Source organism: Providencia sp. PROV175 (assembly GCF_032707045.1).
GTDB classification, from domain to species: Bacteria; Pseudomonadota; Gammaproteobacteria; order Enterobacterales; family Enterobacteriaceae; genus Providencia; species Providencia hangzhouensis.
Map to the genome: position 1 here is coordinate 288357 of NZ_CP120533.1, position 57671 is coordinate 346027.

Consider the following 57671-nt stretch of genomic DNA (forward strand, 5'->3'; position numbering starts at 1 on the left):
GAAAATATAGATAATAGATTTCATAATACCACCATTGATTATTATTAGATAAGGCTTAAGTCCTTTTAAACCTTATTTATTACTTAGTTATAATTGATTGTGAAAGTTGCTGTCGCATTTGCAGGACCAGGAGTCACTGTGTCAGACTTAGCAATATAACGTGCTCTGAAATCTAAATTATTTTCCACATTTTGTTGTAATGGATATGCTTTAGAGGCAGTAAATAATGGAACAATTTTATTCGTATCATCAGTAATTTGAATTCCAACGCCAGTTGCAACGCCAGTTTCTTCTTTTAATTTAATAACTTCATCATCACCAATATAAGAATCAGCATCAAATTTTACTGAAGCCGTTGTTACTGTAGCAGGGCAATTAATTAATTTGATCGTAAATTTAGTTGCTGCCGCTGTACTTCCTGCGTTTGGTAATGCTTTTTTAGATACTTGTCCTAAGTTTACTTTTAGTGCATCAGAGCCAGCTGCTAATTCGCATGCTTGGTCGATGATTTCACCGGTAAAGTCGATAGTACCATCTGCAGCTAATGCATTATTAACAGCAAAGATTGAGGTTGCAGCAATTAATGATGCAAGTAAGTTCTTTTTCATTTGTTTTTCTCCAAAAGATAATTATTTATTTTTATTGAGTAGGTGGAATTACCAATTACTCAATTGGAGAGTATTTTGAAACTATTTTTTAAAATAAACAAGTTTTGTCAAATTTTGTAAAATATAATTAAATTTTAATGTATTTAATTTTTTTAATTAAGTTAACACTGTATGGGAGAGTAATTGAAGCTCTATTTTATCTTAAGGTAAATATATTTTTAGGTGGGATTTTTACTAAAGTGAAATAACGATATAAAACTAAGAATAATTATAAAGTAGGAGATAAGTTTAATTTATCTCTCATATAGTGATTATTTGGGGTTATAAGACTTTGACACGTCAGACCACATTTGGAGAATGTTTAATTTGTACTATCGTAAAACGAAATAATAGTGTGACTATCGAATTTCGTAGGTCTAAATGTGCTATTTATTTCATTTTTTGAATAAAGAAAGGGTATTGTCATTCAGAAAATGAATGAAAACAGTTAAGTCATTAATCTCGGCTTTCAGAAAATATTAAATTGCCCTTTGAATATTTTCGGTTAAATTCAATTGAGTAGCCTTAATCTTCATTAATTATGCTAAGGCTACATAAGAAGTTTCTTATTTATAGATACGTTTAAGCTACAGTGTTCATTGTTATAAAATTCCTATAAACGACATTATTCTTGTATTAATGCTACTTGTATAAATTGAAATTCTGTTCAGGTGATAATAGGCTTTCTGCCTGCAATATCTTTTTTTTATTTTGTTTATTATTCATTGTATTAATCGGTGTTGGGATAGCAAAGTCAATAATTAACTCTTGAATATCAAGGTCGAATTATTTAATATTAAGATAAGTATGAAGTAATAAATTACTTCGTACATTATCTTAATATGATGGTGAATATTTGAAGCTATTCAATTCCTAATTCTTTTAATTTGCGAGTTAACGTATTTCTTCCCCAGCCTAATAAACGGGCGGCTTCTTGTTTATGGCCATTGGTGTATTTTAACGCGCAATTTAGCATTGTACGCTCAAGTAAGGGGATGGTTTGAGAAAAAAGGTCTTCTTTACCGTCCATTAATGCGTTATCAGTCCACTCTTCAAGTAATTCAAACCACTGAGCTGCAGAAATAGGATTTTGTGATGACAATGATTGTGTTGGCATGGAATCAGCTTGCGATGATTTTACCACTGCATTTTGTTGTGGATGCTCTTCAAGTAAATCATCGGGCAAATCTTGCGGTAAAATTTCTTGGCTTGCTGCCATCACGGTTAACCAACGGCAGACATTCTCCAATTGGCGAACGTTACCTGACCAATAATAGCGCTGAAGAATTTTTTCGCTGTCAGGGTGGAGAACTTTAGCTTCGACACCGAGTTCTTTTGCCGTATTTTGTAGAAAATAATCGGCGAGACGTGGGATATCTTCAGTGCGTTCACGTAGCGGTGGTAATTGTACTCGAATGACATTTAATCGGTGAAATAAGTCTTCGCGAAATAAGCCTTCTTTAACTCGTTTTTCAAGATCTTGGTGGGTCGCTGCAATAATCCGTACATCCACATTGACTGGGGTATAACCCCCAATACGATAGAATTGGCCTTCAGCCAGAACACGTAACAAGCGAGTTTGTACATCAAGGGGCATATCGCCGATTTCATCTAAAAACAATGACCCATGGTTAGCTTGTTCAAATCGGCCCTGACGTACTTGGGTCGCCCCAGTAAATGCGCCTTTTTCGTGGCCAAATAGCTCAGATTCAATTAAGTCTTTGGGAATAGCCGCCATATTTAATGCAATAAAAGGGGCGTCGGCACGAGGGCTGTGTTGATGTAACGCGTGGGCAACCAGCTCTTTTCCCGTTCCTGACTCACCATTAATAAGCACACTAATAGATGAACGCGATAAACGGCCAATAATGCGATAAACCTCTTGCATCGCTGGTGCTTCCCCGATCATGGTCGAAGAGACTGTAGGGGCAGGCTGCTTAGCTTCACGGCTAGTATGGTTTTGTTCACGGCTATGATTCAGAGCACGTTCGACTAATGCGACGGTTTCATCAATATCGAAAGGCTTTGGTAAGTAATCAAATGCTCCTGATTGGTAGGCATTTACGGCAGCATCAAGGTCAGAGTGTGCTGTCATAATAATAATTGGCAGAAGCGGGTGTGATTGCTTGATGGTATTCAGAAGCTCAATACCATTTGTGCCTGGCATACGGATATCAGATAACAACACATCAGGGAGTGAATTTTCTAATGCGGCGAGTACAGCATCCGCACTGTCAAAGCAGGTGCAAGCGAATTTTGCATTATCTAATGCACGATCAAGTACCCAACGGATGGAACTATCATCATCAACCACCCAAATTTTTCCCTGCGTCATGGTTATCTCCTATTTCTTAATTGGTAGATAAATGGAAAACTCAGTGTGGCCTGGCCAACTGGTAAATTCGATTTTTCCTGCGTGTTGGTCAACTAAACTGCGAGCAATCGATAGGCCAAGCCCTGTGCCATCAGGCCGTCCGCTCACCATGGGATAAAACAATGTATCCTGAATTGCCAATGGAATACCAGGGCCGTTATCTTCAATATCAATACGTGCAGCTAATCGATAACGTTCACCTTGTAGTGTGACTTGAAAAGCCGTTCGTGTACGCAAAGTGATATAGCCTCCCGTTTCGGCGAGGGCTTGCAATGCATTTCGGGTGATATTTAGCAGCACTTGCTCGATTTGGTCTGGGTAATACTCTAATTCGGGCAGGCTTGGGTCATAGTCACGAATTAGTGTTACATTATCGGGCTTTTCTAATGACACCAACCGCGTTACATTTTCCATAATATGATGAATACTTTGCTGTGTTTTCGGCCCCGGATATTGAGGGCCAAGTAGCCGATCAACCAATGCTCGCAAGCGGTCGGCCTGTTCGATAATCACTTGAGTATATTCATTTAATTGTGGGTCAGGCAACGCTTTAGATAGCAATTGCGCAGCGCCTCGCAAACCTCCGAGAGGGTTTTTGATTTCGTGAGCAAGTCCACGGATCAGTTCGCGGGCAGCCAATTGCTGGGCATTCTGTGCGAGTTCTTGGCTCAAACGCCGTTGGCTATCTAATTGTGAAAGCTCAACTAAAATAAATTGCTCTGAAAAAGGCTGTGCGCTGAACGACATCACATGGGAATGGTTATTAAAGACCAAGGTAACTTCATTTTCGGTAAAACTGTGACCGTCTTTTAAACTATTAAGCATGAGTTCATCATTGAGCGAACAATAGCTGAATAGTAGAGGTAGTGGTGTACCGTATAGCTTGCGCTGGCTTTGGGTTAAGATCTGGAGTGCAGCATGGTTGGCGTAATGGATAACCAAGTCGTAATCCAAAATTAGCACGCTATTAATGAGTGAGTCGAGAATATGTTCCGGTGCTGGCAAATGTTCGGTTTTCATGTAATGTTGCTCCTGCACTATTTTGGTGCATTATACCTGATAGACCAAACAACCGATATTTGATTTTTGTTGCGTAAATGCGCTAGAGAGAAAAGGCCCCATCAAAAGATGGGGCAAGTGCTTCACGGCAACAAAGACTAACAGTGGAACGGCGTGTTACACACTGTAGTACATTTCAAATTCGAGAGGGTGTGGTGCCATACGAACACGTTGAATGTCGGCACGGGTTAATTCGATATACGCATCAATAGCGTCATTCGTGAATACGCCACCACGGGTTAAGAATTCACGGTCTTTATCTAATTCCGCTAATGCTTCGTCTAAAGAGCCAGAAACTGTTGGAATTTCTTTGGCTTCTTCTGGTGGTAAATCATATAAATTTTTGTCCATCGCATCACCAGGGTGGATCTTGTTAATGATGCCATCAAGGCCTGCCATTAACTGAGCCGCAAACGCTAAATATGGGTTAGCTGCTGGGTCTGGGAAGCGAACTTCAATACGGCGTGCTTTAGTGCTCGCAACGACTGGAATACGAATCGAAGCAGAGCGGTTACGTGCAGAATATGCCAACATTACAGGTGCTTCAAAGCCCGGAACTAAGCGTTTGTATGAGTTAGTGGTTGGGTTAGTAAATGCGTTCAGTGCACGTGCATGTTTAATAATACCGCCGATGTAGTACAGCGCCATTTCGGATAAACCGCCATATTTGTCACCTGCAAACAGGTTAACGCCGCCTTTAGATAAAGACATATGGCAGTGCATACCAGAGCCGTTATCGCCCACTAAAGGTTTAGGCATAAAGGTGGCTGTTTTACCGTAGGCATGTGCAACATTGTGAACAACATATTTATAAATTTGAGTTTCATCCGCTTTTTTAGTCATAGTATTAAAGCGGGTCGCAACCTCGTTTTGGCCAGCTGTCGCCACCTCATGGTGGTGAGCTTCAACAACTAAGCCCATCTCTTCCATTGTGGTACACATGGCTGAACGTAGGTCTTGTGATGAATCAACTGGTGGAACTGGGAAATAACCCCCTTTTACTGCAGGGCGATGGCCTTTATTACCACCTTCGTATTTGGTTCCAGTATTCCATGCCGCTTCGATATCATCGATATGGTAGTAACTACCATGCATGTTATTACCAAAACGAATGTCATCAAAAACGAAAAATTCAGGTTCTGGCCCAAAGAGAACGATATCGGCAATGCCACTTGAGCGCAGAAAATCTTCCGCACGTTTTGAAATTGAACGTGGGTCTCTGTCATAACCTTGCATCGTGCCCGGCTCTAAAATATCGCAGCGAATGATCAACGTGATATCGGCAAAGAACGGGTCTAACATTGCAGTTGATGGGTCTGGCATTAATACCATGTCTGACTCATTGATGCCTTTCCAGCCACCAATAGATGAACCATCAAACATCTGGCCTTCTTCAAAGAAGTCTTCGTCAACTTGATGAGCAGGGATAGTGATGTGTTGCTCTTTACCTTTAGTGTCGGTAAAACGCAGATCAATAAATCTAACATTGTGCTCTTTAATTAACGATAAAACATGTTCAGCGGACATCTCGGCTCTCCTGGTCGGGTCTAATCAACAAATCACAGGCTATCATATTGATAATATGTTTGTTGTTTGTCTGGCGTGTTAGTCATATATAAATAGGTAGCACGCGCTCTATAAATAGATAAGCGAAAAGCGTGCCAACTTTTTAATCATAGTAAATACTGATTGTTACGAAGGAATATCAATCGATTGAGTTAAAAATAGGCATGAATTGCACCGTTTTGGTGCTTCTTGTTGGGTATTTGCACTATTTTGGTGCTTTGAGTGAATTTGGGGGCCATCGGTGGGATTTCAAATAAAAAATCAGCACTGTGCTCTGTTAAAGCGCAATGCTGATGAAATCTAAAAGAAATGAGGTTATTTAATCTCAAGCAGCTGCATTAATCTTCATCGCTATTGGTTAATAACGTATTTACTTCTTCAATTTGTTTTACTGCATCATTGATAATGGAAGCTATTTGGCGAGTCTGTTCTTCATTTAGCTGTTTTAAAACCATTTTGTGACGTAATAAAGCTTTAAAGCGACTGACTGCCACCTCAATGTCTTCTGCTAAATTACTGCCTTGTTGCATATCACGTGCTTTTGCCAGCTTACGAGCAATAACCGCTTCAATTTCTTTATTTTGAGCTAGATGGGCAGAGCCTTCAGGTGTAATCGTAAAACTTTTGCGATTGCGTTCAACAATCTGAGACTCCAAGAAACCTTGTTCTTCAAGCAGTGTTAGTGTTGGGTAAATAACCCCCGGGCTAGGAACATACAAGCCATTTGAGGCTTCTTGAATATCTTTGATAATTTCGTAGCCATAGCTTGGTTTTTTAGCGACTAACGAAAGTACCATTATATGAAGATCGCCATGGTCGAATAAACGACGCAGGCCTTTGCCTCTTCCGCGGCCTCTTTGGCGGCCTTCGCCGTGGCAGCGTTCACCGTGTCCGTGACCATGACGGCCTTCGCCGTGGCAGTGTTCACTGTGTCCGTGACCATGACGGCCTTCGCCGTGACAGCGTTCACTGTGTCCGTGACCATGACGGCCTTCGCCGTGACAGCGTTCACTGTGTCCATGGCCATGACGGCCTTCATTGTGGCAACATCCACCGTGGTGGCCACGTTGATTTTCATCGTGGTGTGCATAATATACATGACGACAAGATTTAATTAGCATATAGTTACTCCTTAGCGTGTAACTTTAGATATATCGAATTTATTTTATGGGTTTACTATATTTAGATATATCTAATTAGTCAATTTAGATATATCTAAATAACGCAAAAAGATATTTAAACTGGCAGTTAAGAAAGAAAGTCTATTTTTTGTTCTTTTTTTGGGCTGCTAATATTAAGTTTTTAGCGTATTATTCTGTCACTTCGTGATTTCACAGTGCTGATAGGCCTATTTTCATTAGGTATTTTGGCTCAATCTCGCAACTGAATGTTTTTTCGTTAAAAACTTTTTATACAGTGATGGGTTTCACATTTATTCCACTTGTGCGGAAAAACGTGTAAAATAACAGCAAATTAACGTAGAAAGTATGCTTTGGGTGTAAATAACGGCTCAGTAAGCATATTCCTTTCCTGTCAATTAAACGGTAAAAATCCTTGTCAATTCAAAATTTAAGAAACATCGCCATCATCGCTCACGTTGACCATGGCAAGACCACACTGGTTGGTAAATTATTGCAGCAATCAGGCACGTTCGGTGAACGTGAAACTGTTGATGAGCGTGTTATGGACTCCAATGACTTGGAGAAAGAGCGTGGTATTACTATCCTTGCTAAAAATACCGCTATCCAATGGAATGGTTATCATATCAATATCGTAGACACCCCAGGTCACGCCGATTTCGGTGGTGAGGTTGAGCGCGTTATGTCTATGGTTGACTGCGTACTGCTGGTTGTTGATGCGATGGATGGGCCAATGCCACAAACTCGTTTCGTAACGCAAAAAGCGTTCGACCACGGTTTACGTCCTATTGTTGTTATCAATAAAGTTGACCGCCCAGGCGCACGCCCTGATTGGGTTGTTGACCAAGTATTCGACTTATTCGTGAACTTAGGTGCAACGGATGAGCAACTCGATTTCCCTATTGTTTATGCATCTGCATTAAACGGTATCGCAGGCCTTGACCACGAAAACATGGCTGAAGACATGACTCCACTGTATGAAGCGATTGTGGAACATGTTGCGCCACCAGCAGTGGATATCGACGGTCCATTCCAAATGCAAGTTTCGCAATTGGATTACAACAGCTATTTAGGTGTTATCGGTATCGGCCGTATCAAACGTGGTGTTGTTAAGCCTAACCAACAAGTAACAGTTATCGATAGCGAAGGTAAAACTCGTAACGGTAAAATTGGTAAAGTTCTGACTCACTTAGGTTTAGAGCGTATTGATTCACAACAAGCTGAAGCGGGTGATATCGTTGCTCTGACAGGTTTAGGTGAACTGAACATTTCTGACACCATTTGCCAAGTCGGTAGCGTTGAAGCATTGCCTGCGTTAGCGGTTGATGAGCCAACAGTTAGCATGTTCTATTGTGTTAATACCTCACCATTCTGCGGTAAAGAAGGTAAATTCGTGACTTCACGTCAGATCCTTGACCGCTTGAATAAAGAATTGGTTCACAACGTTGCACTGCGTGTTGAAGAAACTCAAGATCCAGACGCATTCCGTGTTTCTGGTCGTGGTGAGCTTCACTTATCTGTTCTGATTGAAAACATGCGTCGTGAAGGTTTCGAATTAGCAGTATCGCGTCCAAAAGTTATCATTCGTGAAATCGATGGCCGTAAACAAGAGCCATTCGAACAAGTGACTTTAGACGTTGAAGAACAGCACCAAGGCGACATCATGAAAGCTTTAGGTGAACGTAAAGGTGACCTGCGCGACATGATGCCAGACGGTAAAGGCCGCGTACGTCTTGACTACGTGATCCCAAGCCGTGGTCTGATTGGCTTCCGTACTGAATTCATGACAATGACATCAGGTACGGGTTTACTGTATTCAACATTCAGTCATTACGACGATGTTCGCCCAGGTGAAATCGGTGGCCGTCAAAACGGCGTTCTGATCTCCAATGGTCAAGGTAAAGCGGTTGCTTATGCGCTATACAGCCTGCAAGACCGCGGTAAGCTGTTCTTAGGTCACGGTGCTGAAGTGTATGAAGGTCAAATCATCGGTATTCACTCACGTTCTAACGACTTAACCGTTAACTGCTTAACCGGTAAAAAACTGACTAACATGCGTGCATCAGGTACTGACGAAGCAACAACGCTGTCACCACCAATCAAAATGACTCTGGAACAAGCGCTTGAGTTTATTGATGATGATGAGTTAGTTGAAGTGACTCCGCAGTCTATCCGTCTGCGTAAACGCCACTTAACTGAGAACGATCGCCGTCGTGCAAACCGTTCTAAAGAAGACTAATTATCGTTACGTGATGTTGTTCATTACGTCATTGTAGTTATGCAGTAAGGCGCCGAAAGGCGCCTTACTTATTTATAAGGTTTATAATGACTTGTCTTTTTTCATAAAATACAGCGACGAAATAAACAGTCCGATAATTAAAGGAACTTCGTATAATTCTTCGATAAGGCTTTGTAGTTCAGAATGATATAGAAAAACTGAACTAAGAAATCTATGGTGTTCAACACTATCTGAAATCACAAAAGCGCACAGGGTCAGTAGTAGGCTCCAAAGTGGAATAGCTGTGTTTTTTAGGTGAAAAATAATACTTTTTCTTAATGAAGAAGCAAATAGCATCAAAACTAAACTGCCAATCAAGATGATAGAAATTAGCCTGAAGTAAGAGTGATCCAGATTAGGAAAAAATTCACGCCCCCAATTTATTCCTCTGCCAAATAATGTTACCCACCAGATAGTTGCCCACACCCAAAATAATTTCATTCCCTGATTTTTTTGCTGTAATGGTTTCATATAAAACCAAGTGAAAATGGCACTGATAATTAGAATAATAGATTGAAAATGTTCAATAATTTTTGTTGTAAGGTCGATATTAAAATCCAGAGGGATAGTATTAAATAATGGAATTAAAAATAAGCTTCCCCACAGAATAGCAATCGGCCAAGAGATTGTTTTATCTATTTTCATAGTATGACTTTTATATTTTAAGATTTATTTATTACTGATATCGGATAGATATCAGCTCACATTGCTTGTGGCATGGCTTGCTACGTAAAAACTATTATGCAAAAAGCGTATGGAGGGACTTAACATTTAGTATCAAAAATCGATAGTGCTGTGTGAAATAGCACCTTTGGGATAAAAAGCGTTTTCTCATTAATGGAACAAATCGTCTGGTTTGTTGTTCATTAATTGCGCTAAGTGTGGATTGCTTAATCGATAAATTGACAAAATAACGTGAATTATCACTAATTAGGGCTGTTCAGTTGCGTGAATAATGATTAAAGTAAATTTAGTGAATAACAATGAGGAAAATTTATGCTGTATATCTTCGATATGGGTAATGTGATTATTGATATCGACTTTAATCGTGTATTTGATAAATGGTCTGAACTCAGTGGTACACCAAGTGAAGAGATCAAATCACGGTTTACTTTTGGTAATATCTTTCAATTACATGAGTGTGGAAAAATTTCAGACATCGAGTTTGCTGAGCTGCTTTGTGAAGAAATGGACATCACTCTAAGCTTTGAAGACTTTGCTGAAGGCTGGCACGCTATTTTTATTTCGTTAAGACCTGAAGTCATTGATATTATGGAACGCCTGCGTGAGCAAGGGCACCGAGTGGTGGTTTTATCGAATACCAACCGTCTACATCTAGACTACTGGCCAGCACACTACCCAGAAATTGCAGCCTCCTCCGATTTCCTATATCTGTCCCAAGATTTAGGCATGCGTAAGCCTGATCCTGAAATCTACAAATATGTACTGCAATCAGAAGAGTTTGATGCTGCAGATGCTATTTTCTTTGATGATGTCGAAGAAAATGTAAAAGCCGCAGAAGCCCTTGGTATTCGTAGTATTCATGTTGTGGATAAAGACACCATTCCTGAATATTTCCGCACTTACGATTTTAGTGCAGAAGTTGAATAACATCCTGATTTTATAGTGGGGCAACGGCTAACGTTGCTCCATCTTTTTGTAAAGAGTCATCATGATTGCATTAATCCAGAGAGTCACTCAAGCGAGTGTGGTTGTTGAACAGAAAATAGTAGGGCAAATAAATACTGGGTTGTTGGTTTTACTTGGTGTTGAAAAAGATGATGATGAGCAGAAAGCCAAGCGTTTGTGTGAAAAAGTATTAGGCTACCGTATTTTTAGCGATGAACAAGGAAAAATGAATCTCAACGTTCAGCAAGCGGGAGGTAGCCTATTGGTGGTTTCTCAATTTACTTTAGCTGCTGACACCAAAAAAGGTATGCGGCCTAGCTTTTCAGGGGGAGCAGAGCCTGAAAGAGCAGATGCTTTGTACCAATACTTCGTTGAACAAAGCCGGCTACAAGGGATTGAAACACAAACGGGGGAATTTGCTGCCGATATGCAAGTAAATTTAACCAATGATGGCCCTGTTACCTTCTGGCTACAAGTGTGAAGCCATTTTTAAAGGGGGAAGCGATGTACCATTTACGTACACCGAAAGATGATATTGAATTCGCAACTTATTACCATTTTCGCTGGGAAATGTTGCGAAAACCGTTTAATCAGCCCCTTGGTTCAGAAAAAGATGGATATGATTTAACCGCACACCATCAAATGGTTGTGGATGATAAAAACCGTATCCTTGCCATTGGCCGCTTATATATCAATGCAGATAATGAGGGGGCTATCCGTTTTTTAGCCGTTAACCCTGCCATGCAAGGTAAAGGACTCGGCAAATTAATTATCATGGCTCTCGAATCCGTTGCGCGGCAAGAAGGCGTAAAACGCATTGTGTCGAGCGTTCGTGAAGAAGCCGTCCCCTTTTTCGACAAAATGGGTTTTGAGAACCGTGGCCAAGTCGCTGGGCAGTTAAAAACGCCTGTACGCCACTATTTGATGATTAAACCCATTGAGACGCTAGATCAAATTCTACATCGTCCCGATTGGTGTGGTGAGCTACAACAAGCGTGGTATAAGTACATTCCATTGAGTGAGAAAATGGGGGTTCGAGTTGACCAATACACAGGAACTCGTTTTATTACCGCCATGCCGGAAGCGGGCAACCAAAATCCTCATGAAACGATATTTGCAGGAAGCCAATTTTCATTAGCTACCTTGACGGGATGGGGGCTGATTTGGTTGTTAATGCAAGAACACCAGCTTGGTGGCGATATTGTGTTGGTCGATGCCAGTATTCGTTATGGTAAGCCCGTGAGCGGCAGGCCGACAGCGACAGCGGACTTAGCAAATATGAGCGGTGACCTTGACCGTTTAGCGCGCGGCAGTAAAGCGCGGGTAAAGCTGAAAGTCGAGGTTAGTAACCCTGATGGCAAAGTGGGCGCAGTATTCAGCGGTGTCTATATGGTGCTACCTGTAGCGCCAGTAAAGTAATGTTGTTCATTGAAAATTAAAAGATAAAGGCAGGTATGATTGACCTGCCTTTTGTATTTCTATGGATTAGTAGTTTTTATGGATTACTAAGTGCGGGGAGCGGCTCTACTAATGAAGGCTCGGTAGGCTGTAAATCGGCTTCGGACTCTACTGAAGAAGTGACAACCCCATTAACAACGGTACGGAATAGGCGTTTGCCTTGCAATGGGACTGCCATCAACTCCCCATTCAAACTTTTTGCCACTGATGGGGCGAGTAAGTCCCCTTGTAATGTCGCATCAAAGTCACCGATAACTTGAGCTGGGAAGCCTGCCCAACCCCATTGGTTTAAATCGACGAGGTCAATATTAGAACCTGATGCCCTGAGTAAGAAGGGGACTTTTTTGGGCTCTTGTTTTACCAGCAAGCCAACCTTACTGATGCCTTTATCGGTACTGACTGTTAAGCTCGCAGCGGCTGAGGACTTACCACTTTGACGCACTTCAATAAACGGGCGGCGTACAAGAACTTGGTTAATTGTGCCGCTATCTGCAGTGAATGTCGCTTTACCGCTCCAAATTCCCCACTGCTTTTGTTTTATTAAATCGATATTTTCAATATTGCCGCTGAGCGCGGTCAGCTCAAAGGGAAACTGTGGTTGGATATTCATCAAAAGTGATTGAGAAAGGGTGAATTTTTTGATGCTTAAACCAGATAACCAAGGCGGTGTAGGCTCTGCAAAGAATGATAGCCAATTTTCAGGCAAAGTATATAAGATACCCGCTAGTTTGCCTTCGTCGATAGTCAGTATTCGGTCATTGCGCTGCCAAGAACCACTGAGGTTAAAGACGCCTTTATTATAGTAACCGGATAACTTATTGATATTCAGGCTGTCACCGTTAATTTTCAGATCACCAATTAAGGTACTGAGTTGCTGGTCTTTTACGACAAATTGGTCAACATTAAAACGAATGTTGCTTTCGGAACTAGTCCAGCTCCCTTTCACGAAGCTGAGTTGGTCAATTTCGGTGCTTAGGCCAGAGAGTGCCCAATCCTTCCCTTGGATATCAATGTTGGTTAACTCTACTTTTTTGATCTGCAATGATTTTTCACTCGTTATTGCATCAAATAGTGAATCGAAATCAACTTTATTTTCCCAGCCGACTTTATTCATGGTGAGGGAATCTACCGTGATAGTGCCATCCTTAAGTACCTTCCCAGCCCCCGCAATATAGCCATTATTTAGGTAGGCACTTGCTTGACTTATTTCTGTTCCTTGCTGCTGCAATTTACCGGTAATGGCAACATTCTTGAATGAAAGGTCATTAAATTTTAATTGGTTAGCGGTAAATCGAAAATCACCGTAACCAAAAGGGGAGCTTTCAGCGGGTTTCCAAGGGGTAATTCCCCCCGTGAAGCCAGTGACTTGCACAGTATCATTATCTTTTTTAAGCGTGATTTGGCTATTTTCAAATTGCAAAATATTCGCGGAAATAGGTAGCAGTATCGTATCAGGTGTGACAGTTGTCGATAATGTTCCTTGAGTAATAACCAAACGTTTAATTGCCGTACCGCTAAATAGATTTCGCCAATTAACATCAAGCACGATTTGCCGTGAGTCTAAAGAGAGGTCACTGTTTTTATTCGCTAATTTGACATCTTGGAAAATGAATTCACCGGGGTTAGAAAATTCATGTCCCATAATTCCCACATCAATATCATAGTCAGTGAACTTACTTAAAAATTGACTGGAGTAGGATGCGCCCCAACGGGTTTGTAGCCCGATATAAGTAAAAATAAACAATAGCAGCAGTAACAAAAGTGCATAGGTAGTAAATTTGATTAACCATTTCACAGTTTACTGCTCCTTTGGTTTGTGAACGAATAGACACAGGAAGAAACCGTCTAATATAACGACAATTTAAGGATAGCATACAGAAAAACCGCCAGAGTGTTCAACACTGGCGGCTAGAATGAAAGGTTATTTTTCGAGAGGGAAGACTAAATTCAGAACAATTGCAGTTAAACCACCCGCAGCAATACCTGAAGAAAATAATGTTTTTAACCAGTCAGGCGCGAATTGCAAAATCAAGGGTTGCTGTGACACACCCATACCCACGGCGAGAGAAAGGGCTATAATCATGATGGCGCGGCGATTGAGTGGCTCACGAGACACGATACGCACTCCTGAAGCGGCAATGGTACCAAACATCACAATGGTTGCTCCGCCTAATACGGGCTCAGGGATTTGTTGTACAAAGCCTGCAACCGCAGGGAATAGCCCTAATAACACTAACATTAAAGCAACAATGTAACCGACATAGCGACTTGCCACCCCTGTTAATTGGATAACACCGTTGTTCTGCCCAAAACAAGAGTTAGGGAAAGTATTAAATACCGCAGAGACCATCGAGTTCAAACCATTGGCAAGTACGCCACCTTTGATTCGTTTCATATATAAAGGGCCACGAACGGGTTGTTCTGATACATCAGAAGTGGCGGTAATGTCACCTATCGTTTCTAAGGAAGTCACCATGAAAATGAGAATTAATGGGATCAACAGGTTCCAGTCGAAGGATAAGCCATAATAGAAAGGCTCAGGAACAGTAATAATTGGCTGATTGGCTTCCATTGGTTGAGCATTTGGCAACATATCCATCCACCAAGCTGCAATATAACCAACGGCCATGGCAATAACTAAAGATGCGACACGTAAGTAAGGGTTTTTCTGCCGATTAAGTAAAATAATAACCGCTAAAACAACCCCGGCCAAAATCAGGTAATCTGGTGAACCGAAGGTATTATCGCTAATCGCACCATAACCACCACCAATGGAGGTCAAGCCGACTTGAATTAAAGATAAGCCGATGATCATGACAACGACACCAGAAACCAGTGGTGTAATGACTCGACGGGCTAGATGTAGAAAACGTGAAAGAATCACTTCGGTTAATGCGGCGACGAGTAACGTGCCAAATAAAGCTGCCATCATGGATGGGATATCAGCTCCACCTTGCTTGAGTGCAACACCTCCCATGATTAACGGTGCAACAAAGTTAAAACTGGTTCCTTGAATCGAAAGTAGGCCTGAGCCAATAGGGCCCCATGCACGAATTTGAATTAAAGAAGCAATACCGGAGGCAAATAAAGACATACTAATGATGCGTTGAGTATCGTGAGCTGGTAGTCCTAATGCCTGACAAATCAGCATCGCAGGGGTAATCACCGCAACAAACATCGCCAGAAGATGTTGCCCAGCGGCAAACAAGGCTTGGGGCAGTGGTGGGCGGTCTTCTAATTTATAGATGAGTTCGCTTTGCGTTTGTATGGTCGCTTCAGTAGTTTGTTTTTCAGACGTCGCAGTATTCATTGCCTTCATTTCTCGCCAACAAAAAACGCATTGTAATGTGTCGAAATTAAAAAGCAATCGTTTGCGCGTAAAAAATATTGATCAATGTTAAATAAGGCTGTCACATTTTTATATCTTTTAACTTGTATTTATAACAGTTTTTTTTTCTAATCCTATAACCTGCTTTTGGCGTTTTAAGGAAGAAATTAACGTCTTACTAGTTTTTGATAATTTTAACAACAGACGAGGTACGTGAATGTATCATCTCGATGTCTACGGTACACTGGTAGCAGCTACCTTAGTACTATTACTTGGGCGTAAACTGGTCAAATCAGTTCCTTTCCTTGAAAAATATACAATCCCTGAACCTGTTGCGGGTGGGTTGTTAGTAGCTTTTAGTCTTTTATTGCTTAAACAATTATTTGACTGGAGCCTTTCTTTTGACTTATCACTGCAAGAACCTATGATGCTGGCATTTTTTGCCACAATTGGTCTTAATGCCAACCTTGCTAGTTTGAAGGCTGGTGGTAAGGCATTGTTTATCTTCATTTTTGTAGTTGTCGGTTTATTGCTTGTCCAAAATACGGTAGGGATTGCTCTTGCTGAATTATTGGGATTAGACCCTCTCATGGGGCTATTAGCTGGTTCAGTTACCTTATCGGGTGGTCATGGAACTGGTGCGGCATGGGGGAAAATTTTCACTGAAAGCTATGGTTTCCAAAGTGCAACAGAAGTTGCAATGGCGTGTGCTACATTTGGACTTGTTCTCGGTGGTTTAATCGGTGGACCTGTTGCACGTTTTCTAACGCGTAATATTCCAACGCCAGGAACGGCTGATGATGATAAAGACGTTCCAACTGCATTTGAGAAACCACAATCTGGGCGCATGATCACTTCAATGGTTTTAATTGAAACTATTGCACTGATCGCTATTTGTCTATTGGTGGGAAGTTTTATTGCAGGCGAATTAGCCGATACTCCTTTCGCATTGCCTAAGTTTGTCTGCGTACTTTTTGTTGGTGTCATTTTAAGTAACAGCTTATCACTGCTTGGTTTTTACCGAGTATTCGACCGCGCTGTTTCTGTCATGGGTAACGTGAGCCTCTCATTATTCTTAGCAATGGCACTCATGAGCTTGAAGCTGTGGGAATTAGCATCACTTGCAATCCCAATGATTATCATTCTTGCTGTACAGGCTTGTGTGATGGCGGGATATGCTATTTTTGTGACTTTCCGCGTGATGGGCAAAAACTATGACGCTGCAATTTTAGCTGCAGGTCATTGTGGATTTGGTCTTGGTGCGACACCAACAGCGATTGCGAATATGCAAGCTGTTACGGATAGATTAGGTCCATCTCACTTAGCATTCTTGGTTGTACCAATGGTTGGGGCATTCTTCATTGATATTGTTAATGCGATAGTGATTAAACTGTATCTGATGCTGCCATTATTCTCAACGATTGCTGGTTAACTTTCATTTTATAATAAATCAAGTAAAGCAGGTATTGCCGTGAAAATATTCACGGCAATTTTCATTTTAGGGAACGAATAAAAAGAAGATATAAAACTTAAGCGTGGCTGTACTGCTCTCGCTCAGGTAACCAACGCTCAATAAGTTGTTGTGCATTTTCGGGGTGATTTTGTTGAATATGGCGAGCAAGGCGTTGCACTTCTGGCAACATATATTGGTCACGCAACAAGTCTGCGACTTTAAATTCTGCATTTCCTGTTTGTCTAGTGCCTAATAATTCCCCTGGCCCGCGAATTTCGAGATCTTTTTGTGCGATAACAAAGCCATCATTGCTGTCCCGCAACACTTGTAGTCTTTGTTTAGCGGTATGGGTTAACGGTGTCTTGTACAATAAGACACAGTGAGATGCGATAGCTCCACGGCCGACCCGCCCTCTTAGTTGGTGTAACTGAGCCAAACCAAGGCGCTCAGGGTTATCAATGATCATCAAACTGGCATTAGGCACATCAACACCGACTTCAATGACCGTTGTAGCCACAAGCAGTTGAATTTCATTCCTTTTAAAAGCCGCCATAATGCTTTGTTTTTCAGCAGGTTTCATTCGTCCGTGGACTAAGCCTACTTTTAATTCAGGTAGTGCCAGTGCTAGTTCTTCGCTGGTCACTTGAGCCGCTTGTGCTTCTAATAATTCAGAGTCTTCAATAAGTGTACAGACCCAATAGGCTTGGCGACCTTCTTCAATACAGGCTTGGCGAACGCGTTCAATAATATCGTTACGGCGAGTGTCCGGGATGGCGACAGTAGTGACAGGCGTACGGCCTGGAGGAAGTTCATCGATGACAGAGGTATCTAAGTCTGCATACGCTGTCATCGCCAGTGTACGTGGGATTGGCGTAGCGGTCATGATCAATTGATGAGGGTGGTACCCTTGCTGCTCACCTTTCTCACGCAGAGCGAGCCGCTGATGAACGCCAAAGCGATGTTGTTCATCAATGATAACAAGTCCCAGCGCTTTAAAGCTCACTTGCTCTTGGAAAATAGCGTGTGTTCCAACAACCATCGCAACTTCTCCACTTGCGATGGCATCTTGCTGAGCCTGACGTGCCTTACCCTTTTGTTTACCCGCAAGCCAACCTACTTTGACACCTAAAGGTTCTAACCACTGTTTGAACGTATTGGCATGTTGCTCTGCAAGAATTTCGGTGGGAGCCATCAGCGCCACTTGTTTGCCATTCTCGATGGCACAAACGGCCGCTAAGGCTGCAACGAGGGTTTTCCCTGACCCGACATCCCCTTGAATCAAACGCATCATAGGGGCGTTTTTAGCGAGGTCTGCTTCAACTTCACTAACAACACGGTTTTGTGCGTCTGTTGGTGAAAACGGTAATTGTGCAAGTAACTGAGATTTTAATTGACCACTTGCCACTAACGGTTCCGCATATAGGCGTTCATTACCTGCGCGGATAGCTAACATGCTTAGATGGTGAGCGAGTAGTTCTTCGAGGACTAGCCGCTTTTGTGCCGGATGATGGCCTTTTTCTAGCTCGCTCAGTGCCACATTCGGTGGTGGATTGTGTAATAAGCGAATAGCATCTGGTAAGCTTATCATTCCACGGCTAAGCTCTTCAGGAAGTAATTCTTTTATTTTCCCGCTATCCAGTAGCCCGAGCGCTTGTTCCATGACTTTGCGTAAAGTCGCTTGGCGAACACCTTCAGTGGTTGGATATACGGGTGTTAAATTCTCTTGCAAGCTGATATTGCTGGGGTCTTTAGACACTTTATATTCAGGGTGAATGATTTCCGGTCCTGTATTTCCTCTGCGAACTTCCCCATAGGCGGTAACCTGTCTTCCTTCTGCTAAGTTATTTTTCATTGCTGCTGAGAAATTGAAAAAACGTAAGGTGAGGTTGCCTGTTCCATCGGAAATTAAGCAAGTCATCATTCTTTTTCGGCCGAAGACGACTTTAGTTTGCAGGACTTCGCCCGTGATCGTTGCTGTCGTGCCGGGAAGAAGATCTTTTATTTGATATAAACGAGTATGGTCTTCATAGCGCAAAGGGAAATGAAGAAGAAGGTCTTGAACGGTGTTCAAACCGATTTTACGCATTTTTTCTGACTGACTTGCACCAACACCATGCAATGAGGTCAGTGAAATGGTATCAAGTAGCCCATTATTCATGTTATTTCCTTCTATTTAACCAAACTGCCGTCTTTTCATTTTTTCGGTTAATTGCATTTGTGCCCACCACGAGTCATCAGCTTCAATTTGCCCTTGGTTATTAATCAATGGCCGAGGAAGCCCCTTACGTTTAGCGACTTCAGCCAGTACAGGGTAACCGCCTTCAAATAACCAAGCTTGTTGTTCATCTGGTGAAAGTAAGCAATGTTCACGATCGTACATTCCCGCTTGTTGCCGCTGCCTTTGGGCTTCATACAGAATTAATGCAGAAGCGACGGAAACATTCAAAGATTGCACCATACCCGCCATTGGAATGATAATGTGTTTATCCGCCAGTGCGAGGGCTTGTTGTGAAATCCCTGTTTTCTCTTGCCCCATCATAATACAAGTTGGCAAAGTATAATCAATTTCACGAAAATCAACGGCATGTTCCGACAAGTTAGTCGCCAAAACCTGCATGTTTTGTGATTTTATTTGGGAAATGGCTTCTTCGGTCGATGCGTGTGAAATAATTTTAACCCAGCTATTACTCCCTGCAGCAGAAGAAACGGACAGTTTGACTTGTTGGTCAGGCCAAATAGCATGAATTTGATGGATCCCTACCGCATCCGCACTGCGTACAATGGCAGAAACATTGTGTGGTTTATGAATTTCTTCGAGGCAGAGAGTTAGGTCAGGCTGCCGCATCGCCATCATTTGGCAAATGCGGCGGTAGCGGCGTTCATTCATAGTGATTAATCAAGTATGGTCGTTAATTACGGTTTCGGCTAACACGTAGAACGTCAGGCATAATACGGATTTTTCGCATCACATTTGCCAATTGAACACGGTTTTTAGTCGTAAGGCGAATAAAGGCACAATATACACGGCCATCTTTTTCTTCTGTATTCATACTTTGAATACTTGAGTTAGCGTCATTAATAGCGGCGGTTAAATTCGCTAAAGCGCCTTGATGGTTAATCATATCCACTTTAATTTCAGCGATAAAGTCGGTGTCGGTGTCGTTGTCCCATTCAACAGCCATAAATTTATCAGGTTCTTTTTGATAACCACGAATGTTGCGGCAGGATTCATGATGAATAACGAGACCTTTACCAGGACTAATATGTGCAACAATTGGGTCACCAGGAATAGGACGACAACATTTTGCAAAGGTGATTAAAACACCATCAGCACCTTTGATAGAGAGTTTATTCCGGCTTTCAACTAACACTTGTTCTTCAGGTGTATTTTGTGGATTGTTCTGTAGGTTACGTGCGACAACCACACTCATTGCATTACCCAACCCAATTTCAGCAAGCAAATCATCGATAGAGTGCAGCTTCATGCGTGCCAATTCCGCATCAATATTGGCTTGAGGGATATCAGTGAGTTTATTTCCTGCCCCTAGCGCATGGTTGAGTAAACGGCGACCTAAATTAATAGAATCTTCACGTTTTAAATTTTTCAATAACTGGCGAATTTTGGCCCGCGCTTTTGAGCTGACAACAAAATTGAGCCATGCTGCATTTGGCCGTGCGCCCGGCGCGGTAATAATTTCGACAGTTTGGCCACTCGTAAGGGATTGCGAAAGTGGGTAAGGCTGGCGATCAACACGCGCGCCCACGCAAGCATGACCAATATCTGTATGCACCGCATAGGCAAAGTCAACAGGTGTGGCACCAGTAGGTAACTCAACAATGCGGCCTTCAGGGGTGAAAACGTAGATTTCATCTGGAAATAGATCCGATTTAACGCTTTCAATAAATTCAAACGAGCTACCTGCACTTTGTTGTAACTCAAGTAGACTTTGCATCCAACGTTGAGCTCTAACTTGTGCTGTTGTACCTTGTTCGCCTTGCTCTTTATATGCCCAATGCGCAGCAACCCCCATTTCAGCCATTTGGTCCATGTCTTCTGTGCGAATTTGCACTTCGACAGGAACACCATGTGGCCCAATCAATGAGGTATGTAGCGATTGATAGCCGTTAGCTTTAGGGATAGCAATATAGTCTTTAATACGCCCCGGACGCGGTTTGTATAAACTATGCATTTGGCCTAAAACGCGGTAGCAAGTATCCACATCTTTTACAATTACCCTAAAAGCATAGATATCCATAATGGAATGGAAACGTTGCTCTTTTTGGTGCATTTTGCGATAGATGGAATAAAGGTGTTTTTCTCTGCCACTTACGCGACAAGGAACTCCTGCCTCGGTTAGCCTACCGTCAATTTCCGAGAGAATTTTTTGGATCATCTCTTTTCGGTTACCGCGAGCAGCCTTGACGACTTCCTTAATAACACGATAACGGTTGGGATATAACGCTTCAAAACCCAGTTCTTCAAGCTCTGTTTTGATGTGGTGTATACCTAGCCTGTGGGCTAACGGGCTATATATCTCAAGGGTTTCACGTGCAATGCGCCGACGTTTATCGGGCCTAAGTGACCCCAACGTGCGCATGTTGTGAGTGCGGTCTGCCAGTTTTATCAAAATGACACGGATATCTTTTACCATCGCCATGATCATTTTGCGGAAGTTTTCTGCTTGAGCTTCTTTTTTGTCGCGAAAGTTGAGCTTGTCTAGTTTGGATACACCTTCGACGAGACCGGCGACGGTGGTACCAAACAATTCTTCTATATCTTGAAATGTCGCTGGAGTATCTTCAATCACATCATGAAGTAGCGCTGCCATTAGTGTTTCATGGTCCAAACGCATCTCAGCAAGAATACAAGCAACAGCAACTGGGTGAGTAATATAAGGCTCACCACTTGAACGGGTCTGTCCTTCATGGGCATCCCGAGCAACAACATAGGCTTTTCTTAGTAATTCAATTTGTTCTTTAGGAAGATACTTTTGAATGACTAAATTAAGGCTTTCAAACAGATACAAGGCAGACCCACCTTAGTGATTAGCGACGACCTTCAGCGATTGCAGAAACTGCTTGCATTTCAGCCGCTTCTTGCTCTTGCTGTTCTTGGCGCTCACGCACATCTAAAATGTGACCGTTGATTAAGCCTTCTTCTACTTCACGTAATGCGATAACAGTGTATTTATCATTTTCTTCAGGAACTAAAGGGTCTTTTCCACCCGTTTGTAACTGACGAGCTCTACGTGCCGCAACCAATACGAGGTCAAAGCGGTTACCAATTTTTTCTACTGCGTCTTGAACAGTTACGCGTGCCATAAATGTGCTACTCCAAAGAAATAAAAAAATGACCTGATATGATACTGAAACTATTCTCAGTCTGCTAGTAATTTGCTGATTAAAGCATCATGTCGTTGAACTTGACGCCCTAATTTTAAACGCTCAGTACGGATGATAGATTGTAAATCGCTCAGTGCGGTATTGAAATCATCATTAACAATAAGGTAATCATACTCGTTGAAATGTTCAATTTCACCTACTGCCTGTGACATACGTTTTTCAATAACTTCATCGCTGTCTTGCCCACGGCCACGCAGTCTGCGATAAAGTTCATCTTTTGATGGTGGGAGAATGAAAATACTACGCGCCTCAGGCATTTTGGCTCTTATCTGCTGCGCTCCCTGCCAATCGATATCAAGAAAAACATCAACACCACTATTTAATACATCTTCAATGATAGGTTTGGACGTCCCATAATAATTCCCAAAAACGCATGCATGCTCTAGGAATTCACCTTTGTCGACCATTTGTAAAAAATCAGTTTCAGATACAAAGAAATAGTGCTCGCCATGGACTTCTCCTGGACGTGCAGTTCGAGTTGTATGAGAAACGGAAACCTGTGTGTCATACAATGGTTGTGTTTTTAATAAAGCCTGAATCAGACTTGATTTCCCTGCTCCACTAGGGGCAGAAACAATATATAACGTGCCTTGTATCATGATGATTTCTTGAATAGTCGAGGATTAAACATAAAAGATGGTGATAAACCCGACATAGTATACACGGACTTGCATCAACATGCAGCGATATCAATAAATCATGAATTTTAATTAAATGAATTTGATTAGTAACTAAATTGTGAACGGGCTCGAGAAATTAACTTATTACTCATGAAAGCATCATTAGTTTTGCGAAGCCTTTTGCAAACAACTTCTTTTGAGGATGAAGACTTTGAGAGGTTGTTTGATGCTTAGCAACTGAGGAGAAAATGCTTTAAAAGAGTAACATCTTAATGGATTGGTAATAACAAGGAATAGTTATGATTTATATTTTGTATGGTTATTGGTTCGCGTCAGTTTATAGACTAAGTGGGTTAATTGTTGGGGTAATGGTGTGTATTAATGTTGCTCAAGCAGCGCAGCAAATTGCCGTTAATAAACCGTGTGAAAAACAAAATAGTAAAATAATAAGTCAAGAAAGTCATCGGTTAGGAAAACAATTACAACTGTGGAACCAAGCTTACCGTTTGGCGGGTAGCAGTTCCATTAGTGATGAAGCTTATGACCAGCTATTTAATTTATGGCGTTCTTTACAACGATGCCAGCAACTTCCCGAAGAATTGCCAGAAGTACTATTACCTGAAAAATCACAGCTAACTATGCATCCCATTCCTCATACAGGGTTAAAGAAACTCAATGAATTAGAAGTTTATAGCTGGATAGAAACACGTAAAAATATCTGGCTACAACCTAAAGTTGATGGTGTAGCAGTAACGTTGGTTTATAAAAATGGCAAGCTTATTTCCATGATTAGCCGAGGAAATAGTGTTGAAGGAATCGAGTGGCGGGCAAAAGCAGATTTTATTCCTGCGATACCCAAACAAATCAAATATTCAGGCATGTTAGTCCTTCAAGGCGAATTATTTTGGCGTATGAATGGACATATTCAAGCTAAAAGTGGGGGAGTGAACGCTCGTAATAAGATTGCGGGGTGGTTAATGCGAAAAAATGAGCCAACCGCCCTTGAAGAAAATATTGGTATTTTTATTTGGGCATGGCCTGCGGGGGATACTAATCCAAAAACACAGTTAACATTACTTTCTGAGATAGGTTTTCCGCTTGCTGAACAATATAGCCATAAAATTGAAAATAAGATTCAAGCTAAGCAACTAAGGGAATACTATTATCAAGGGCAATTACCATTTGCTACAGATGGTATAGTGCTTAAAAATTTTCCAGCGCCAGCAGCATCAGCCTGGCAATCAAAACAAAATAGTTGGGCGATTGCATGGAAATATCCATTACGCAGTGTGCTATCAGAGGTAACTAAGCTTCAGTTCAATATAGGAAGGACCGGGAGAATTAGTGTTGTAGCTAGCATAACCCCCATCAATATTGACTCGAAAACTATTTCAAAGGTAAATGCTGGATCATTATCATCATGGGAAAAACGAGATTTACTTGTTGGAGATAAAATACTTGTCTCTCTTTCAGGGCTAGGAAGTCCAAAGATTGAAGACGTTATTTGGCGACGAGAGGAACGCGAATATCCAGAGACATCAACCTTAAAACAGTTTCACTCACTAAGTTGTCTTACTTATACTGAAGTTTGCTCACAGCAGTTTGTCGCAAGGTTAACGTGGTTAGGTAAACAACTACGTATGCGAGGAATAAGTGAGGCTACATGGCGCCAGTGGGTAGAAAACCATAACCTAACTCGATTAACAACTTGGTTGTCAGAACAATGGCAAAGCGATTTATCGAAAGGTAAAAAACACCAAGTGTTAGTAAAGCAACTGAAAATGACAAAGGATCAACCTATTTCGCTTTGGTTAAAAGGTCTCGCAATTCCACTAACTAAATTACAAGTAGGGAAAGTGACTGACATAGGTATGTTGTATGACCCATCATGGGTTAACAGTCTAAATTTGACGAAGCTGCAAAAGAAAAAATTAGCTAATTGGCTAGCGGAACCAGAAATTGAATCTATTTTACGTATATTGTCTGACATGAAAGCGATTCAGCCACCAATAGAAAGCCATCAATAGTAAATCATTAATGGCTGAAACTCTTTTATTGATTAGATTAATCTTGGTTTTCGTAATTAAAAATAGGCAAACCGAGACGATAACGAATGGCTATTAGCCTTGCACTCAAGCCAACAACGAGTGTGATAATAACCACGATATCTTTAGGTAAAGGCGTTTGTAATAGGCCAATATAGATCCAAGCGGCAGCGAAAGAAACGCCAGCATAGACTTCTTTTTGGAAAACTAAAGGGATTGTGTTACACAGCATGTCTCTTAACACACCACCAAAAACGCCAGTAATCACTGCTGCAATAGCTGCAATGATTGGGCTGTAGTGCATATCGAGTGCTATTTGGGCGCCAAGTATAGAAAACACAATTAGCCCGATAGCATCTAATATGAGGAATAATCGGCGTAAATGTTTCATCATAGGGGCTATCCAGATTGTCACAATCGCAGCGCCTGCAACAGTCAGGATATACTCAGGATGTTCCACCCAACCTAGGGGGTAATGGCCAAGTAAGATATCACGGACGGAACCACCACCAATTGCCGTCGCGGACGCAATAATAATGACGCCAAAGACATCCATTTTTCGTCTACCAGCCGCAAGTGCTCCAGTCATGGCTTCTGCGGTGATACCAATAATATAAAGTACACTTAATAACATGGTAGTTTTGTTCGAGATTAAGGTTATTGCTAAAGGGTAATATTACTTATGAAACTTCTCGACTGAGATTTTCTAGTATTGATTAAACTAGATTAGTTAAAGTAATCCGATAGCGATATTAAATGATGTCAAAGGATAACAGATTGAATAATAAATTGCCCTATAAAGAAACACGTTTAACGCATGATGAACGAAGCCACCAACTAACGAATATTAATATCTGGACTCCAGACAGCCAGTGGTTAGCGTATGATATACGGCCGAGCGGTAGTTCTTTTACAGGTTTATCTATAGAAAAAATTCATGTAAAAACATTACAAGTCGTTGAGGTTTATCGTGCAAGTCATGGGGCTCATGTTGGAGTGGTAACGGTAAGTCCTCAACTGCCAACTCAATATGCTTTTATCCATGGCCCTGAGTACCCTGATGAACAGTGGCAATATGACTTTCACCATCGAAGAGGGGTGTATGTTAAAGAAGATCAATTAAATGTAGCTCACCCAATTGATGCAATGTGTATTACCCCTCCGTATTTAGTGGGGGCGTTGCGTGGGGGGACTCATGTCCATGTTTTTAGTCCAGACGGAAAGTGGTTGAGTTTTACCTATAATGACCATGTAATGCATGAATTAGATGTGCAATTAGACCAACGAAATGTGGCAATTGCAGTACCTATTGGGCCCGTTAATGTGAGTTCTAAAATACATTTTCGAGAATATAGTGGCGATTACTTTTGTTGTGTTGTGACGCGAACAACGCAACAGCCTAAGCCTAGCAGCGATGAGATTAGCCGTGCATATGAAGAGGGTTGGGTAGGCCAAAAAGGTTATCAAAAAGAGAATGGAGAGTGGCAAGAAAGAGCGCTGGTGTTTATTGGTGACACTCATTCTACAAATGGAGAAATTATTCCTGAGATCTATATTGTTGATCTACCTTCACAGCTTGAGGATTACATGATTGCGGGGGAATCTCCTATCCAAGGAACAGAATCAAGCATGCCTTCCCCACCAAAAGGTATACAGCAAAGGCGTTTAACTTATACACACGATAAAAAATTTCCTGGTTTAGCGAAGCAGCCACGACATTGGCTAAGAACTTCGCCAGATGGTAAATCAATCGCTTGTTTGATGAATGATGATGACGGTAATGCTCAATTGTGGTTAGTTGATACGCTGACTGGAGTGCAAAGGCAGATAACTCAGGGTTCTTCACCGGTTCAGTCTGCCTTTAGCTGGGATAGTAAAGGTGAGCACATTTGCTTTATTTGTGACAATAGTGTCGTGTATTGTCATGTCGTGAGCGGAACCATACAAAAATTAACGCAGCGTACTGAACTTGCTCCTGTTGCTGATTCCGTTGTATTTTCACCTAATGATGAATTGATTGCGTTTATGCGAGATATTGATGGATTTAGGCAAATTTATACCGTAGAAACGGGTTTAAACAGCAAATAAAATAATTATGTTACTACAGTCACGAATAAAAAAAGTATTGATAAGCTTTTTTTTATCTGTGACTGTTTTTATTTTTCTCTGATTAGCATTTAAAAAATTTAATTGTTAATTATTCATGCAATGAGTGCAAAAATACTTATAAATAGAATAGAATATTTAAGTTAAGGAGATAGTTATCATAATAAGATAATAATTAAACAGATATTATATAAATGATTGGTCAGATCTTAGATTAAAAAATAATGTATTCATAAATACAGTTAATACACAATGAAATTTTAATTACAAACGTTTGATTGAGCCTGAATTACTTTTTGGTTTTATCTTTATTTTCAAGTTCTTCTATGCGTTTTTTGGGTGAGTCTGCTTTATCACCATTACCCGATTTCGCGTAATCTAAAGGAATTAAAAGAGTATCCATAACAACAGAAAAGGGTAAATCAATAGCAAGTAAAGGTTTAACAACCCAGCCGGTCTCATCATCTTTAATCATTTTAATACTGTTTTTCGAACCAGGGTAATAACCTTCTGATGGGCCTGCATGAGTCATAATACTGGAGCAACCACTCAAAATAAGAGGTGCGATAAGAAAATATAATCGTATTGAAATTAAACTCGGCATAGACATTGTTAACCTGTATTTAGTTTGTCGTCCCCAATATTTACTTATAATAACTAAAAACAAGAAATTCACAATAATGGTGTCGTATTATTATTTTATTTAATCGTATGTATTTTTTTTGTTAATAGTTTACTTGTAGCTATTAACTAAAAATGTTTGTCTTAAGTAGCTATTTCTATGAATGATAAATAACGTTAAGAAATAAAGACATACTATTTTATATTTGTTATCAGGTTGAAAATTCTAAAAAAATAGAACATTTATTCCTTCTGAACTGTGCTCTATGGCACATATTACCCTCATGCTATTTGGCATAATCGATTCAGTAGTATGTTTTATCACCTATTTGGGTGTGTTTAACGGGTAACTTGTCGTCAAAAGGATGCGGTCTATGAGTGAATTAGCTCTTACTGTAAGTTTGTTGGCGTTAGCTGCTGCTTTAGGGCTATGGATTGGAAATTGGAAGATCCGGAGTGTTGGGCTAGGGATTGGTGGTGTTCTATTTGGGGGGATCATTGTTGGACACTTCGCCCAAAGTTATGGCTTGCAACTTAATAAAGACATGCTGCATTTTATTCAAGAATTTGGCTTGATACTGTTTGTATACACGATAGGTATTCAGGTTGGGCCTGGTTTTTTCTCTTCTCTACGCGTTTCTGGGCTGAAACTAAATGGCTTTGCGTTGATGGTCGTTGTCTTAGGCGCGGTGGTAACAGCAATCATATATAAAGTCGCGAATATTCCATTACCGATTATCCTAGGTATTTTCTCAGGGGCGGTAACGAATACGCCATCTTTAGGTGCTGGTCAGCAAATTTTAACTGACTTAGGATCTGACCCTAATCTTGTTGGCCAGATGGGGATGGGCTATGCCATGGCTTACCCTATGGGGATTTGTGGCATCTTATTGGTGATGTGGTTAGTACGCATTATCTTTAGAATTTCAGTAGAGAAAGAGGCTTCTGCATTTAATAGTTCTACTTTTCAACAGCGCGACTCTCTGCAGACTATGAATATTGCCATTCGTAACGCCAATCTTGATGGCTTAATGATGCAAGACATCCCACTGCTTGGTAGTGAAGCTATTGTTTGCTCAAGATTAAAACGTGGGGACATGCTGGTTGTTCCTCAGCCTACCACAGAAATTCATTTAGGTGACTTATTGCACGTTGTTGGTTTAAAAGATGATTTAAATAGAGTTCGTTTAATATTAGGTGAGGAAGTTGACGTATCCTTGTCGACATCAAGCTCTATTTTGCATTCCGTTCGTGTGGTGGTGACGAATGATGCTGTACTAAGTAAAAGGCTGAAAGACTTAAACTTAAAACAAAAATATGATGTTGTTGTGACACGATTAAACCGTACTGGTATTGATTTAGTTGCTAATAACAATTCGGTTTTACAATTTGGTGATATTTTAAATATTGTTGGACGTCCTGAGTCAATCGAAGCCGTCACCGCTTTGTTAGGTAATGCGAAACAGAAACTACAGCAAGTTCAAATGTTACCTGTATTCCTCGGGATAGGGCTTGGAGTTGTGCTGGGGTCAATACCCGTTTTTGTTCCTGGTTTTCCTGCCGCACTGAAACTAGGATTAGCGGGAGGGCCACTGGTTGTTGCTCTAATTCTCGGTCGTATAGGGACTATAGGGCGTTTATATTGGTTTATGCCTCCGAGTGCAAACTTAGCGCTGAGAGAACTGGGAATCGTCATGTTCCTCGCTGTTGTTGGGCTCAATTCTGGTGGTGGCTTCATTGATACTTTAATTAAAGGTGATGGGCTAACGTGGATTGGTTATGGGCTATTGATTACGTTTGTACCACTATTTATTACAGGTGTTGTAGCTCGAATTTTTGGCAAAATGAACTATTTGAGCCTTTGTGGGGTGCTAGCGGGCTCTATGACTGACCCTCCTGCACTGGCTTTTGCAAATAATATTCATGCGGCCAGCGGTGCTCCGGCATTGTCTTATGCAACGGTTTATCCATTAGCGATGTTTTTAAGAATTATTTCTCCACAATTGCTGGCTATTTTATTTTGGGCGGTTTAGCTAGATGTGATTGTTAAACCGATGAATAGCAGAAATTCTATTGAAATTTCTAAAATTATAGCTTTTTCAATATGATATTTGGATTTTGATGTTTGATGTATAAGGCAGTAATGAAAGGTATCACGATATATAGGGGCAAAAAGTGCTTTTGTTTAAGCAATAACCAAATAGAAAAGATGTTCTAATAGTTTTGAATGATATTCGTATTGAAAAATTAATTTGATTTCAATTACGGAGTTCTCGCTAATTTTTAGCCCCTTCTATATGAAAGGGCTTTTTTTTTTACCTAAATATTGCAATAACAGGGCTAAAAGTACTTTGTCGTTTCACAACTAGCAGGTCACTTCTTGATAAGCTTTTTCAAGCTCTTCAGCTAATATCTTGATCCCTTGTTCAATTTTTTCTGGCTCAGGGACATAGTTCATACGCATACATTGATGCGCATGTGGCCAATCCTGTTCAATACCAGGGAAGAAGTAATGGCCGGGAACCATCAATACGCCACGTTTTTTTAAGCGTTGGTATAATTCTAAGCAATTAATTGGTAGGTCTTTAAACCATAACCAGAGGAAAATGGCACCTTCTGGCTTATGAATTAAACACTTATCTTCTGGGATATAGCGGCGAATAATTTCGATGGCTTCTTCTACACGCTGCTTATAAAAAGGACCAATTACATTTTTAGATAACGAGATAAGGTCATCTTTTTTAAGCATTTCTAAGGCAAGCGCAGGGCCTATGCCACCAGGAGCAAGGCTGATGATGCCATTCATATTACTAACAGCTTCAATGATTTCTTCGTTAGCGATGATAATGCCGCATCGAGTTCCTGGTAAACCAAGTTTAGATAAACTCATACAAAGAATGACATTTTCGTTCCAAAATGGCGTAGCTTCGCTGAAAATAATGCCAGGGAAAGGAACACCATAAGCATTATCTATTAGTAGTGGAATATTATGTTGTTTAGCTAGTTGGTCTAAATGCTCAACTTCTTCATCAGTAATGACATTACCAGTCGGATTTGTTGGGCGAGACACACAAATCACACCAATATCATCAGTAACCTCTAATGTGTTGAAGTCCACTCGGTATTTAAATTGACCATTAGGTAAAAATTCAATTTGTGGCTTATTAGCAACGAATAAGCCATCATCAAGACCTGAGTCTGCATAACCGACATATTCAGGGGCAAGAGGAAATAGCACTTTACGGGTGATACCATCTTCAAAGCGACCGGCTAGCAAGTTAAATAGATAGAAAAAAGCACTCTGGCTGCCGTTAGATAGGGCAATATTTTTCGCGCTAATATTCCAACCTAGTTTTGTTTTTAGCGTTGCTGCAAGCGCTTTCAACATGGCATCTTTACCTTGAGGGCCATCATAATTACATAAAGTGTCCGTCAATTGGCCATTAGCACACATCTCAGCTAACAGATCTTGGAAATACTTATCCATTTCAGGGATATGAGCAGGATTTCCTCCCCCTAACATAATGGAGCCAGGGGTTCTTATGCCTTCATTCAAGTCTTTCATTAATAATGAAATACCTGAATTTTTAGCAAATTTATTGCCAAATTTAGAAAATATCATCGCATTTATTCACATATATTTATTAGATTGTTAATGGAATTTAAAACATACTCCGCTGCACCTCAGAGTTCAACCACCAATTTCTATCTTTTATTAAGATAAAATATTAAGATGGGTATATTTAACAGTCTAAAATGTTGCAATGTTAATGCTTTGGTGGTTTATTTTTCTTTTTACTCGATGAGTTACACCGATAAAAACTAATTTATTTAAATTGGCAACAATTCACTAAATGGTCATTTATCATGCCAGTTGCTTGCATAAAGGCGTAGCAAGTAATTGAGCCGACAAATTTAAACCCACGTTTTTTGAGCGCTTTGGAGAGAAGCTTAGAAAGTTCTGTTTCCACAGGAACTTGTGATGAGAGCTCCCAACCGTTGATAATGGGTTGGCCATTAACAAATTGCCAAATAAAAGTGGAGAAGTCTTCACCATTTTCTTTCATGGCTAAATAAGCTTTTGCATTTGCAATAATTGCATTAATTTTTAATCGATTACGGATGATCTGAGTATCTTGCATGAGTCGCTCAATATCGTCTTCATTCATTGATGCAATTTTTTCAGGGTCGAAATGATGAAATAGATCACGATATCCTTGGCGTTTTTTTAAAATGGTGTACCAAGAGAGCCCGGCTTGTTGGCCTTCAAGGCAGATCATTTCAAATAACGTTAAGTTATCATAAGTGGGTTTACCCCATTCATGGTCGTGATAAGCGATATATTCAGGATCTTGATTGACCCAATGGCAACGTGTTAGTGCGGTATCCATTTTTCATCCTTTTTACAATGGTAATTGGTTTGCTTCAAAAAACAAACTATTTATACTGTATAAATAACCAGCTTAAAAGGGGTGAAAGTATTTTTTTTTATTTTTAGAATAAATACAGACATATTCAATGCTGTATATCTTGCGGTCAAAGGGTATACTGGCGTACTTTCATTAAATTTTACGTATCGCGTGCGGATCTAACATGCAAAAGTTTGATACCAAAACCTTTCAAGGTCTTATCCTGACATTACAGGACTACTGGGCGCGTCAAGGCTGTACCATTGTTCAACCATTGGACATGGAAGTCGGCGCTGGAACTTCTCACCCAATGACGTGTTTGCGTGCATTAGGCCCTGAGCCTATTGCAGCGGCTTATGTTCAACCATCTCGTCGACCAACTGATGGCCGCTATGGTGAAAACCCAAACCGTCTACAACACTATTACCAGTTTCAGGTGATCATCAAGCCATCACCAGACAATATCCAAGAGTTATACCTTGGTTCTTTAAAAGAATTAGGTGTTGACCCAACAGTTCACGACATTCGTTTTGTTGAAGATAACTGGGAAAACCCAACATTAGGTGCCTGGGGATTAGGCTGGGAAGTGTGGCTTAATGGTATGGAAGTTACTCAGTTCACTTACTTCCAGCAGGTCGGTGGTCTTGAGTGTAAACCAGTAACAGGTGAAATTACATACGGTTTAGAGCGCTTAGCGATGTATATCCAAGGCGTGGACAGCGTGTATGACCTTGTTTGGTGTGATGGCCCATTGGGTAAAACTACCTATGGTGATATCTATCATCAAAACGAAGTTGAGCAATCAACCTATAACTTTGAATACGCAAATGTTGATTTTCTTTTCAAATGCTTTGAAGAGTACGAAAAAGAAGCTCAACACTTGCTGGCTTTGGAAACGCCACTTCCACTACCTGCATACGAACGTATCTTGAAAGCGGCTCATACTTTCAACCTACTCGATGCACGTAAAGCCATTTCTGTTACTGAACGCCAACGCTATATTTTACGTATTCGTACCCTAACTAAAGGGGTTGCAGAAGCGTACTATGCTTCTCGCGAAGCGCTTGGATTCCCTATGTGTCATAAGAACTAAGAGGCTGTCATGACTCAACAGACTTTCCTTGTGGAAATCGGCACCGAAGAGTTACCGCCGAAGGCTCTTCGTTCATTAGCTGAATCATTTGCTGCAAATTTTACGGCTGAACTTGATGGTGCTGATATCGCTCATGGTGCAGTAACGTGGTTTGCTGCCCCTCGTCGTCTAGCACTTAAAGTCGCTGATTTAGCGGCTTCACAGCCAGACCGTGAAGTTGAAAAACGCGGCCCTGCTATCTCTCAGGCGTTTGCTCCAGATGGCCAACCGACTAAAGCCGCTGAAGGCTGGGCTCGTGGCTGTGGTATTACCGTTGATCAAGCTGAGCGTTTGACGACCGATAAAGGCGAATGGCTACTCTATCGTGCCCAAATGAAAGGGCAGGCAGTCAGTGAATTACTGGCTGATATGGTTAGCCGTGCATTGGCCAAATTACCTATACCTAAATTAATGCGTTGGGCAGATAAGGACACACAATTTGTTCGCCCTGTGCACACGGTAACATTGTTACTGGGTAGTGATGTTATTGATGGCGAAATTTTAGGGATTAAGAGCGGGCGCACAATTCGTGGTCACCGTTTCATGGGTGAATCTGAATTTACTATTGATAATGCGGAACAATATCCAGCCATTTTACGTGAACGCGGTAAAGTCATGGCAGATTACGCAGAACGTAAAGCGGTTATTAAAGCAGATGCGGAAAAAGCGGCTCAGGCTCTTGGTGGCCAAGCTGACTTAACAGATAGTTTGCTTGAAGAAGTGACTTCATTGGTTGAATGGCCGGTCGTTTTAACAGCTAAATTTGAAGAGAAATTCTTAGATGTTCCTTCAGAAGCGCTAGTTTATACCATGAAAGGGGACCAAAAATATTTCCCAGTTTATGATAAGACGGGCAAGTTAATGCCTAATTTTATCTTTGTGGCAAATATTGAGTCTTCTGACCCTCAGCAAATTATTTCAGGTAACGAAAAAGTTGTACGTCCGCGTTTAGCCGATGCCGAATTTTTCTTTAAAACTGACCGTAAACAACGTTTGGAAGATAACTTACCACGCTTAGAAACTGTATTGTTCCAAAAACAATTAGGTACACTGCGTGATAAAACTGACCGTTTAGAAGCATTAGCTGGCTGGATTGCAAACAAAATTGGTGCAGATGTAAATCATGCGACACGAGCTGGTTTATTAGCAAAATGTGACTTAATGACTAATATGGTGTTTGAATTCACAGACACTCAAGGCGTTATGGGAATGCATTATGCACGCCATGATGGTGAGTCAGAAGACGTTGCATTAGCTTTAAAAGAGCAGTACCAACCGCGTTTTTCTGGAGATGCACTTCCATCGACTGATGTTTCAGCTGCATTAGCATTGGCTGAAAAAATGGATACGCTTGCTGGTATTTTTGGTATTGGCCAACATCCTAAAGGCGATAAAGACCCATTCGCTTTGCGCCGTGCTGCATTAGGTGTCTTACGCATCATCGTAGAAAAAGGCTACCAGCTTGATCTTGTTGAAATGACAGAAGAAGCAGCTCGTTTATACGGTGATAAATTAACCAATAAAAATGTGGTTAATGACGTTGTCGAGTTCATGCTTGGTCGTTTCCGTTCTTGGTATCAAGAATTAGGCTATAGTATTGATACCATCCAAGCGGTATTAGCTCGTCATCCAACACAACCTGCTGACTTTGATGCACGAGTGAAAGCTGTTACTCACTTCCGTTCATTAGAAGAGGCGCAGGCACTTGCAGCGGCAAATAAACGTGTTTCCAATATTCTGAGCAAATCAGAAGAAAAATTGGCTGATAACGTTTTAGCCTCTGTTCTAAAAACACCTGAAGAAGTCAAACTTGCGACGCATGTTGTGGTATTGCAAGATAAACTTGCGCCAATGTTTGCAGAAAGGAATTATCAAGAGGCTTTAGTTGAATTAGCTTCTTTACGCGATATCGTAGATGAATTCTTTGCAAATGTTATGGTAATGGATGAAGACCAAGCGGTTCGTATTAATCGTTTGACGCTATTAAGCCAATTACGTGAGTTGTTCTTAAAAGTAGCGGATATTTCTTTGCTTCAATAGCCTTAAAAATAGGTTATTAGCTTGTAGTTAACGTTATTTTTATAAACGCTAACCTGTTTGATAAATAAGCACTAAAATATTCTAGTGCTTATTTTTTACTTAAAATAAGGTAATTTGCATATAAGCCTTACTATTTTGGTGGTTTTATCAGCAAACGAATAGAATTGGCGAAAAATGGGTTGACGACCTCCGTTCTTGGCAGTATTATTCACACCGTTTTCGGCGAGTAGCGCAGCTTGGTAGCGCAACTGGTTTGGGACCAGTGGGTCGGAGGTTCGAATCCTCTCTCGCCGACCAAATTCTAAAACCCACCTCATTGAGGTGGGTTTTTTCGTTTTTACCCCTTCCTATTTTTCACCCCAACTATTTCAGACTAACTTGGCTTGCACTCAATAACCTATCTCTGTTGATATATAAGCTGATTCACTCATGTTGTTTTAGGTAAAAACGCTTTTTCATTACAAGGACTCGTTAATGAAAGTTAATAACGTTTTATCGATACATCTTTGTTTCTTCTTATTAAGTCTTTATACCGTTATTGGCTTTAAAGCTTATAGCGCGCCTATAGCGCCTCCAAATGGTATTGTTGAGATGCCATCTACTTGTATTATGATAAACCAAGTACATTTCATTGGGCTTGAGCAGATTAAGGAAATAGCTGTTAGCCAAGTCAATAAATGGCGGCAAAAGATAGAGGGCCAATGTATTGATGAACAAGGCTTACTCAACTATGCAGATGATATTACGGCGAAGTTAATTCATGCAGGTTATCTGACCTCTTACTTGTATTACCCTGAGCAAACTTTTCTGTTTGGTATTTTGCAAGCAAAAATAATAGCAGGAACGGTTTCTTCTGTGGTTTATCAAAATGAGCAGTCAGAAGATAAATTACTACCACACATATTTCCTTTCCAGTTAGGTGATACGCTTAATTTACGGCAAATTGAACAAGGCTTGTACAATTTGCAAAATACATCTTTACTTCCTTTCCATATAAAACTAATTCCTGATGATACCTATGGGAATGCCACGCAAATTGTCGTGGTAGGCCAGCACCGACGCGAATTCCAAGGTGCGCTTTCTTTTGAATCACACTCAATTTCTCGGCAAGTCGGTAGCACTGTTGGCCATACTTTTATGGTCGCCAATCCTTTTTTACGAAGTGATTTTTTATATTCAGAAATCAGCCGTCAATTTAGTAACACTGAAGAAACTGAAATTAAATCAGCAATATTGTTTTACTCTCTCCCTTATCAATATTGGTTGTTTTCAATATTTAGTGGGTATCAGGAAAATAAAACAGTTATTACCAGTAATGATGCCGCTTTACCACTACAGCAGTATAACGGCTTCTTATTACTACAAGCCGAATATTTATTAAAACGAACAGAAAAAACGGTAACTTCATTAAGTCTAGGGTCTGAAAGCCAAAAAAGTGACACGTTTTTGGCTGACCTACACTTACGAACACAACAACGCTTGGCTCATTACATCATTGGTGGGTTAACTCATCAGGTCAATTTTTTACGGGGAAGTGCTTTAGTTACATTAACGTATAAACAAGGAACTAACTGGTTTGGTACCAATGTACAGCAAATTACGCGTTTAAATAAGCCACAGGTTTTACAGATTTCGGCTTCAGCAATGAAGGAAGCCTCCCCTTTTCAATATCAAAGCCAATTTGATATGCAATTAAGTCGTGACAAGCTAGATGTTTTATTAGACCAAGGATCACTTACTGGTTTTGGAGGTGTTAGTGGTTTTATCGGTGGAGCTGAGCACCTTGAAATGGGGGATAATAGCTTAAAGCTACAAAACGAGGTGCTCTGGCAGAGCCCATGGCCGCATATGGCTTTATATACCTCGTTAGGTTTAGGAACAACATCAAATGATAGAGCCACATTTTGGAAAGAAAACCTATTGCTGGGAGGGAGAGTCGGAGCTAAAGGCCAAATTGGGAGTTTGTCATATCATTTATTTGTAGAAGCGCCAGTTTGGCAAACTGACCGACTACTGGCAAATTCAATGAGTTCGAGCCTTCAAATAAAATTTCATTATTAATTAAATCATAGGGTTAAAGCTGGTGGTTGTATCTATTTAAAATGACCTAGGTAATATTAGGCAATTGTAGTTTTTATCATCAGTATTAAAGCATATTCTGTACTTTGGAAAATAAGAATACAAACTACAGCCAGTATTATTTTATTCTTTAAGTTATCAGTTAGTTAAAATTTTGTTTAGCATAGTCAGCTGAATGTTTTTTATTTGCATAAAAAACAAACTAAATAATTACATACTAAAATAATTTCCACATCGATTCTCTCTAGTGTTTTATTTCGTATCATGCCAACAAAAGCACTATATTCGTTCAGTAATTCAGCACTTAATCACAAATATAAAAATAAATAACCTCGATATAAAACCCTATTCACTACTAATTATATGGTTATAACACCTGCATCTTGCACTTCATTATGAAATTTTAAGCTAAATTGCAATGCTAATTGTTTCTAATATGTTACATGAATTGTGGGCGGAGCGTAAATGTGGCTATTGACGAAGTGAGTGACAGTTGATTAATTGCACAATGAATAACAAAAAATACAGATACTACATCTGTCGCTTTTATGACGGATCTAGACATCAAGCAAAACAACATGAACACCATAGGAGCATACAGATGCGCTCTATTAAAAAGACAGGTCTACTGACTGTAGGACTTACATTGGCAGCATTAGCAGTATCAGCAACAGTACAGGCAAAAACGTTAGTTTACTGTTCTGAAGGTTCTCCAGAAGGCTTTAACCCACAGTTGTTCACGTCAGGAACAACCTATGATGCAAGCTCTATCCCGCTGTATAACCGTTTAGTTGAATTCAAATTAGGAACAACGGAAATTGAACCGGGTTTAGCGGAAAGCTGGGAAGTGAGTGATGATGGTAAAGAGTACACTTTCCATCTACGTAAGGGTGTCAAATGGCACTCTAACAAAGAATTTAAACCGACCCGTGATCTTAACGCAGATGATGTGATTTATACATTTATGCGCCAAAAAGATGCAAATCACCCATATCACAAAGTTTCAGGCGGTAGCTATGAATACTTTATGGGAATGGATATGGATAAAATTATCGATAAAGTTGAAAAAGTCGATGATAATACGGTGAAAATTACGTTAACTCGCCCAGAATCACCATTCTTAGCCGATATGGCAATGGACTTCGCATCGATTCTTTCTGCGGAATATGCAGACCAGATGTTGAAAGCGGGTACGCCAGAGAAAGTGGACTTAAACCCAATTGGAACGGGCCCATTTGTTCTGCAACAATACCAAAAAGACTCTCGTATTCTTTATAAAGCTAATGACCAATATTGGGGCACAAAACCTAAACTTGACCGTTTAGTCTTCTCTATCACGCCAGATGCTTCCGTTCGTTATGCAAAACTGCAAAAAAATGAATGCCAAGTCATGCCATATCCAAATCCGGCTGATTTAGAGCGCATGAAGCAAGATAAAGACATTACGTTAATGGAGCAACCAGGCCTAAACGTCGGTTACCTCTCTTATAATGTCGAGAAAAAACCACTGGATAATCAAAAGGTTCGCCAAGCACTGTCTATGGCGGTGAACAAAGATGCAATTATCGAAGCGGTTTATCAAGGTGCAGGCCAAAAAGCGAAAAACCTTATCCCACCAACAATGTGGGGCTATAACGATGCGGTGAACGATTACGAATATAATCCTGAAAAAGCAAAAGCATTATTAGCAGAAGCGGGCTTCCCGAATGGCTTTGAAATTGACCTATGGGCTATGCCTGTTCAACGACCATATAACCCAAATGCCCGTCGCATGGCGGAAATGATCCAAGCAGACTGGGCAAAAGTTGGCGTTAAATCAAAAGTTGTTAGCTACGAATGGGGAGAGTACCTCAAACGTGCGAAAGATGGTGAGCCACAAACAGTAATGATGGGGTGGACGGGTGACAATGGGGACCCTGATAACTTCTTTGCAACCTTGTTTAGCTGTGCAGCAAAAGAGCAAGGTTCTAATTACTCAAAATGGTGTAATGAAAGCTTTGAGAACTTGATCCAACCAGCGCGCCAAACAGCAGATCACGACAAGCGAGTCGAACTGTACAAACAAGCGCAAGTTGTGATGAATGAGCAGGCGCCAGCCCTGATTATCGCGCACTCTACAGTGTTTGAACCCGTACGTAAAGAAGTCAAAGGCTATGTGGTTGACCCACTAGGCAAACACCACTTCGAAAACGTCGATATTGAGAAGTAATCGTATCTAATCTGTCTATGCCCTTCGTTGCTGGTTTAGAGCGGAGGGCGTTTTCTTCTCTAGAAGAAGCAGAGAAGTTAAGTTGTTTGTGAGCACCCGGAAAAGCAATTTTCTGAGTAGCCAAACGGACTAAGAGCCGTCAACGGCATTATTAAAGAGATTCAGGATATGTTGCAATTTATCCTCCGACGATTGGGGCTTGTGATCCCCACGTTTATCGGTATTACATTATTGACTTTTGCCTTTGTCCACATGATCCCAGGCGACCCGGTGATGATCATGGCCGGTGAAAGGGGACTATCCCCTGAAAGGCATGCTTATTTAATGGCAGAGTTAGGGCTTGATCAGCCACTTTGGAAACAATATCTTCATTATATCAATGGGATATTTCATGGTGATTTAGGGATTTCCTTAAAAAGTCGCATCGGTGTATGGGAAGAGTTTTTGCCCCGTTTTTTAGCGACAGTGGAATTGGCAACTTGTGCCATGATTTTTGCAATTTCTGTTGGGATCCCAGTTGGGGTTTTAGCCGCAGTAAAACGTGGTTCAATCTTTGACCATACTGCGATTGGCCTTTCTTTAACAGGCTACTCAATGCCTATCTTCTGGTGGGGGATCATGCTCATCATGTTAGTGTCGGTGCAATTAGACCTCACCCCTGTAGCAGGACGAGTGAGTGACACTGTTTTTCTTGATGATTCCCAGCCTCTGACCGGTTTTATGCTAATTGATACCCTAATTTGGGGTGAAGATGGCGATTTTATTGATGCGGTAGAGCACTTGATATTGCCTTCCATTGTTTTGGGTACGATCCCATTAGCCGTTATTGTGCGTATGACTCGCTCGTCAATGTTGGAAGTATTGGGAGAGGATTATATTCGTACTGCACGTGCTAAAGGTCTTGGCCGCGCTCGCGTAATTTTAATTCACGCACTACGTAATGCATTATTACCCGTTGTTACGGTAATTGGCTTGCAGGTTGGGGTGATGTTAGCAGGGGCTATCTTGACAGAAACTATTTTCTCATGGCCTGGGTTAGGGCGCTGGTTAATCGAAGGGCTACAGCGTCGTGATTACCCTGTGGTACAAGGGGGAGTTCTGCTGGTTGCTACACTGATTATCTTCGTAAACTTAGTGGTCGACGTGCTGTATGGCATTGTAAACCCACGTATTCGTCATAAGAAATAAGGAGCGCTAAATGTCTCAATCTACTGAGCCAACCGTTGTCAGCGCCCCACAGCCGATGACACCATTACAAGAATTTTGGCACTACTTTAAACGTAACAAAGGGGCAGTTGTCGGGATGTTCTACATTATCCTGATGGTACTGATTGCGATTTTTGCAGGTATATTAGCTCCACATGCTCCAGATGAACAATTTCGTGATTTCTTACTTGCTCCGCCAGTTTGGGAAGATGGGGGAAGTTGGCAGTTTATTTTAGGCACTGATGATGTTGGGCGTGATTTACTCTCTCGTTTAATGTATGGCGCCCGCCTGTCACTGCTAGTTGGTTGTTTAGTGGTTGTGCTGTCGTTAATCATGGGGGTCACTATTGGTGTGATCGCTGGCTATTTTGGTGGTGTCGTTGACGCATTAATTATGCGAGTTGTCGATATCATGTTGGCATTGCCAAGTTTGTTATTAGCTTTGGTACTGGTCGCCATTTTTGGACCTTCGATTGTTAATGCTTCGATTGCTTTGACGTTTGTTGCATTACCTCACTATATTCGATTAACACGAGCGGCTGTTTTAGTCGAAGTCAACCGTGACTATGTGACGGCTTCTCGTGTTGCGGGTGCAGGGGCAGTACGCCAAATGTTCGTGAATATTTTGCCTAACTGTTTGGCACCATTGATTGTACAGGCCTCTTTAGGTTTTTCGAATGCCATTTTAGATATGGCTGCTTTGGGTTTCCTCGGAATGGGCGCGCAGCCACCAACTCCTGAGTGGGGAACGATGCTGTCTGATGTGCTGCAATTTGCACAAAGTGCATGGTGGGTTGTGACTTTCCCTGGACTGGCAATTTTATTGACGGTGCTTGCGTTTAACCTAATGGGTGATGGGTTACGTGATGCATTTGATCCAAAACTCAAGCAGTGATGAGGTAACCAAATGGCATTGTTAAATGTAGAACAACTTTCGGTTCATTTCGGAGACGAAAAGGCACCGTTTCGCGCCGTTGACCGCATCAGCTATAGCGTTGATAAAGGCCAAGTCGTTGGTATTGTAGGGGAATCTGGTTCAGGTAAATCAGTGAGTTCACTGGCTATTATGGGGTTAATTGATTACCCCGGAAAAGTGATGGCGAATTCATTGCAATTTGATGGGCGAGATTTACTGTCAATCCCTGAAAAAGAGCGCCGGCAAATCGTTGGTGCCGATGTGGCGATGATTTTCCAAGACCCGATGACCAGTTTAAACCCATGTTTTACGGTGGGTTATCAGATTATGGAAGCATTGAAAGTCCACCAAGGCGGCAGCAAAAGTACGCGTAAGCAACGGGCAATTGACCTGTTAGACATGGTGGGTATCCCTGACCCACAATCACGTTTAGATGTGTATCCTCACCAATTGTCAGGAGGAATGAGCCAGCGTGTGATGATTGCTATGGCGATAGCATGCCGGCCTAAATTATTGATTGCGGATGAGCCGACAACGGCATTAGATGTCACTATTCAAGCCCAAATTATTGAATTATTGTTGGAATTGCAGCAGCAAGAAAATATGGCATTAGTGCTTATCACGCATGACCTCGCTTTAGTGGCAGAAGCTGCGCATCATATTATTGTGATGTATGCGGGGCAGGTGGTGGAGTCCGCCAAAGCAAGTGATATTTTTAAACATCCTCGCCATCCTTATACACAAGCGCTATTACGTGCCTTGCCGGAATTTGCGACGAATAAATCCCGTTTAGCCTCACTTCCTGGTGTGGTCCCCGGAAAATACGATAGGCCTGTAGGGTGTTTATTGAACCCACGTTGTCCGTATGCAACGGAGAAATGCCGTCAAGAAGAGCCAATGTTACAAACCGTTGGTGATCGCCAAGTCAAATGCCATATACCGCTGGATGATATGGGGAGGCCAACATTATGAGTGATAAACAACACACTCCATTGCTCAAAGCGGTGGATTTGAAAAAATATTATTCCGTCAAAAGAGGGGTTTTTGCTGCTGAAAAAACCTTAAAAGCATTGGATGGAGTCTCTTTTGAGCTAGAACGAGGTAAAACACTGGCCGTGGTTGGGGAGTCGGGGTGTGGTAAATCGACATTAGGTCGTTTATTAACCATGATTGAGCAACCTTCTGAGGGCGAGTTGTATTACCAAGACCAAAACTTGTTAGTAAAAGATAAGTCTGCAGAGAAACTGCGTCGCCAAAAAATCCAAATTGTGTTTCAAAACCCTTATGGCTCTTTGAATCCACGTAAAAAGGTGGGGCAAATTTTGGAAGAGCCGTTATTGATTAATACTTCACTGTCGAAAGAGCAGCGCAAGGAAAAAGTATTATCGATGATGGCTAAAGTGGGTTTAAAAACAGAGCACTATAGCCGATATCCTCACATGTTTTCTGGTGGTCAACGCCAGCGTATCGCGATAGCACGTGGTTTAATGCTTGACCCTGACATTGTGGTTGCAGATGAACCCGTTTCCGCACTGGATGTTTCTGTTCGTGCTCAAGTATTAAATCTGATGATGGATTTACAGCAAGATTTAGGTTTGTCTTATGTCTTTATTTCACATGATTTATCGGTGGTAGAGCATATTGCTGATGAAGTCATGGTGATGTATTTAGGCCGCTGTGTGGAGAAAGGAACAAAAGAGCAGATTTTTAATAACCCTCTTCACCCTTATACTCAAGCGTTATTATCAGCGACACCAAGGTTGAACCCAGACGCTCGGCGCGAACGTATTAAGTTAACGGGAGAGTTACCAAGTCCTTTAAACCCACCACCGGGGTGCGCATTTGCAGCGCGTTGCCGTAGAGCATTTGGTCAGTGTACTCAATTCCAACCAACATTGAAGGAATATAACCAACAGTTAGTTGCGTGTTTTGCGGTTGATGAAGATGAAAAACAAACGGTTGTCGTGAGTTAAGGAGTGAAACGGTGGAAAGGCTAACTTTTTGCCGTCTTTTATTCTAGTGCCACTTTAAGCCGCTTTAACATGCTGTTTGTCCTAAATACCCAATCTTTCTTTTTAAGCTACTCTTTTACGGATAAAATCAAGTATACTGACTGATGTTTCCGTTTTCTTTAAAAAGCTGCTTGATTAGAAAGGTTGTGGCCAAATGAATACCCGAGTCCAACGCTCACTAACATTAAAAAGTATGGTCGTATTCTTTATGATTACGCTACTATCACTTGCGCTTTTTTTAGCTATTCAATTCAGTTATTTAGTTGAACAACGTAAGCAAGATTATTTAGACCAACTCAGTAACGCTGTAGTACAAATTCAAAAACCATTAACAGATTCATTGTTAAGCTCTGACCTCAACGAAGTTAAACGGCTACTGATAAGTTTAAAGACATCAGGCATTATGGGAAATGCGATTATTACTGTTGATGGTACAACGGTAATGAACCTAAGCTTTGCAACGCCTAAGCCGATACCTAATTGGGTGACTCATTTTGTGGGCATCCCTGTCGAAATGACCGTGCCACTGTATGCATACGGGAATGTTGTGTTGCAGGCTAAGCCTCAAGGGTATTTGACATTACAAGTTGACCCGAACCGTGTTTATCGGTTTGCGCTCAACACCCTTGCTTTGATGACGACAACTTATTTGTTGTTGGTGCTCATTATTGCTATTGGAATGACGTGGTGTGTCAGTCGTATGATAATAAGGCCACTGCGTAAAATCGCAATTGAGTTACAGACAAATTCTGAAGTTAATCAAATTGCTGTGTCTGAATATCATCGTGACGATGAGCTAGGTTTGCTAGCAAAAGGGTATAATCGTCAAAGAAAACAGCAAAAATCAGACTAAGCCATGAACATGGACTCAGCTTTATGGTCTAATATCGTTATAGTGGTGACAATGAAAAATGGAATAAAGCCAAACTATATCGTTTAACCCGATAAGTTCGCGTTTTTCGTTAATTTATCTGTCGTTATTTGCGGTTAAATATAAAGATATAAAACACATAGGGGTTTACATGCAGGGCTTGAAAGTTCGGTATATCATTGGTGTTGTATTATTCTCAGTCGCGCATTTAGCCGGCGCTGAGCCTTTACAACCTGATCCAGCATGGCAGCAAGGGAAGCTAGAAAATGGCTTTAGCTGGCAATTATTACAAACACCACAACGTCCAAATGACCGTATCCAGCTCAGGTTAGCAATTAAAACAGGCTCATTAACAGAAAAAGCGAGCGAGAAAGGATACAGTTACCTTATACCTAAAATGGCGTTGTTTCATCAAACTGAAGCATTTCCAACAACAACATTGCAAGAATTCTGGCGCCAGGCCGCAGACCCTGATATGCCAATTCCACCCGCGGTTGTTTCCTATGACTACACTATTTATAGCTTAAGCTTACCAAATAATCGCCCTGACTTAATTAAGCAAGCCCTAAGCTGGCTAGCGACTTCTGTTGCAGGTGCTGAGTATACAGAAACGACATTGCATAACGGCTTGACGGCACAAAATGTCCCAGTTGCAACACTACCTTTAAATGCCAACGATCCTGTTTGGCGAGCGCGTTTAAAGGGTTCAACGATGATGGGGTATGACCCTGGCCAAAAACCGAATGGTACTGTCGCTCTTGATAGTGTGAACTCGTTTTATCAAAAATGGTACACACCGGATGTAATGACATTGTATGTTGCGGGCCATGTAGATTCTCGAATGTTATCTGATTCAATTTCACAAACGTTCTCTTCATTGGAAGGTAAGCGCTCTGAGCCTGTTTCTGTTGCGGTATTATCAGCAGTAAAACCGCAATCTATTGATATTTTGCAGGAACAACCTGCACAGGATACGCTTTCATTAATTTGGGACATTGATTGGCTACCCATTAAAGATTCAAACGTTTTACTGCGTTATTGGTCGAGTGACTTAGCGCGTGAGGCAGTTTATCGTTCTCTGCAAAAAGCGTTCAATCAAAAATTTAATCAAGGAGAAGTTGTTCCGGGGTTAGATTGTCGTGTGCAATATCAGAAAGCCAGTTGTACGTTAACGGTGACAGCAGCACCTGAAAAAATGGCAGCGGTAACGGATATTGTTGCGAGTGAGCTTGCATCGATTAACCAAAATGGTATTGCTGCTGAGCTATTTGACGATATGCTTAAAGAAAAACAAGTGCAGTTATCGCAACTATTTGCAGCCTATGCGCGTACGAGTACTGATGTTTTGATTAGCCAACGTTTGATTTCTCAACAAAATGGGGTGGTTGACATTGCTCCTGAACAATACCAGCGGTTAAGGCAATCTTTCTTGGCGTCACAAAGCCTTGAGCAGGTGAATATGGAAGCCCGTCGGTTATTATCTCAAGAGGCAGCGTTTGTATTAGCGCAGCCAAAAGATAAACAAATGATGGATGCAGAACAAATTCGCCAGAAATTTACCAAGGTGTTATGGCCCCAAATTGCTGCGCCAGTACCAACAGAAGCGGCTCCTGCTGCACCAGCAGAAGAAAACCACACCTCACAATAAGCATGAAAAGATAGATATATGAAAAGATAGTCATTGAATGATTCAGTGGCTACCTTTTCATTAATGTTATTGGCTTAATAGCGATTCAATAACGCGAATTAGAGTCTCTCGCGACTCTCTGTCATCAACAAATCCTGCCGCACTGATTTTTGCTTCTGGTGCGTAATAGGCTACAGATCCCCAAAAGCCTAAATGGGAATACAGGGTGATACTATTGACCACATTCACCATAATGCCTAATCGGTAAAGTTCTGCACCTTCGTGAGAACCCATACTTAGCATAGTCTCTAGCGTATTTGGTGATGAAAAAATATTTCCCTCAAACAGCGCTTCTAGAAATATCGCCATTTGTTTCGAGGACATAACTAAACCCCCACCGCCATAGGTATCCATGGAAGCATGAATATGTGTTCCATCCAATTTACCTAAATATTGACGAGCCCGTGGTGCTGCGATTTGCGGCGGTTGTTCTAATGACTCCCAATATGCGCTCTCGAGACCAATAGAATCGAAATGCAAAAGCTCCCTAACAGCTAGGCCAAGAGATTGCCCCGTAATCCGTTCAATAATATCACCGAGCAAAATATAACCCGTATCTGAATAGATAAAGGATTTTGCAGGCGAAAACGTTGGAAATTGTTTACGCATGTACATTTCGATTTGTTCTGTTCGGCTCCAAACATAGTTAGGTTGTTTGAGAACGGCTTTTAGATAGTCTCCATCTGCATGGTCTAGCAGGCCACTACTGTGCTCCAGTAAATGGCGGATAGTGATAGCGTGAGTATTATATTGGGTACTGAGTAGCGTATTATATTGAGGGTCAATATATTCAGATATTGCATCATCAATACTGAGTTTTTCCATTTCAGCAAGACGTAAAATTGCAGCTGCGGTAAATGTCTTTGTATTACTGGCAATTCGTAGTGGTGTATCAACAGTAAGAGGCCTACCTTCAATATCCATTCCTCTAGCACAGAAGGCACCCACGCTATTTTTGGCCTGATTATGATAGTAAAGGACGACGCCACAAGTTAAATTTTCGAGCTGTTGAATAGAGGTAGTCATAATAATCTCATTATTGAATGATTAAGATGAGGATATATGGCATCTTAATCATATCTATACGATCCCTGCACGCTTTAAATGCGCTTAAAGTGACAATATGGCGACGACACAATGGCAAGTGTTTTTTCTTTTTATATAAATTTGGTGCTATGTTTATCCTCAATATAAGAACATAAAATGTACCCAGACATTGAAGTAAAGGAAATAACATGAATAGCTCGAATATATTTCTACAACGGTTAGGTTTGCGTTATCCCATTATACAAGCCCCAATGGCGGGAGTTTCTACTCCGGCGCTAGCCGCTGCGGTTTCAGAAGCTGGAGGGCTTGGCTCACTAGGCCTAGGCGCAAATTCAGTAGAACAAGCTCGCCAATTGATTACTCAAACACAAGCACTGACAAGTAAAGCATTCAATGTCAATTTATTCTGCCATTTACCTGCGAAACGTCATCCTGATAATGAACTGGCATGGAGCCAGTATTTAGCTCCTTATTTCGCTCAATTTAATGAGACTCCCCCTACTTATCTCAATGAAATTTATCAAACTTTTTTAGATAACTCAGAAATGTTATCGATGTTACTCGAAACAAAACCTGCGGTAGTGAGTTTTCATTTTAATATTCCATCCATCGAGGTGGTACAGCAATTGAAACAACATGGTATTTATACCATGGCGACAGCAACGAATTTACAAGAAGCACAACAAATTGAATTGGCTGGAATTGATGCTGTTGTTGCACAAGGTATTGAAGCGGGAGGGCATCGAGGCATGTTTGATTTGCAGGCTTTAGATGAAGAACTCACTACTTATGAATTAGTGACATTAATCTCCCAGTATATTGATTTACCTGTGATTGCAGCGGGTGGCATAATGGATGGGCAAGATATCAATAGGGCTTTAGAGTGCGGTGCTGCTGCCGCTCAATTAGGCACTGCATTTTTGCTTTGCCCTGAATCTGCCGCGAACGCAGGCTATCGGGCTAAGATCAAATCGCAAACTGGGGATCTCACTCAACTAACTTCTGCTATTTCAGGGCGCCCAGCGAGAGGGATTATTAATCAATTTATTCGAGCAGGTAACGGCTATGAGACAAGTCAATTACCTGATTATCCATTGGTTTATGATATTGGTAAGCAGCTCAATGCAGCAGCAATGAAGTTAGGTAGTGATGAGTTTGCGGCATATTGGGCGGGGCAGAATGTGGCGAAAGCTCGTGAGATGTCTGCGTCTTTATTGGTTAGAACGTTGGCAGAAGAAATGAAACGCTAGTTTTAAACAGTGGTAGGGCGGTTTGTCTTACCGCCCCAGTAAGTTGTTATTTAATTATTTCGTTATCCAATGAACCTTTTGGCTCATCAGTCGCTATCCAAGCTGCACAAAATAAGGTTAAACGCGCAAAGAAGTAAAAGAATGCCATTAGGCCAAGCACTGAACCAAAAGCCGCTCCAGAAGGTGACGAAGCAAGGTTAGGTAAAATCCATGTCATAATGGATTTAATGATTTCAAACCCAATAGCAGCAAGTAATGTTCCTTTAAATAGTGATCTGCGGCGATGTTGCATGCGCGGTAGGATCCAAAAAATCCATAAAAATAATAGGAAGTTGGCTGTAATGGATATGGTTAAACCAATCAGTGTCCAAGCAGGTTTTAGCCATTCTATACCGTCTAGCCCAAGCGTACTGACAATCGTCGCCTGTGCAGAGCCAGCAACAGAAGTCAGGGTAATTGTCACAATTAAGGCAATAAGTAGACCAATTAAAGCAAAGAAGTCGCGAATGTAGCGGAAAATAATATTTTCATGTTCATCTTCATTACGTTCCCATACAGAACGTGATTGCGCCAAAATAGCCAAGCGTAAGTTATTAACCCAATTAACTCCGGAGTATACGGCTAAAGCTAACCCGGTTAATCCAACTGTCGTACGTTGACGTATTGCCGTATCGATTGTTCTTTCTAATGTATTTGCGAGCGTAGGGTCAGTAATATTTGCAGAAATTCCACGAACTAATTTTTCAAGCAATTCAGGATTACTGGCTAATACAAAACCTGCAGCGGCGAATGAAAACATTAAAACGGGAATTAAAGAGAGAAAGGAGAAATAGGTAATTGCAGCCCCAAACTGGTTCCCCATTCGGTCATTAAAACGTTGCACGGTACGAATGATGTGAGCAATAAAAGGAATTGCACAAATAAAGTTCACAACTCGCATTGAGAAGGTCACTGCTTTTTTACTGCCATCAATACTTTTATTCAGTGTCGCTTTCAGTTTATTAGTATCTTTCTGTTCTTCTTCCTGCGTATTCGACATTTAATCCCCTTTTCCCGCAACTAAAAGTTGTCTGATTTTTCGACCTATTTAATGCCTATAAATGAATGATATGCATAATACTATAGCTTAAATTGGACAATAACTTCATCCCAATGACTGTTTTAAGAGACAAATAGTCATTGGAACGTTTGTTTAAAGTCAAAGCAACTGGTTAATTAATCAGAGGAAAAGGGGCGTTAGAAATTAAAGTGCATCTTTATAAACTTGCAGTTCAGCTTGGGCTTCTTTTAATTCTGCTTGAGCTTCTGCGAGTTTTCTTTCACGTTTTTTAATTTTACTACTGTCATCGCCTTTTAATTTTTCTTCCTGCAGCTCAGCTTCGCGTTCCTGCACTTTTTCTGTTTTCTCAGCTACATCTTTTTGACTATCACGATATAAAGATTCTGGAGTGCAATAACGATTCACATTATCTAATGCTTCTTCTAAGCCTTTAACTCGATGCTGATTACCATGTTGTTTTGCGTAATCAATTTGTTCTTGAATGCGTTGTTTCTTTATTTCGCAGCCATTTTGTGTTTTTGCCGCCATTACTGATGCGCTAGCAAAAAAGGAAATACAAATACTAGTTGTAAGGAGTAGTTTATTCATCATTTACCTCTGTTTATTTTAAAATTTGTGTTTAGGATAGCGTTTTATTTCTTTTCAGTCATGTGAATTTTAACACAGCTATGGTTATGACATTTGTAGTCAATTTTAGCTATAATGACGCGGATGAATAAATCCGGTCTATTTTTTGTTCAAAAGGGCTATCTTTAAAGAACCTATTTAATAATAGTCATCTTAGTGGCTAGTATTGAATTTCCTCAGGAAACAAACGTTACATGTTAAGTTATCGTCACAGCTTTCACGCAGGCAACCATGCTGATGTGTTAAAACACACAGTACAGAGCTTGATTATTGAATCTCTGAAAGAGAAAGAAAAACCGTTTCTGTATTTAGATACACATTCAGGTGCTGGCCGTTATCAATTAACGGGGGAACATGCAGAAAAAACAGGTGAATATCTTGAAGGGATTGCGCGTATTTGGGAGCAACCTGATTTGCCTGAGGAATTATTGCCGTATATGAATATTGTGCGCCAATTGAATGATAATGGGCGTTTACGCTATTACCCAGGTTCACCATTATTAGCAAAATATTTATTACGTGAACACGATAAGCTGGTATTAACTGAACTACATTCGAGCGATTATCCATTATTACGTACAGAATTTTCACGGGATAACCGCGCGCAAGTTTTCAAGGAAGACGGCTATCAACAGCTAAAATCGAAATTACCCCCACAGAGTCGACGTGGCTTTGCGCTGATGGACCCTCCTTATGAGATGAAGACGGATTATGAAGCGGTCGTGAAAGGGGTGGTGGAAGGCTATAAACGCTTTGCAACAGGAACATATGCAATTTGGTATCCTGTTGTATTACGTCAACAAATTAAGCGTATGGTCAATCAATTAGAAGCAACAGGCATTCGTAAAATATTACAAATTGAATTGGCGGTACGTCCTGATAGCGACCAACGTGGGATGACGGCATCCGGTATGATAGTGATCAACCCACCTTGGAAACTTGAGCAGCAAATGAAGAATGTGCTGCCATGGTTACATAAAACACTCGTCCCAGAAGGCACTGGGCATACGTTAGTTGAGTGGATTGTGCCAGAGTAAACTGTATTTTTGATAGGTAATACCGATTAAATTAACAGGTGTTATCTATCGTAAAGCGCTATTTATGCCATGACAATCAATAGCATGATGCGAGAAAATGCATTCATAAATCATTCAATCAATGGGAATAACCAAATTATGAGCAAACATTACGACTATATCGCAATTGGTGGCGGAAGCGGTGGTATTGCGTCGATGAACCGTGCAGCAATGTATGGGCAAAAATGTGCCTTAATTGAGGCGAAAGCATTAGGTGGGACTTGTGTTAACGTGGGCTGTGTACCGAAAAAGGTGATGTGGCATGCGGCACAAATCTCGGAAGCTATTCGCAATTATGGTCCTGATTATGGTTTTGATGCGACAATTAATCGTTTTGATTGGAAAACACTTATTGATAGTCGTACTGCTTATATTGACCGAATTCACCAGTCTTATGACCGTGTCTTAGGGAATAATAAAGTTGATGTCATCAATGGTTTTGCACGTTTTATTGATGCCCATACTGTTGAGGTAAATGGTGAAACCTACACGGCAGACCATATTTTGATTGCAACTGGCGGGCGTCCAGTGATCCCTGCTATCCCAGGTGCAGAATATGGCATGACTTCTGATGGCTTCTTTGAACTTGAAGCATTGCCAAAACGTGTTGCGGTTGTGGGTGCCGGTTATATTGCCGTTGAACTTGCTGGTGTATTAAATGGTTTAGGCGCAGAGGCGCATTTATTTGTGCGTAAACATGCCCCGTTACGTTCATTTGACCCACTGATTGTCGAAACATTAGTGGAAGTCATGAATACGGAAGGCCCTAAACTGCATACGGAATCAATTCCGAAAGAAGTCGTGAAAAATGCAGATGGTTCACTGACATTAAAATTGGAGAATGGCCAAGAACAAACCGTCGATGCATTAATTTGGGCTATTGGTCGTGAACCAATGACAGATAACCTGAATATTGAAGCCACAGGCGTCGCACTGAATGAAAAAGGTTATATCAAGGTTGATAAATACCAAAATACTAATGTACCGGGTGTCTATGCAGTTGGTGATAATACTGGCGCCGTTGAGTTAACCCCTGTTGCGGTTGCTGCGGGTCGTCGTTTATCTGAACGTTTATTTAATAATAAACCGGATGAGCACTTAGATTACAGTAATATCCCAACTGTGGTGTTCTCTCACCCACCAATTGGCACTGTTGGTTTAACTGAACCAGAAGCGATTGAAAAATATGGTGCTGATAAAGTGAAATGTTATAAATCATCTTTCACTGCAATGTATACCGCCGTCACTTCGCATCGCCAGCCTTGCCGTATGAAATTGGTCTGTGTGGGTGAAGAAGAAAAAATCGTGGGTATTCATGGTATCGGTTTTGGTATGGATGAAATCTTACAAGGCTTTGCGGTTGCATTAAAAATGGGTGCAACCAAAAAAGACTTTGATAATACGGTGGCCATTCACCCAACAGCGGCAGAAGAATTTGTGACCATGCGTTAAGTATTGGTTATTTAAATTAAAAGCTAAGTTCATTTGAGCTTAGCTTTTTTTTGGCATTATTTTGCCAACAGTTCTGCAATCGCAGGAATAGCCGCTAAGCTATCAAGGTATTTTTGCATCGTAGGGGTGGTTTCCATGATTTGGTATTTAACTAAAAACATCACAAATGCACCGACATACACATCAACAGCAGTAAATTGCTCGCCACAAATAAACGGTTTAGCATTGTTTAAACCGATTTCTAAACAGGCCATTGTGCGTTCGACAGAACCAAAGCCAGAAGATTTTTGCTGTTCTTCATCTAATTGAATGCCTAAATTATTGATAGTGAAGGCAGATTCAATTGGGCCAGCAGTAAATAAGAACCAACGGTAGTAATCTGCACGTTTAGGGTCATTCAAAGCTGGTGCTAAACCTTTTTCAATAAATTTATCCGCTAAATACAAGCAAATTGCAGCGGTTTCAGTGACGACGGCATCACCATCAACAAGTGCGGGAACTTTCGCCATCGGATTAATTGCAAGATATTCAGCCGTATGCATATCTGCACCATAACCTAATTCAATACGCTTGTAAGGAACATCTAAAATTTTTAATAGTAGGTCGACCGTGTTGCCACGTGACATTGAATTAGTAAAAAGAACCAGTTCGCTCATGGTGATTTCCTTATATGAAGTTGAGTGCTTACTATAAGGGAGCGGAGTGTCAGAAATTGTCAGGAGAGACGCACAATACTTCTTTTTGCCAGCGCTCTAGTAGGTAATTTTTGGGGTAAGGTAGTTTATCTGAAAGTGCATGATAAGACTGAATGCGGTCTAAACGAAAATGGCGGTAACTTTCACGTAATTCACACCAAGCGGCTAATACTTGGGAATCTTTCATATAACCAATGGCAATTGGCCAAATAATTCGTTCACTAGGTTGATTTTGCCCATCAAGATAAGTCATTTTGGCTTTGCATTCTTCTCGTAAACTTAAACGTAAGTCTTTAACGATGATATCGTTAATTTCATAGAAATGTGTGGTAGGAGCAAATAAGGTATTTTGATTTAGAATTTTCTGTGAATGACCTGCCACCACGGAGTTAATCTTACTTATCGCCCGTATTGCGGAGTTTTTTAGTTCACTATCTGCATTACTTTTTACCCAACGTAAACCTAATATTAAGGCTTCAAGTTCATTTTCATCGAAAGCTAAAGGCGGTAGTAATAGACCCGTTTTTAATTGGTAGCCAATACCGGCTTCCCCGACAATTTCAGCACCTTGGTCTCGTAGGGATTCAATATCTCGATAGATAGAACGCACGCTGACTTGCAGTTGTGATGAAAGTGCTTCAGCGGTAATAGGATAGCGATTCTCTTTGAGTATCTGTAATAACGTGAGTAGGCGCTGAGTGCGGGTCATGAAGTTGTCTGCTTAATGTTATTGAGTGAGAAAAACAGCAAAGATAATTTAGCTATAGTAAAAAAACAATGAGCTGAATGCTAATTAATATGTTAATTGGCGATAAAGGGAATGGAAAATTCCCTTTATCAATACCGATAAATACACAGTAATATTATTTAAAACGTTAAAACCGTTTTTAATCCCAAAACCCATGCATCCGATGTTTTCTGGACACCGCCTGGTTGATGCCAATATTGCACACTTGGTTGGAGTTCCAGCCAATAAACAGGTTTAAAACGATAATAGAGTTCTGCATTTAACGCGTTTGAAGTAATAGGGTGATATAACGGGTCATTATAATTGGTGACCCCGAGCTGTTCATTTTGTATTTTTTGGTTTTTCGCAAAGTGGTCGCTGAGCTCAATATACGAGATACCGAGACCAATCCAGTCTTCAGGCCTTGCATCAAATGCCCCGCGGTAGCGAAGGGAACTTGAAACAACATAATTCATGAAATTACTGCGCTCATCATGATAACTGCCACTGACAGATAAACTTAAACCTCGATTTTCATCATCTTGATAGCGAGTTAATTGTTGGTTCATTCCACCATAGACAAACCATGTTTTGTTATAGCTTTTATCTTTATACAGATCATGCTGTTTGGCATTGGTATATAATAATCCTAAGTTATAAGCACCAGGCAACCCATTGACGAAAGTGCGATTTTCAACTTCTAAGGGTAATAAAATACCTTTACTGCCTTTGGTTGACCAACTCCACGCATGGCTTCTATCCGTCGCTTGAGGATTCTGCTCCATAATTCCTGTTTTGATGGTAATCTCAGGGGTGATTTTATAGCTAACGGTCGTTCCCCAAGTATGAATATTCCAATTGCTCCATGTCAGGGCGTTGGCTGATTTTCCACCACATTGGCTAAGTAGTTGAAAATCACAAGGGATAATTTGGTCAAACTCTTGTACTTTATTCATCATCCCAATACGCCAAGTTAGTCGGCGGTCATCAAAACTGCGAGCAAAAGTAAGCCAACCTAACCGCGTTACGGAGCCACCTCCATAGCTTTCTTGTGCAAGGTCATTATTAGGTACTCGAGGGTCTTGCAGGCGCTTGACTGTCAGGTTGTCTTCATGGTTACGATTGACAATGTTTCCTTCAATACGAGCATCGGGAATTCCTGTCCAACGTTCAAGATCTTGTGTGAATGTGAAAGCAAATTGGTCTATATAAGCAGTATGTTTGTCATTATTATAACCGCCCCCTGCATTATAGGCGACTTGGCTCAAATAATTACTGTGAAATGAAAAGCCGTGGTCAGATAATATAGGACGTATGCCCAACATATCACCAAATATTCCTTTAGGAGCGAGCTCAAAGCCTAAAACAGTTCCATTCCATTGTTGTTCATTAGCAATAGCAGGCAATGTTAAAAACAACAAAGAGAATAATAATTTTTTATTCATGTCGGAGATAACCTATTAGCAATGGTTTGCTTTAACCCAATAATAGAGAATGGGCTCATGCGGTGTTATTTTTAATATAAGGAATCTCGAGATAAATAATTATCCCGAGATAGTTTTATTATATTTAGATATTTATTCTATTGATTTAATAACTCTCCTTGGCTCTTGATAATACTTTGGTACCAATAGAAGCTTTTTTTACGTTTTCTTTCGAGAGAGCCGTTACCTTGGTTATCACGGTCAACATAGATAAATCCATAACGTTTTGACATCTCTGCATTGGATGCACTGACAATATCTATAGGCCCCCAGCTGGTATAACCCATAATATTAACACCATCTTGAATAGCCTCATGGATTTGAACTAAATGGTCGTTGATATATTGAATACGATAATCATCAATAATTTCTCCCTCAGGCGTTATTTCATCAATAGCGCCTAGTCCATTTTCAACAATAAATAATGGTTTTTGATATCGATCCCATAATAAATTTAATAGCGTTCTAATTCCTTTTGGATCTATTTGCCATCCCCATTCTGAGCTTTCTAAATAAGGATTTGGGACCATACTAAGGATATTTCCGCGTTTTTTCTCATATTCATCTTTATCTGCGGTAATACAACCTGTCATATAATAACTGAATGAGATAAAGTCCACTGTATTTTGTAAGTCACGTTTATCTTCTTCTGTTATTGTAATATTAACTTGGTTATCTCTAAAATAGCGTAGCATATAACCTGGGTATTGGCCTCTGCATTGTACATCACCAAAAAATAGCCATTTGCGATTTTCTATCATGGCTTCCCATACATCATCAGGCTTACAAGTTAATGGATAAACGAGACCTCCTAATAACATGTTACCGATTTTAGCATCAGGGATAATGCTATGGCAGGCTTTAGTGACTCTAGCGCTGGCGACAAGTTGGTGGTGAATCGCTTGGTAAACCTCAGAAGGAGAACTATTTTCAGGTAGGCCCACACCAGTCATTGGTGCATGTAGTGACATATTAATCTCATTGAACGTCAGCCATAGTTTGACCTTATTTTTATAACGTTCAAAGACGGTACGTGCATAACGTTCGAAAAACTCAATCGTTTTACGATTTCCCCAACCGCCATATTGTGTCACTAGGTGATAGGGCATTTCATAATGGGATAATGTAATGACAGGTTGAATGTTATGCTTTGCCATTTCATCAAATAAATTATCATAAAAAGCGAGGCCTTCTTCATTGGCCGTTAATTCGTCACCAAGTGGAAATATACGGCTCCATGCAATCGAGGTTCGTAAGCAGGTGAAACCCATTTCAGCGAAAAGTGCGATATCGGTTTTATATTGGTGATAAAAATCGATGGCAATATCTTTAATAAAACTCTCATTTTGTGTTCTTTCAATTAATGAACCAAATATGCCATGAGGTTGAACATCGGATGTGCTGAGCCCTTTACCCGCAGTTAAATAAGCACCTTCAGCTTGATTGGCTGCGATTGCGCCACCCCATAAAAATGAATTTGGAAATTTAATCATGCTTAGCTCCTTATTTGTGGTTAACGGTGATAAATTTCTGACAGCTTTGAATTGATTTATTGAGCTCGACGAATTCGATCGACGCATAATCATCACTGTTGCTTACAATAACAGGGGTTGTTAAGTCATATCCTGCCTCGAGAATTTTTTCTCGGTCAAATGTCAGTAATAAATCACCTGTTTTGAATGCATCACCTTGTTTAATTTGAGGTGAAAAATGAAGCCCATCTAATTTCACGGTATCGATCCCCACATGGATGAGTAGTTCAATACCGCTTTGGCTTAATAACCCTAATGCATGGCCAGTTTTAAATAATGAGCTCACTTCACCATCGAATGGCGCATAGACTTTCCCAGTATTTGGAATAATGGCAGCACCTTGTCCAAGTAAACCACTTGCAAAAGTTTCATCTGGAGTATCTTTTAATGGGATAGCTGCACCGCCCAATGGTGCAAGAACGTCATTGGGGGTC

At 40.8% G+C, this 57671-nt stretch carries 47 protein-coding genes and 1 tRNA gene (2 of these 48 cut by a window edge); 22 read left to right on the forward strand and 26 right to left on the reverse strand.

The genetic code is table 11. From position 1 onward, the window contains the following. The 6 genes from P3L44_RS01290 to P3L44_RS01315 form a co-directional block, all read right to left on the reverse strand. Positions 1-24 carry the beginning of a molecular chaperone gene (locus P3L44_RS01290; protein WP_115166388.1) on the reverse strand. It extends 645 nt beyond the left edge of the window, so 24 of the gene's 669 nt are visible here — the first part of the coding sequence; its start codon is at positions 22-24; its stop codon lies beyond the left edge, outside the window. Between the two features lie 59 nt (positions 25-83). Next, complete coding sequence (locus tag P3L44_RS01295; RefSeq protein ID WP_094960816.1) at positions 84-608, reverse strand: fimbrial protein; 525 nt, start codon at positions 606-608, stop codon at positions 84-86. A gap of 901 nt (positions 609-1509) precedes the next feature. Then, on the reverse strand, positions 1510-2982 hold the full coding sequence (gene glnG / locus P3L44_RS01300; RefSeq protein ID WP_272661845.1) for a nitrogen regulation protein NR(I): 1473 nt from the start codon (positions 2980-2982) through the stop codon (positions 1510-1512). 9 nt (positions 2983-2991) lie between these two features. Next, positions 2992-4041 carry a nitrogen regulation protein NR(II) gene (gene glnL / locus P3L44_RS01305; RefSeq protein WP_004262719.1) on the reverse strand — a complete coding sequence of 350 codons (1050 nt, stop codon included), beginning with the start codon at positions 4039-4041 and terminating at the stop codon, positions 2992-2994. Positions 4042-4197: 156 nt separating this feature from the next. After that, on the reverse strand, positions 4198-5607 hold the full coding sequence (gene glnA / locus P3L44_RS01310; RefSeq protein WP_004262716.1) for a glutamate--ammonia ligase: 1410 nt from the start codon (positions 5605-5607) through the stop codon (positions 4198-4200). Positions 5608-5984: 377 nt separating this feature from the next. Next, positions 5985-6767 carry a PadR family transcriptional regulator gene (locus P3L44_RS01315; RefSeq protein ID WP_272661846.1) on the reverse strand — a complete coding sequence of 261 codons (783 nt, stop codon included), beginning with the start codon at positions 6765-6767 and terminating at the stop codon, positions 5985-5987. 433 nt (positions 6768-7200) lie between these two features. Between P3L44_RS01315 and typA the strand changes: the two genes are divergently transcribed. Then, complete coding sequence (gene typA / locus P3L44_RS01320) at positions 7201-9024, forward strand: ribosome-dependent GTPase TypA (RefSeq protein ID WP_004262702.1); 1824 nt, start codon at positions 7201-7203, stop codon at positions 9022-9024. Between the two features lie 81 nt (positions 9025-9105). Here typA and P3L44_RS01325 read toward each other — a convergent pair whose 3' ends face one another. Next, entirely contained in the window at positions 9106-9708 is a 603-nt protein-coding gene (locus P3L44_RS01325; protein ID WP_153673250.1) for a hypothetical protein, read from the reverse strand. A 351-nt stretch (positions 9709-10059) separates the two neighbouring features. Between P3L44_RS01325 and yihX the strand changes: the two genes are divergently transcribed. The 3 genes from yihX (at position 10060) to fabY (ending at position 12111) form a co-directional block, all read left to right on the forward strand. After that, positions 10060-10674: a glucose-1-phosphatase gene (gene yihX / locus P3L44_RS01330; RefSeq protein WP_094960806.1), complete on the forward strand. Its 615-nt coding sequence runs from the start codon at positions 10060-10062 to the stop codon at positions 10672-10674. Between the two features lie 61 nt (positions 10675-10735). Further along, a complete protein-coding gene (dtd, locus tag P3L44_RS01335; protein ID WP_140171992.1) occupies positions 10736-11173 on the forward strand; it encodes a D-aminoacyl-tRNA deacylase in 438 nt (145 codons plus the stop codon). Positions 11174-11196: 23 nt separating this feature from the next. Then, positions 11197-12111 carry a fatty acid biosynthesis protein FabY gene (fabY, locus tag P3L44_RS01340; protein WP_140171993.1) on the forward strand — a complete coding sequence of 305 codons (915 nt, stop codon included), beginning with the start codon at positions 11197-11199 and terminating at the stop codon, positions 12109-12111. Positions 12112-12187: 76 nt separating this feature from the next. Here the strand turns inward: fabY and P3L44_RS01345 are convergent, their stop codons facing one another. Beyond that, positions 12188-13945, reverse strand: a complete 1758-nt coding sequence (locus P3L44_RS01345; protein ID WP_272661847.1) for an AsmA family protein — start codon at positions 13943-13945, stop codon at positions 12188-12190. A gap of 126 nt (positions 13946-14071) precedes the next feature. Further along, the gene (locus P3L44_RS01350) at positions 14072-15460 is read right to left on the reverse strand and encodes a uracil-xanthine permease family protein (RefSeq protein WP_096863580.1); all 1389 of its coding nucleotides are present in this window, start codon (positions 15458-15460) and stop codon (positions 14072-14074) included. Between the two features lie 235 nt (positions 15461-15695). On the opposite strand from P3L44_RS01350, the gene gltS reads away from it, so the two are divergent. Beyond that, positions 15696-16910, forward strand: a complete 1215-nt coding sequence (gltS, locus tag P3L44_RS01355; RefSeq protein ID WP_272661850.1) for a sodium/glutamate symporter — start codon at positions 15696-15698, stop codon at positions 16908-16910. A gap of 97 nt (positions 16911-17007) precedes the next feature. Here gltS and recG read toward each other — a convergent pair whose 3' ends face one another. Genes recG through gmk form a run of 5 tightly spaced genes read right to left on the reverse strand, consistent with a single transcriptional unit; the run spans position 17008 to position 22933 of the window. Then, on the reverse strand, positions 17008-19089 hold the full coding sequence (gene recG / locus P3L44_RS01360) for an ATP-dependent DNA helicase RecG (RefSeq protein WP_272661852.1): 2082 nt from the start codon (positions 19087-19089) through the stop codon (positions 17008-17010). Positions 19090-19104: 15 nt separating this feature from the next. Beyond that, positions 19105-19818 (reverse strand): tRNA (guanosine(18)-2'-O)-methyltransferase TrmH, encoded by a 714-nt coding sequence (trmH, locus tag P3L44_RS01365; protein ID WP_140171998.1) that lies wholly within the window; start codon positions 19816-19818, stop codon positions 19105-19107. Positions 19819-19840: 22 nt separating this feature from the next. Continuing rightward, a complete protein-coding gene (spoT, locus tag P3L44_RS01370; RefSeq protein WP_004262666.1) occupies positions 19841-21958 on the reverse strand; it encodes a bifunctional GTP diphosphokinase/guanosine-3',5'-bis pyrophosphate 3'-pyrophosphohydrolase in 2118 nt (705 codons plus the stop codon). A gap of 19 nt (positions 21959-21977) precedes the next feature. Then, complete coding sequence (gene rpoZ / locus P3L44_RS01375; RefSeq protein WP_004262665.1) at positions 21978-22253, reverse strand: DNA-directed RNA polymerase subunit omega; 276 nt, start codon at positions 22251-22253, stop codon at positions 21978-21980. A gap of 56 nt (positions 22254-22309) precedes the next feature. Continuing rightward, positions 22310-22933, reverse strand: a complete 624-nt coding sequence (gene gmk / locus P3L44_RS01380) for a guanylate kinase (protein WP_004262662.1) — start codon at positions 22931-22933, stop codon at positions 22310-22312. Positions 22934-23253: 320 nt separating this feature from the next. On the opposite strand from gmk, the gene ligB reads away from it, so the two are divergent. Continuing rightward, positions 23254-24981 carry an NAD-dependent DNA ligase LigB gene (ligB, locus tag P3L44_RS01385; RefSeq protein ID WP_272661854.1) on the forward strand — a complete coding sequence of 576 codons (1728 nt, stop codon included), beginning with the start codon at positions 23254-23256 and terminating at the stop codon, positions 24979-24981. A gap of 37 nt (positions 24982-25018) precedes the next feature. On the opposite strand, the gene P3L44_RS01390 is transcribed toward ligB, so the two are convergent. Beyond that, the gene (locus tag P3L44_RS01390) at positions 25019-25633 is read right to left on the reverse strand and encodes a trimeric intracellular cation channel family protein (protein WP_004262660.1); all 615 of its coding nucleotides are present in this window, start codon (positions 25631-25633) and stop codon (positions 25019-25021) included. 122 nt (positions 25634-25755) lie between these two features. Here P3L44_RS01390 and P3L44_RS01395 point away from each other — a divergent pair, with 122 nt between their 5' ends. Then, positions 25756-27087, forward strand: a complete 1332-nt coding sequence (locus tag P3L44_RS01395; RefSeq protein ID WP_180359509.1) for a DUF3748 domain-containing protein — start codon at positions 25756-25758, stop codon at positions 27085-27087. 307 nt (positions 27088-27394) lie between these two features. Here P3L44_RS01395 and P3L44_RS01400 read toward each other — a convergent pair whose 3' ends face one another. Further along, positions 27395-27715, reverse strand: coding sequence for a YceK/YidQ family lipoprotein (locus tag P3L44_RS01400; protein WP_227528879.1), 321 nt, complete (start codon positions 27713-27715; stop codon positions 27395-27397). A 385-nt stretch (positions 27716-28100) separates the two neighbouring features. Here P3L44_RS01400 and P3L44_RS01405 point away from each other — a divergent pair, with 385 nt between their 5' ends. Then, positions 28101-29759, forward strand: a complete 1659-nt coding sequence (locus P3L44_RS01405; RefSeq protein WP_136134095.1) for a putative transporter — start codon at positions 28101-28103, stop codon at positions 29757-29759. A gap of 332 nt (positions 29760-30091) precedes the next feature. Here P3L44_RS01405 and P3L44_RS01410 read toward each other — a convergent pair whose 3' ends face one another. Together P3L44_RS01410 and P3L44_RS01415 are read right to left on the reverse strand one after the other, a co-directional pair. After that, a complete protein-coding gene (locus P3L44_RS01410; RefSeq protein WP_272661855.1) occupies positions 30092-31348 on the reverse strand; it encodes a valine--pyruvate transaminase in 1257 nt (418 codons plus the stop codon). A gap of 205 nt (positions 31349-31553) precedes the next feature. Further along, a complete protein-coding gene (locus tag P3L44_RS01415) occupies positions 31554-32117 on the reverse strand; it encodes a DNA-3-methyladenine glycosylase I (RefSeq protein ID WP_272661857.1) in 564 nt (187 codons plus the stop codon). A 202-nt stretch (positions 32118-32319) separates the two neighbouring features. Between P3L44_RS01415 and glyQ the strand changes: the two genes are divergently transcribed. The 11 genes from glyQ to P3L44_RS01470 all read left to right on the forward strand — a co-directional run bounded on the left by glyQ (position 32320) and on the right by P3L44_RS01470 (position 46248). Then, positions 32320-33228, forward strand: a complete 909-nt coding sequence (gene glyQ, locus P3L44_RS01420) for a glycine--tRNA ligase subunit alpha (RefSeq protein ID WP_004262647.1) — start codon at positions 32320-32322, stop codon at positions 33226-33228. Positions 33229-33237: 9 nt separating this feature from the next. After that, on the forward strand, positions 33238-35307 hold the full coding sequence (gene glyS, locus P3L44_RS01425) for a glycine--tRNA ligase subunit beta (RefSeq protein WP_140172001.1): 2070 nt from the start codon (positions 33238-33240) through the stop codon (positions 35305-35307). Positions 35308-35527: 220 nt separating this feature from the next. Further along, positions 35528-35604: transfer RNA gene (locus P3L44_RS01430), tRNA-Pro, on the forward strand. Positions 35605-35781: 177 nt separating this feature from the next. Then, positions 35782-37368 carry a ShlB/FhaC/HecB family hemolysin secretion/activation protein gene (locus tag P3L44_RS01435; RefSeq protein WP_272661859.1) on the forward strand — a complete coding sequence of 529 codons (1587 nt, stop codon included), beginning with the start codon at positions 35782-35784 and terminating at the stop codon, positions 37366-37368. 619 nt (positions 37369-37987) lie between these two features. Then, a complete protein-coding gene (gene dppA, locus P3L44_RS01440; RefSeq protein ID WP_004262639.1) occupies positions 37988-39595 on the forward strand; it encodes a dipeptide ABC transporter periplasmic-binding protein DppA in 1608 nt (535 codons plus the stop codon). Between the two features lie 168 nt (positions 39596-39763). Next, complete coding sequence (dppB, locus tag P3L44_RS01445) at positions 39764-40783, forward strand: dipeptide ABC transporter permease DppB (protein ID WP_004262635.1); 1020 nt, start codon at positions 39764-39766, stop codon at positions 40781-40783. Between the two features lie 10 nt (positions 40784-40793). Further along, positions 40794-41696, forward strand: a complete 903-nt coding sequence (dppC, locus tag P3L44_RS01450; protein ID WP_004262633.1) for a dipeptide ABC transporter permease DppC — start codon at positions 40794-40796, stop codon at positions 41694-41696. A gap of 12 nt (positions 41697-41708) precedes the next feature. Then, positions 41709-42689 (forward strand): dipeptide ABC transporter ATP-binding protein, encoded by a 981-nt coding sequence (dppD, locus tag P3L44_RS01455; RefSeq protein WP_140172003.1) that lies wholly within the window; start codon positions 41709-41711, stop codon positions 42687-42689. Beyond that, complete coding sequence (gene dppF / locus P3L44_RS01460) at positions 42686-43690, forward strand: dipeptide ABC transporter ATP-binding subunit DppF (RefSeq protein ID WP_004262626.1); 1005 nt, start codon at positions 42686-42688, stop codon at positions 43688-43690. The genes dppD and dppF overlap by 4 nt, the downstream gene beginning before the upstream one ends. Positions 43691-43883: 193 nt before the next feature. Further along, a complete protein-coding gene (locus tag P3L44_RS01465) occupies positions 43884-44582 on the forward strand; it encodes a HAMP domain-containing protein (protein WP_004266042.1) in 699 nt (232 codons plus the stop codon). Between the two features lie 169 nt (positions 44583-44751). After that, positions 44752-46248: a M16 family metallopeptidase gene (locus tag P3L44_RS01470; protein WP_272661861.1), complete on the forward strand. Its 1497-nt coding sequence runs from the start codon at positions 44752-44754 to the stop codon at positions 46246-46248. Between the two features lie 66 nt (positions 46249-46314). Here the strand turns inward: P3L44_RS01470 and P3L44_RS01475 are convergent, their stop codons facing one another. Next, complete coding sequence (locus P3L44_RS01475) at positions 46315-47313, reverse strand: serine hydrolase domain-containing protein (RefSeq protein WP_272661862.1); 999 nt, start codon at positions 47311-47313, stop codon at positions 46315-46317. Positions 47314-47522: 209 nt separating this feature from the next. Here P3L44_RS01475 and P3L44_RS01480 point away from each other — a divergent pair, with 209 nt between their 5' ends. Further along, the gene (locus P3L44_RS01480; protein WP_272661864.1) at positions 47523-48584 is read left to right on the forward strand and encodes an NAD(P)H-dependent flavin oxidoreductase; all 1062 of its coding nucleotides are present in this window, start codon (positions 47523-47525) and stop codon (positions 48582-48584) included. A 46-nt stretch (positions 48585-48630) separates the two neighbouring features. On the opposite strand, the gene yhjD is transcribed toward P3L44_RS01480, so the two are convergent. Next, positions 48631-49623 carry an inner membrane protein YhjD gene (gene yhjD, locus P3L44_RS01485; RefSeq protein WP_004262608.1) on the reverse strand — a complete coding sequence of 331 codons (993 nt, stop codon included), beginning with the start codon at positions 49621-49623 and terminating at the stop codon, positions 48631-48633. Positions 49624-49827: 204 nt separating this feature from the next. Further along, complete coding sequence (locus tag P3L44_RS01490; protein ID WP_036958592.1) at positions 49828-50232, reverse strand: DUF1090 domain-containing protein; 405 nt, start codon at positions 50230-50232, stop codon at positions 49828-49830. Positions 50233-50465: 233 nt separating this feature from the next. On the opposite strand from P3L44_RS01490, the gene P3L44_RS01495 reads away from it, so the two are divergent. After that, positions 50466-51308, forward strand: coding sequence for a 23S rRNA (adenine(2030)-N(6))-methyltransferase RlmJ (locus P3L44_RS01495; protein WP_004262593.1), 843 nt, complete (start codon positions 50466-50468; stop codon positions 51306-51308). 138 nt (positions 51309-51446) lie between these two features. Continuing rightward, the gene (gorA, locus tag P3L44_RS01500; RefSeq protein WP_036958623.1) at positions 51447-52799 is read left to right on the forward strand and encodes a glutathione-disulfide reductase; all 1353 of its coding nucleotides are present in this window, start codon (positions 51447-51449) and stop codon (positions 52797-52799) included. Between the two features lie 56 nt (positions 52800-52855). Here gorA and P3L44_RS01505 read toward each other — a convergent pair whose 3' ends face one another. From P3L44_RS01505 to bglF, 5 genes are all read right to left on the reverse strand, one after another. Further along, on the reverse strand, positions 52856-53455 hold the full coding sequence (locus P3L44_RS01505; protein ID WP_272661866.1) for a glutathione S-transferase family protein: 600 nt from the start codon (positions 53453-53455) through the stop codon (positions 52856-52858). 49 nt (positions 53456-53504) lie between these two features. Next, positions 53505-54203, reverse strand: coding sequence for a helix-turn-helix transcriptional regulator (locus tag P3L44_RS01510; RefSeq protein WP_272661868.1), 699 nt, complete (start codon positions 54201-54203; stop codon positions 53505-53507). A 158-nt stretch (positions 54204-54361) separates the two neighbouring features. After that, positions 54362-55666: a carbohydrate porin gene (locus tag P3L44_RS01515; RefSeq protein ID WP_272661869.1), complete on the reverse strand. Its 1305-nt coding sequence runs from the start codon at positions 55664-55666 to the stop codon at positions 54362-54364. A 137-nt stretch (positions 55667-55803) separates the two neighbouring features. Next, positions 55804-57198 (reverse strand): glycoside hydrolase family 1 protein, encoded by a 1395-nt coding sequence (locus P3L44_RS01520; RefSeq protein ID WP_112307788.1) that lies wholly within the window; start codon positions 57196-57198, stop codon positions 55804-55806. Positions 57199-57208: 10 nt separating this feature from the next. Beyond that, on the reverse strand, positions 57209-57671 hold the final stretch of the coding sequence (bglF, locus tag P3L44_RS01525; RefSeq protein WP_272661870.1) for a PTS beta-glucoside transporter subunit IIABC. The gene runs 1430 nt beyond the window's last position; the window shows 463 of its 1893 coding nt (coding positions 1431-1893); the start codon falls outside the window, past its right edge; the stop codon is at positions 57209-57211.

What these genes read in the sequence shown, in the direction of transcription:
- P3L44_RS01295 (WP_094960816.1), bottom strand. Translation starts at nt 608, where the DNA reads ATGAAAAAGAACTTACTTGCATCATTAATTGCTGCAACCTCAATCTTT.
- glnG (WP_272661845.1), bottom strand. Translation starts at nt 2,982, where the DNA reads ATGACGCAGGGAAAAATTTGGGTGGTTGATGATGATAGTTCCATCCGT.
- glnL (WP_004262719.1), bottom strand. Translation starts at nt 4,041, where the DNA reads ATGAAAACCGAACATTTGCCAGCACCGGAACATATTCTCGACTCACTC.
- glnA (WP_004262716.1), bottom strand. Translation starts at nt 5,607, where the DNA reads ATGTCCGCTGAACATGTTTTATCGTTAATTAAAGAGCACAATGTTAGA.
- P3L44_RS01315 (WP_272661846.1), bottom strand. Translation starts at nt 6,767, where the DNA reads ATGCTAATTAAATCTTGTCGTCATGTATATTATGCACACCACGATGAA.
- P3L44_RS01325 (WP_153673250.1), bottom strand. Translation starts at nt 9,708, where the DNA reads ATGAAAATAGATAAAACAATCTCTTGGCCGATTGCTATTCTGTGGGGA.
- yihX (WP_094960806.1), top strand. Translation starts at nt 10,060, where the DNA reads ATGCTGTATATCTTCGATATGGGTAATGTGATTATTGATATCGACTTT.
- dtd (WP_140171992.1), top strand. Translation starts at nt 10,736, where the DNA reads ATGATTGCATTAATCCAGAGAGTCACTCAAGCGAGTGTGGTTGTTGAA.
- fabY (WP_140171993.1), top strand. Translation starts at nt 11,197, where the DNA reads ATGTACCATTTACGTACACCGAAAGATGATATTGAATTCGCAACTTAT.
- P3L44_RS01350 (WP_096863580.1), bottom strand. Translation starts at nt 15,460, where the DNA reads ATGAATACTGCGACGTCTGAAAAACAAACTACTGAAGCGACCATACAA.
- gltS (WP_272661850.1), top strand. Translation starts at nt 15,696, where the DNA reads ATGTATCATCTCGATGTCTACGGTACACTGGTAGCAGCTACCTTAGTA.
- recG (WP_272661852.1), bottom strand. Translation starts at nt 19,089, where the DNA reads ATGAATAATGGGCTACTTGATACCATTTCACTGACCTCATTGCATGGT.
- trmH (WP_140171998.1), bottom strand. Translation starts at nt 19,818, where the DNA reads ATGAATGAACGCCGCTACCGCCGCATTTGCCAAATGATGGCGATGCGG.
- rpoZ (WP_004262665.1), bottom strand. Translation starts at nt 22,253, where the DNA reads ATGGCACGCGTAACTGTTCAAGACGCAGTAGAAAAAATTGGTAACCGC.
- gmk (WP_004262662.1), bottom strand. Translation starts at nt 22,933, where the DNA reads ATGATACAAGGCACGTTATATATTGTTTCTGCCCCTAGTGGAGCAGGG.
- ligB (WP_272661854.1), top strand. Translation starts at nt 23,254, where the DNA reads ATGATTTATATTTTGTATGGTTATTGGTTCGCGTCAGTTTATAGACTA.
- P3L44_RS01390 (WP_004262660.1), bottom strand. Translation starts at nt 25,633, where the DNA reads ATGTTATTAAGTGTACTTTATATTATTGGTATCACCGCAGAAGCCATG.
- P3L44_RS01395 (WP_180359509.1), top strand. Translation starts at nt 25,756, where the DNA reads ATGATGTCAAAGGATAACAGATTGAATAATAAATTGCCCTATAAAGAA.
- P3L44_RS01400 (WP_227528879.1), bottom strand. Translation starts at nt 27,715, where the DNA reads ATGTCTATGCCGAGTTTAATTTCAATACGATTATATTTTCTTATCGCA.
- P3L44_RS01405 (WP_136134095.1), top strand. Translation starts at nt 28,101, where the DNA reads ATGAGTGAATTAGCTCTTACTGTAAGTTTGTTGGCGTTAGCTGCTGCT.
- P3L44_RS01410 (WP_272661855.1), bottom strand. Translation starts at nt 31,348, where the DNA reads ATGATATTTTCTAAATTTGGCAATAAATTTGCTAAAAATTCAGGTATT.
- P3L44_RS01415 (WP_272661857.1), bottom strand. Translation starts at nt 32,117, where the DNA reads ATGGATACCGCACTAACACGTTGCCATTGGGTCAATCAAGATCCTGAA.
- glyQ (WP_004262647.1), top strand. Translation starts at nt 32,320, where the DNA reads ATGCAAAAGTTTGATACCAAAACCTTTCAAGGTCTTATCCTGACATTA.
- glyS (WP_140172001.1), top strand. Translation starts at nt 33,238, where the DNA reads ATGACTCAACAGACTTTCCTTGTGGAAATCGGCACCGAAGAGTTACCG.
- P3L44_RS01435 (WP_272661859.1), top strand. Translation starts at nt 35,782, where the DNA reads ATGAAAGTTAATAACGTTTTATCGATACATCTTTGTTTCTTCTTATTA.
- dppA (WP_004262639.1), top strand. Translation starts at nt 37,988, where the DNA reads ATGCGCTCTATTAAAAAGACAGGTCTACTGACTGTAGGACTTACATTG.
- dppB (WP_004262635.1), top strand. Translation starts at nt 39,764, where the DNA reads ATGTTGCAATTTATCCTCCGACGATTGGGGCTTGTGATCCCCACGTTT.
- dppC (WP_004262633.1), top strand. Translation starts at nt 40,794, where the DNA reads ATGTCTCAATCTACTGAGCCAACCGTTGTCAGCGCCCCACAGCCGATG.
- dppD (WP_140172003.1), top strand. Translation starts at nt 41,709, where the DNA reads ATGGCATTGTTAAATGTAGAACAACTTTCGGTTCATTTCGGAGACGAA.
- dppF (WP_004262626.1), top strand. Translation starts at nt 42,686, where the DNA reads ATGAGTGATAAACAACACACTCCATTGCTCAAAGCGGTGGATTTGAAA.
- P3L44_RS01465 (WP_004266042.1), top strand. Translation starts at nt 43,884, where the DNA reads ATGAATACCCGAGTCCAACGCTCACTAACATTAAAAAGTATGGTCGTA.
- P3L44_RS01470 (WP_272661861.1), top strand. Translation starts at nt 44,752, where the DNA reads ATGCAGGGCTTGAAAGTTCGGTATATCATTGGTGTTGTATTATTCTCA.
- P3L44_RS01475 (WP_272661862.1), bottom strand. Translation starts at nt 47,313, where the DNA reads ATGACTACCTCTATTCAACAGCTCGAAAATTTAACTTGTGGCGTCGTC.
- P3L44_RS01480 (WP_272661864.1), top strand. Translation starts at nt 47,523, where the DNA reads ATGAATAGCTCGAATATATTTCTACAACGGTTAGGTTTGCGTTATCCC.
- yhjD (WP_004262608.1), bottom strand. Translation starts at nt 49,623, where the DNA reads ATGTCGAATACGCAGGAAGAAGAACAGAAAGATACTAATAAACTGAAA.
- P3L44_RS01490 (WP_036958592.1), bottom strand. Translation starts at nt 50,232, where the DNA reads ATGAATAAACTACTCCTTACAACTAGTATTTGTATTTCCTTTTTTGCT.
- P3L44_RS01495 (WP_004262593.1), top strand. Translation starts at nt 50,466, where the DNA reads ATGTTAAGTTATCGTCACAGCTTTCACGCAGGCAACCATGCTGATGTG.
- gorA (WP_036958623.1), top strand. Translation starts at nt 51,447, where the DNA reads ATGAGCAAACATTACGACTATATCGCAATTGGTGGCGGAAGCGGTGGT.
- P3L44_RS01505 (WP_272661866.1), bottom strand. Translation starts at nt 53,455, where the DNA reads ATGAGCGAACTGGTTCTTTTTACTAATTCAATGTCACGTGGCAACACG.
- P3L44_RS01510 (WP_272661868.1), bottom strand. Translation starts at nt 54,203, where the DNA reads ATGACCCGCACTCAGCGCCTACTCACGTTATTACAGATACTCAAAGAG.
- P3L44_RS01515 (WP_272661869.1), bottom strand. Translation starts at nt 55,666, where the DNA reads ATGAATAAAAAATTATTATTCTCTTTGTTGTTTTTAACATTGCCTGCT.
- P3L44_RS01520 (WP_112307788.1), bottom strand. Translation starts at nt 57,198, where the DNA reads ATGATTAAATTTCCAAATTCATTTTTATGGGGTGGCGCAATCGCAGCC.